Origin of the sequence: Allochromatium warmingii, from assembly GCF_900107145.1 — a bacterium.
Taxonomy (GTDB): domain Bacteria; phylum Pseudomonadota; class Gammaproteobacteria; order Chromatiales; family Chromatiaceae; genus Thermochromatium; species Thermochromatium warmingii.
On record NZ_FNOW01000004.1, the window covers coordinates 57,502 to 99,156 of the forward strand.

Annotated in this window: 41 protein-coding genes (1 of these 41 only partly in view); 18 read left to right on the forward strand and 23 right to left on the reverse strand. The window is 57.9% G+C overall.

The annotated features are described in order from the left end of the window. Nucleotides 1-366, reverse strand: partial view of a CYTH domain-containing protein gene (locus BLW10_RS02115; protein ID WP_091331993.1) — the 5' portion only. The gene continues 120 nt to the left of window position 1, outside the view; 366 of the gene's 486 nt are visible here — the first part of the coding sequence; it begins with the start codon at nucleotides 364-366; the stop codon falls past the left edge of the window. Between BLW10_RS02115 and BLW10_RS02120 the strand changes: the two genes are divergently transcribed. The 5 genes from BLW10_RS02120 (at nucleotide 365) to BLW10_RS02140 (ending at nucleotide 4,648) form a co-directional block, all read left to right on the forward strand. Further along, a complete protein-coding gene (locus BLW10_RS02120) occupies nucleotides 365-2,752 on the forward strand; it encodes a PAS domain-containing hybrid sensor histidine kinase/response regulator (protein WP_177168961.1) in 2,388 nt (795 codons plus the stop codon). The two genes, BLW10_RS02115 and BLW10_RS02120, sit on opposite strands and share 2 nt — an antisense overlap. A 117-nt stretch (nucleotides 2,753-2,869) precedes the next feature. Further along, complete coding sequence (locus BLW10_RS02125; protein ID WP_091331996.1) at nucleotides 2,870-3,541, forward strand: Bax inhibitor-1/YccA family protein; 672 nt, start codon at nucleotides 2,870-2,872, stop codon at nucleotides 3,539-3,541. A 104-nt stretch (nucleotides 3,542-3,645) separates the two neighbouring features. Next, nucleotides 3,646-3,831 carry a hypothetical protein gene (locus BLW10_RS02130; protein ID WP_091331998.1) on the forward strand — a complete coding sequence of 62 codons (186 nt, stop codon included), beginning with the start codon at nucleotides 3,646-3,648 and terminating at the stop codon, nucleotides 3,829-3,831. A gap of 62 nt (nucleotides 3,832-3,893) precedes the next feature. Next, nucleotides 3,894-4,325 (forward strand): hypothetical protein, encoded by a 432-nt coding sequence (locus tag BLW10_RS02135; RefSeq protein ID WP_091332000.1) that lies wholly within the window; start codon nucleotides 3,894-3,896, stop codon nucleotides 4,323-4,325. After that, a complete protein-coding gene (locus BLW10_RS02140) occupies nucleotides 4,325-4,648 on the forward strand; it encodes a DMT family transporter (protein ID WP_091332001.1) in 324 nt (107 codons plus the stop codon). The genes BLW10_RS02135 and BLW10_RS02140 overlap by 1 nt, the downstream gene beginning before the upstream one ends. Before the next feature lie 127 nt (nucleotides 4,649-4,775). On the opposite strand, the gene BLW10_RS02145 is transcribed toward BLW10_RS02140, so the two are convergent. From BLW10_RS02145 to mtnA, 16 genes are all read right to left on the reverse strand, one after another. Beyond that, the gene (locus tag BLW10_RS02145) at nucleotides 4,776-5,399 is read right to left on the reverse strand and encodes a hypothetical protein (protein WP_091332003.1); all 624 of its coding nucleotides are present in this window, start codon (nucleotides 5,397-5,399) and stop codon (nucleotides 4,776-4,778) included. 53 nt (nucleotides 5,400-5,452) lie between these two features. After that, nucleotides 5,453-6,502 carry a hypothetical protein gene (locus tag BLW10_RS02150; RefSeq protein WP_143116990.1) on the reverse strand — a complete coding sequence of 350 codons (1,050 nt, stop codon included), beginning with the start codon at nucleotides 6,500-6,502 and terminating at the stop codon, nucleotides 5,453-5,455. Then, entirely contained in the window at nucleotides 6,420-7,715 is a 1,296-nt protein-coding gene (bioA, locus tag BLW10_RS02155; RefSeq protein ID WP_091332006.1) for an adenosylmethionine--8-amino-7-oxononanoate transaminase, read from the reverse strand. The genes BLW10_RS02150 and bioA overlap by 83 nt, the downstream gene beginning before the upstream one ends. Nucleotides 7,716-7,717: 2 nt before the next feature. Further along, nucleotides 7,718-9,157 (reverse strand): GTPase/DUF3482 domain-containing protein, encoded by a 1,440-nt coding sequence (locus BLW10_RS02160; protein WP_091332007.1) that lies wholly within the window; start codon nucleotides 9,155-9,157, stop codon nucleotides 7,718-7,720. Further along, complete coding sequence (locus BLW10_RS02165) at nucleotides 9,157-11,574, reverse strand: DUF2868 domain-containing protein (protein WP_091332009.1); 2,418 nt, start codon at nucleotides 11,572-11,574, stop codon at nucleotides 9,157-9,159. Before BLW10_RS02165 ends, BLW10_RS02160 begins: the two co-directional genes overlap by 1 nt. Before the next feature lie 128 nt (nucleotides 11,575-11,702). Then, entirely contained in the window at nucleotides 11,703-12,998 is a 1,296-nt protein-coding gene (locus BLW10_RS02170) for an adenylosuccinate synthase (protein WP_091332010.1), read from the reverse strand. 77 nt (nucleotides 12,999-13,075) lie between these two features. Further along, nucleotides 13,076-14,281 (reverse strand): ATP phosphoribosyltransferase regulatory subunit, encoded by a 1,206-nt coding sequence (locus tag BLW10_RS02175; protein WP_177168962.1) that lies wholly within the window; start codon nucleotides 14,279-14,281, stop codon nucleotides 13,076-13,078. 28 nt (nucleotides 14,282-14,309) lie between these two features. Further along, the gene (locus BLW10_RS02180; RefSeq protein WP_091332012.1) at nucleotides 14,310-14,492 is read right to left on the reverse strand and encodes a DUF2065 domain-containing protein; all 183 of its coding nucleotides are present in this window, start codon (nucleotides 14,490-14,492) and stop codon (nucleotides 14,310-14,312) included. A gap of 162 nt (nucleotides 14,493-14,654) precedes the next feature. Next, entirely contained in the window at nucleotides 14,655-15,551 is an 897-nt protein-coding gene (hflC, locus tag BLW10_RS02185; protein ID WP_091332014.1) for a protease modulator HflC, read from the reverse strand. Continuing rightward, nucleotides 15,551-16,723, reverse strand: coding sequence for an FtsH protease activity modulator HflK (gene hflK / locus BLW10_RS02190; protein WP_091332016.1), 1,173 nt, complete (start codon nucleotides 16,721-16,723; stop codon nucleotides 15,551-15,553). Before hflK ends, hflC begins: the two co-directional genes overlap by 1 nt. 65 nt (nucleotides 16,724-16,788) lie before the next feature. Then, a complete protein-coding gene (hflX, locus tag BLW10_RS02195) occupies nucleotides 16,789-18,066 on the reverse strand; it encodes a ribosome rescue GTPase HflX (protein WP_091332061.1) in 1,278 nt (425 codons plus the stop codon). Nucleotides 18,067-18,137: 71 nt separating this feature from the next. Further along, nucleotides 18,138-18,389: an RNA chaperone Hfq gene (gene hfq / locus BLW10_RS02200; protein WP_091332064.1), complete on the reverse strand. Its 252-nt coding sequence runs from the start codon at nucleotides 18,387-18,389 to the stop codon at nucleotides 18,138-18,140. 77 nt (nucleotides 18,390-18,466) lie between these two features. Beyond that, a complete protein-coding gene (gene miaA / locus BLW10_RS02205; RefSeq protein ID WP_091332062.1) occupies nucleotides 18,467-19,414 on the reverse strand; it encodes a tRNA (adenosine(37)-N6)-dimethylallyltransferase MiaA in 948 nt (315 codons plus the stop codon). A gap of 79 nt (nucleotides 19,415-19,493) precedes the next feature. Next, a complete protein-coding gene (gene mutL, locus BLW10_RS02210) occupies nucleotides 19,494-21,425 on the reverse strand; it encodes a DNA mismatch repair endonuclease MutL (RefSeq protein ID WP_091332018.1) in 1,932 nt (643 codons plus the stop codon). A gap of 27 nt (nucleotides 21,426-21,452) precedes the next feature. Next, nucleotides 21,453-22,535: an EAL domain-containing protein gene (locus BLW10_RS02215; RefSeq protein WP_091332020.1), complete on the reverse strand. Its 1,083-nt coding sequence runs from the start codon at nucleotides 22,533-22,535 to the stop codon at nucleotides 21,453-21,455. Between the two features lie 30 nt (nucleotides 22,536-22,565). Continuing rightward, on the reverse strand, nucleotides 22,566-23,621 hold the full coding sequence (gene mtnA / locus BLW10_RS02220; protein ID WP_091332022.1) for an S-methyl-5-thioribose-1-phosphate isomerase: 1,056 nt from the start codon (nucleotides 23,619-23,621) through the stop codon (nucleotides 22,566-22,568). A gap of 73 nt (nucleotides 23,622-23,694) precedes the next feature. On the opposite strand from mtnA, the gene BLW10_RS02225 reads away from it, so the two are divergent. The 7 genes from BLW10_RS02225 (at nucleotide 23,695) to BLW10_RS02255 (ending at nucleotide 31,044) form a co-directional block, all read left to right on the forward strand. Continuing rightward, nucleotides 23,695-25,020 carry a TRZ/ATZ family hydrolase gene (locus BLW10_RS02225; RefSeq protein WP_091332023.1) on the forward strand — a complete coding sequence of 442 codons (1,326 nt, stop codon included), beginning with the start codon at nucleotides 23,695-23,697 and terminating at the stop codon, nucleotides 25,018-25,020. Between the two features lie 99 nt (nucleotides 25,021-25,119). Next, on the forward strand, nucleotides 25,120-26,745 hold the full coding sequence (locus tag BLW10_RS02230; protein ID WP_091332024.1) for a site-specific DNA-methyltransferase: 1,626 nt from the start codon (nucleotides 25,120-25,122) through the stop codon (nucleotides 26,743-26,745). A 2-nt stretch (nucleotides 26,746-26,747) separates the two neighbouring features. After that, nucleotides 26,748-27,269: an ATPase gene (locus BLW10_RS02235; RefSeq protein WP_091332026.1), complete on the forward strand. Its 522-nt coding sequence runs from the start codon at nucleotides 26,748-26,750 to the stop codon at nucleotides 27,267-27,269. After that, the gene (locus tag BLW10_RS02240) at nucleotides 27,266-27,496 is read left to right on the forward strand and encodes a hypothetical protein (RefSeq protein ID WP_091332028.1); all 231 of its coding nucleotides are present in this window, start codon (nucleotides 27,266-27,268) and stop codon (nucleotides 27,494-27,496) included. The genes BLW10_RS02235 and BLW10_RS02240 overlap by 4 nt, the downstream gene beginning before the upstream one ends. Nucleotides 27,497-27,615: 119 nt before the next feature. After that, entirely contained in the window at nucleotides 27,616-27,813 is a 198-nt protein-coding gene (locus BLW10_RS02245; protein ID WP_091332030.1) for a CopG family transcriptional regulator, read from the forward strand. Then, complete coding sequence (locus tag BLW10_RS14095) at nucleotides 27,800-28,336, forward strand: PIN domain-containing protein (RefSeq protein WP_218139682.1); 537 nt, start codon at nucleotides 27,800-27,802, stop codon at nucleotides 28,334-28,336. Before BLW10_RS02245 ends, BLW10_RS14095 begins: the two co-directional genes overlap by 14 nt. Next, nucleotides 28,333-31,044, forward strand: coding sequence for a DEAD/DEAH box helicase family protein (locus BLW10_RS02255; protein ID WP_091332032.1), 2,712 nt, complete (start codon nucleotides 28,333-28,335; stop codon nucleotides 31,042-31,044). The genes BLW10_RS14095 and BLW10_RS02255 overlap by 4 nt, the downstream gene beginning before the upstream one ends. A 129-nt stretch (nucleotides 31,045-31,173) precedes the next feature. Here BLW10_RS02255 and mgtE read toward each other — a convergent pair whose 3' ends face one another. Further along, nucleotides 31,174-32,616 (reverse strand): magnesium transporter, encoded by a 1,443-nt coding sequence (gene mgtE, locus BLW10_RS02260; RefSeq protein ID WP_091332033.1) that lies wholly within the window; start codon nucleotides 32,614-32,616, stop codon nucleotides 31,174-31,176. A 300-nt stretch (nucleotides 32,617-32,916) separates the two neighbouring features. Here mgtE and BLW10_RS02265 point away from each other — a divergent pair, with 300 nt between their 5' ends. The 3 genes from BLW10_RS02265 to rsmD are packed head-to-tail and all read left to right on the forward strand — an operon-like array spanning nucleotide 32,917 to nucleotide 36,263. After that, nucleotides 32,917-34,320 carry a M16 family metallopeptidase gene (locus BLW10_RS02265; protein WP_091332035.1) on the forward strand — a complete coding sequence of 468 codons (1,404 nt, stop codon included), beginning with the start codon at nucleotides 32,917-32,919 and terminating at the stop codon, nucleotides 34,318-34,320. Continuing rightward, nucleotides 34,310-35,683: a M16 family metallopeptidase gene (locus BLW10_RS02270; RefSeq protein WP_091332036.1), complete on the forward strand. Its 1,374-nt coding sequence runs from the start codon at nucleotides 34,310-34,312 to the stop codon at nucleotides 35,681-35,683. The genes BLW10_RS02265 and BLW10_RS02270 overlap by 11 nt, the downstream gene beginning before the upstream one ends. After that, complete coding sequence (rsmD, locus tag BLW10_RS02275) at nucleotides 35,655-36,263, forward strand: 16S rRNA (guanine(966)-N(2))-methyltransferase RsmD (protein WP_091332038.1); 609 nt, start codon at nucleotides 35,655-35,657, stop codon at nucleotides 36,261-36,263. The genes BLW10_RS02270 and rsmD overlap by 29 nt, the downstream gene beginning before the upstream one ends. Here rsmD and BLW10_RS02280 read toward each other — a convergent pair. Then, nucleotides 36,238-37,167 (reverse strand): AAA family ATPase, encoded by a 930-nt coding sequence (locus tag BLW10_RS02280; protein ID WP_091332040.1) that lies wholly within the window; start codon nucleotides 37,165-37,167, stop codon nucleotides 36,238-36,240. The genes rsmD and BLW10_RS02280 overlap by 26 nt on opposite strands. 144 nt (nucleotides 37,168-37,311) lie before the next feature. Between BLW10_RS02280 and BLW10_RS02285 the strand changes: the two genes are divergently transcribed. From BLW10_RS02285 to mnmG, 3 genes are all read left to right on the forward strand, one after another. Next, nucleotides 37,312-37,569, forward strand: a complete 258-nt coding sequence (locus BLW10_RS02285; RefSeq protein WP_091332041.1) for a type II toxin-antitoxin system HicA family toxin — start codon at nucleotides 37,312-37,314, stop codon at nucleotides 37,567-37,569. Then, nucleotides 37,566-37,898, forward strand: a complete 333-nt coding sequence (locus BLW10_RS02290) for a type II toxin-antitoxin system HicB family antitoxin (protein ID WP_091332043.1) — start codon at nucleotides 37,566-37,568, stop codon at nucleotides 37,896-37,898. The genes BLW10_RS02285 and BLW10_RS02290 overlap by 4 nt, the downstream gene beginning before the upstream one ends. Nucleotides 37,899-37,964: 66 nt before the next feature. Further along, entirely contained in the window at nucleotides 37,965-39,866 is a 1,902-nt protein-coding gene (gene mnmG / locus BLW10_RS02295; protein ID WP_091332045.1) for a tRNA uridine-5-carboxymethylaminomethyl(34) synthesis enzyme MnmG, read from the forward strand. Between the two features lie 95 nt (nucleotides 39,867-39,961). Here mnmG and BLW10_RS14465 read toward each other — a convergent pair whose 3' ends face one another. From BLW10_RS14465 to BLW10_RS02315, 4 genes are read right to left on the reverse strand one after another with little or no spacing between them, the layout of a single operon-like run. After that, complete coding sequence (locus BLW10_RS14465; RefSeq protein WP_091332046.1) at nucleotides 39,962-40,150, reverse strand: type II toxin-antitoxin system HicA family toxin; 189 nt, start codon at nucleotides 40,148-40,150, stop codon at nucleotides 39,962-39,964. Beyond that, the gene (locus BLW10_RS02305) at nucleotides 40,147-40,341 is read right to left on the reverse strand and encodes a hypothetical protein (RefSeq protein ID WP_091332048.1); all 195 of its coding nucleotides are present in this window, start codon (nucleotides 40,339-40,341) and stop codon (nucleotides 40,147-40,149) included. Before BLW10_RS02305 ends, BLW10_RS14465 begins: the two co-directional genes overlap by 4 nt. Before the next feature lie 45 nt (nucleotides 40,342-40,386). Then, a complete protein-coding gene (locus BLW10_RS02310) occupies nucleotides 40,387-40,632 on the reverse strand; it encodes a hypothetical protein (protein ID WP_177168963.1) in 246 nt (81 codons plus the stop codon). Then, nucleotides 40,619-40,891, reverse strand: a complete 273-nt coding sequence (locus tag BLW10_RS02315; RefSeq protein ID WP_091332050.1) for a BrnT family toxin — start codon at nucleotides 40,889-40,891, stop codon at nucleotides 40,619-40,621. The genes BLW10_RS02310 and BLW10_RS02315 overlap by 14 nt, the downstream gene beginning before the upstream one ends. Nucleotides 40,892-41,655: the final 764 nt, after the last annotated feature.

Genomic DNA, 41,655 nt, shown 5'->3' on the forward strand with positions numbered 1-41,655 from the left:
GACGTGTTCGAGTTCCAGTTCAGCCAGCACTAAACCGGCGTTCTCACCGACAAAGACATCGAGATCCCACAGATGTCGCCCATGACGCACGCGATAGCGCGTTTTCTCAATCAGCGGCAAAACGGCCAATTCACGCAACAGCGTTTCGGCATCGGCGAACGGAATCGGATATTCAAATTCGCGCCGACTGATGCCTGTGGTTGCACTCTTGAGCGTCAAATACGCCTGCGTTGCATCCAGACGCACGCGCACTGTCACCGGCCCGCTTGCCGTGAGATAGCCTTGAATTAAGCGGGTTTCAGCTTCAATGTAGTCGCGCCAGCCGGCATTAATGACCAAAAATTTACGTTCAATTTCAAAAGACATGGCTTCACCACTGTCGCACTCATTACCGTCCACGCGCCTGAACGCCTTGCGCATCGCGTTGTTCTATGGCCTGTTGGCCGCACTCTGGATTGTGCTTTCTGATGTGCTGCTGATGTGGCTACTGCCACAGCCAGCGTCGCTGCAATTCTGGATCGAGCTGGCAAAGGGCTTGGCATTTGTCAGCCTCACCAGCCTCTTGCTTCATCTGCTCTTGCGCACCTGGGAGCGTCAAATCAGCGCCGCCTTTGTGCGCGAACATCAGAGCGAAGAACGCTATCGCAGTGTGTTTGAAAATAATCACGCCGTCATGTTCATTGTCGATCCTGAGAGCGGCGCGATTGTTGACGCGAATCCTGCGGCGGTGCAGTTTTATGGCTGGTCGCGGGAAACGCTGCAACAGATGAATGTGATGGAGATTAACACCCGCTCGCCGGAGCAAATTCGTGCCGAAATGCAGGCGGCCAAAACCGCACGGCGGCATTATTTTGAGTTTCCGCATCGGCTCGCCGATGGTTCAGTGCGCGATGTTGAGGTCTACAGCGGGCGGATTACGCTCGATAATCGCACGCTGCTCTATTCCATTGTGCATGATGTCACCGAGCGGCGTCGCACCTTGCAAGCGTTAGCCGCCAGTGAAGCGCGATTGCAGCAACTCTCGCTGGCCATTGAGCAAAGCCCGAATAGCATCCTGATTACCGATCTTGAAGCGCGGATTCAGTATGTCAATCAAGCGTTCCTGACCACCACCGGCTACGCGCTCAACGAAGTGCTCGGTAGCAATCCGCGTCTGCTCCAATCCGGTCAAACCCCGCACACGACTTACGCGACCATGTGGGCCACCTTGACGCTGGGGATGACGTGGAAAGGCGAGTTTCATAATCGGCGCAAAGATGGCAATAACTATATTGAGTTCGCCCATGTCGCACCGCTGCGCCAGCAGGACGGCACGATCACCCATTATGTCGCGGTCAAAGAAGACATCACCGACAAAAAGCGCATCGCCGCTGAACTCGACCAGCATCGCCATCATCTTGAAGAGCTGGTCAAGCAACGCACGGTCGAACTCACTACCGCCCGTCAGCAAGCGGAAGCGGCGAATCTCGCTAAAAGTGCATTTTTGGCCAACATGAGCCACGAAATCCGCACGCCGATGAATGGCGTGCTGGGCATGATCGAACTGCTGGCGCTCACGCCGCTCACGCCCGAGCAAACGCAACGGCTCAATACTATCCGCGAATCTGGGAAATCACTGCTGCATCTGATCGACGATATTTTAGATTTTTCCAAAATCGAAGCCGGACGGCTCGAACTCGAACAAGCGCCGGTCGCACTCGCGCCGCTGGTGGCCGATCTCTGCGCGGCGCTCGAACCGCTGGCCAGTTCGCGGGCGGTCGATCTGCGCTATACCATCGCGCCCACACTGCCGGAATGGGTAAACTCCGATGCCGTGCGCTTGCGCCAACTGCTCTATAACTTGGTGGGCAATGGCATCAAGTTCGCGCAGGGTCACGACGGTCAGCGCGGCTGGGTGCAAGTGCGACTCGAACCGGCGACCGATCCAGCCTACACCCTAACCTTGAGCGTTGCCGACAATGGCATTGGCATGTCGGCTGAGGCGCAAGCGCAACTGTTTAAACCCTTTGGTCAGGCGGAAGCCTCAACCACGCGCCGCTTTGGTGGCACCGGATTGGGCTTAACCATTTGCAAACGGATTGTCGATTTACTGGGCGGCGTGATGACCGTTGACAGTGCGCCGCAATGTGGTGCGACCTTTAGCGTACAGCTTCCGCTGGAAGCTGCCGCGATACCGCCAAGCACACCTGCGCTGGAGCGTCCCGCTGCTGCGCCGCCGGAACCCGCGCCCACACCAGAACCGACCGCATCCGCGCCTGCGGCACCGATACCTGCGCCCGCAGGTGAGCGCCGCTTGCTGATCGCTGAAGATGACGAGATCAATCAAGAAGTCATCCAATTACAGCTTGATATGCTTGGCTATCAAGTCGATATCGCCAATCATGGCTTAGAAGCCCTAGAGCTGTGGCGGCGCAATCGCGGGCGTTATCTGGCGCTGTTGACTGATTTGCACATGCCACAGATGGACGGCTACAGCCTGACGGCCGCGATTCGCCGCGAAGAGGCTGAACACAACGAGCGCACCGGACAAACTGAACATCTGCCGATTCTTGCGCTTACGGCTAACGCGCTACGCGGTGAGGCCGAACGCGCTCAGGAACTGGGGATGGATGCGTATTTGACCAAGCCGCTGATGCTCGAAGATCTGGAACGGGCGCTGATACAGTGGTTGGGAACTGCGCCGCCGTCCCCACATCCAGACGCCAACGGCCAGACACTGGATGCACAGTCGAGCGCCGCTCCGCTATCCTAGCGTCGGAACAGACGTTGGAACTTGGCGCATGGCGTTCGGTCTGAACCTCGGCAATTCTGCCAAATCCATGACTTTTTCCCTTGACTTAACCTGACACAAACAGGAGTAACTTTCGACATGGCTAATCCGGGTATTTCCTTTGTTAAAACGACTGAATCCATAGTCGCAGCTAACAAGGTACTCAAAAACACCTATCTGCTGCTGTCGGCCACCCTCGGCTTCAGCGCCCTGACCGCCATGCTGTCGCTTGCGCTGGACGTGCCAAGCTGGGCGTATCTGGCCTCAGTAATTGTCTCGATGGTGCTGGGGATGTTCGTGCTACCGCGCACGGCGAACTCTGCTACTGGGATCGGTGTGATTTTTGCGATTACCGGTCTGCTGGGTTTTGGACTCGGTTCTATTCTTGATGTTTATCTCGCCCTACCCAACGGCCCGCAGACCGTAGGTTTGGCTTTTGGTGGCACGGCGGCGATCTTTTTAGGGCTATCGGGCTATGCACTGTCGAGCAAGCGCGATTTCAGCTTCATCGGCGGCTTTATCTTCGCCGGTATGATGGTGGTAATGCTGGCGGTGATTGCCAACATCTTCCTGCACATTCCGGCGCTATCGCTGGCAATCTCGTCGGTCATCATTCTATTGATGAGCGGCTTTATCCTGTTCGATACCAGCCGCATCGCACGCGGTGAAGAGACCAACTACATCATGGCCACTTACGGCCTGTATCTGAGCATCTTCAACATCTTCGTCAGCCTGTTGCAGATTCTCGGCATCATGGGCGGCGACGACTGATCTCACGTCCGTGCATCATGCTTGACTTGATGCGTGATGCTTAAAAAAACGGCCCCGGCTTCGCGCCGGGTTTTTTGTTTCACGTTCACTCATCGAGGTGCCGCATGGAACTGTTTTTACAGATCACCGCCGCGATTCTGTTCGGCATGATGCTGTTTTTGCTCTGGCCGGTGTACAAACACTGGCAGGAACACGGCCCTAAAGCCCAGTCCGGCGATTGGGCGGCGGCGCTGCTGCCGTTGGGCGCGGTGGTGGTATTTGTCGTGTTGTTGGTGATGGCGGTGCAGTGAGAGCGATACGCGGTGCTTGTGATAGAGTAACGCGCTTTGTTTATCAGGGAGATTTGCCGCTCATGCCCATCACCACTCACCGCTTGATCCTGACGGCCACGACGCTGCTCTTGCTGGTTGGCTGTCAATTCGCGCCGCTCAAATCTGATGCACCGACATCAACGACGCCTGACGCATCCGCACCTGCTGCGGTCAACACTGAAACACCCGCCAATCCGTGCGTAGCCAATTGCGACACGGCCAAAACACAATGCGAAGAGCGGCAACGCCTGCGCGAGCAGTTATGTCAAGAACAGGTCACGCGCCTCCAGAACGACCGCACGCCATGCAACACCACGACTAATCCGCTTTGCCCCAAGCCGACTGCTTGCTTAGGTGAGGACATGCGCCTGTGCCGTGTGCAGCATCAAGAATGCCTCGCCCGCTGTGCTGCCGTCCCGCCGCTGAAGCCAAAAACGCCAGCGCCTGAATCAGCTAACCCAGCACAACCCTGATGGCATGGCTGTATCTGTTCATCGCCGGACTGTTTGAATGGGGCTGGCCGGTCGGACTCAAGCTCGGCGTCACTGACAACGGCCTGCATTGGGGCTGGATTCTGTTCGCCGTGTTCTGTATGACGGCCAGCGGCGTACTGCTGTTGATCGCGCAAAAAACGCTCCCGATTGGGACGGCTTACGCGGTTTGGACGGGGATCGGTGCGGTCGGCACCTTCGTGCTGGGGATTTTAGTGTTTGGCGAACCGGCCACACTCGCCCGCATGTTTTTTGTGAGCTTGATTGTGGTGGGGATTGTGGGATTGAAGCTGGCGTCGGATTGAGGATTGAGAATTTAGACAGGATTAACAGGATGTTTCAGGATGAACAGGATTAAAAATGATTTTAAAAACAAGATCTTAAAAATCCTGTCAATCCTGAAACATCCTGTTAATCCTGTCTAAAAATCAGCTAAACCGAATCGGCAACCGCTTCATCATCAGTATTTTTCGCCTTGCGACGCGGCAACACCGGCAGTTCCTCATCGACCGCAATCACCCGCAACGCTCGCTCTTCCGCCGCAAGCCGTTTAGCCGCAATCGCTTTTTCCTGCCGCGCCCGCACCGTATAGCCCAGCGCCGCACCACCGGCACCGGCCAGCGTCGCTAATCCCAGCGTCATAAACTGCGCCAGCATCATCGCTACACCGATACCAAAGGTGCCGCCGACGACTAAGCCGGTTTTGAGACTCAACCCAGCCGAAGCACGTTTTTTGACCTTCGCAGCCAGATTCGCCGCCTCGCGGGTCGCCTTGACGCGCTGTTGTTCGGCGCGAACGCGGATTTTTTCGCGTTCTTTAGAATGCCGCTCACTGACTCGCGACACCACGCGCTGTCGATCCGCTGAAACGATGGTGTTAAACCACAGCGCCACCATCACCGCAATCGCCCCACCTAATAGCGCAAATAACGGCCAGGTTGTCATCCAATCGGTCTGGTACGCGGTATAAATCAACAGAACCGTGACCCCTTGCAGCAGCACGATCCCGATGAGAAAACGGATAAAACTTCCGAGACCAAAGGGCATAATGTGTATCGCTCTTGAGCGTTCAGTCAGGTTAAAAATGCAAATTCGGCATTCAGATTCGATCAGATCAACACAATCCAGCGCGGCGCGGGCTTCGCTGGCGCTGGGCGTAACTGCGCTGCCAGATCAAGCAACCGCTGGCGCAGTGCCGCCAGACTGTCCGGTCGCCCGCTCAGCTCGAGCGGGATGTCACGATCATAGGCATCGACCAAGCTGTACACATGCTCCGACCCCAGCGTGGACAAATCGGCGACTAAACGCGGTGCATCGGCGGTCAGCGGCAGCAAACTCGGTTCCAGTCCGGCGATCAAAAATGGCCCCGCGCCGCGCTCGATCTGGGTTGCAACCCGCGCCTGCCCGCGCTGGCGCAGCAGCTCACCGAGTTGACGGCGCATCAGATTGGACAGATCGACCGCCACCAAATCCATCAGCGGCGCATTCGGGGCGCGTCCGGCGCGAATCGGGATCACAAAGACATGCGCTTCAGCACTGGGCGCGGCGCTGGTTTCAGGTGTTTCACTTGGCGTGGCGACATAGGTCTCGATCATCCGAAACAGTTCACTGTGACGGGTGAGCGCCGCACCGCTGGCCCGCTCAAATCCAGCACCGAGCAGCACAAATGTGTACAGGCCATAGCCGGGCAAGGCGTCCTCATAGAGCCGATTGAGCGCGATGTCGGTCACAAGCTGCACACTCTGTCCGGCTGACGGAAAATAGAGCATCCCGTAGCCTGCGCCCGCATCCTCAGCCGCGAATGGGTCGGCGGCTTGCTCAGAAGGCGGCTGGGCATCAGGCTGGCGCGAAGTCGGGAGCAGCGGTGCCGCGACTGCACTTCCGGGCGGTCGGGACACGGGCGGTTGCTCCACGACCGGCGGCGCAGTTGCACAGCCAGTCAGCGCCAGCCCGAGCAGCACCGAACACAGCACGCCTGCGCAGCGTGGAAAATCAAGACAAAAAACGCCAGTCATGCACTCAAGCCAATCTGTCGAAAGCCACGCATCATACAGGGCAGGCCGCGCAAAATCCCGATTACTCAGCTTGCTCAACCTGCTCGCCGAGCACCGCCACCACTGCCGCGCACAGGTGCGCCAGTTGCGCATCGGTGATGACATAGGGCGGCATCAAATACACCAAGCGTCCGAATGGTCGCACCCAGACGCCGCGCTCGACCAGTTGGCGCTGAATCTCGCGCATCGGCACCGGCTGTTCCAGCTCAACCACGCCAATTCCACCCAATACGCGCACCTCAGCCACGCCCGCCAGCGTGCGAGCGGGCGCCAGTCCCGTGTTTAAACCATGTTCGAGCCGCTGGATATTCGCGGCCCAATCGTGCGCCAACAGCAGTTCAATGCTGGCATTGGCAATCGCGCAGGCCAGCGGATTGCCCATAAAGGTCGGGCCGTGCATGAACATCCCAGGTGCGCCCGAGGCAATCCCGTGCGCGACACGCTGACTGGCCAGCGTTGCCGCAAGCGTGACATAGCCGCCGGTCAGCGCCTTGCCGAGAGTCAAAATATCTGGCGCAATGCCGGCATGTTCACAGGCAAACAGCCGCCCGGTGCGCCCAAAGCCGGTGGCGATTTCATCGGCGATCAACAGCACATCGTACTGATCGCACAGTTCGCGCACCTGCCGCAGATAATCCGCGCTATAAAAGCGCATCCCGCCCGCGCCCTGCACGATGGGTTCGAGAATCACGGCGGCCAATTCATGCCGATGACGTGCGAGTAATTCAGCAACGGGCGCGATGTCCGCCTCGGCGCAGGCTTCACCAAAGCGACAGCTTGGCGCAGGTGCGAACACCTGTTGCGGCAACACGCGGTTAAAAAGCTGGTGCATTCCGGTGACTGGATCGCACACCGACATCGCATTAAAAGTATCGCCGTGATAGCCCGAACGGATGGTCAGCAGGCGATGGCGCTCCGGTCGTCCGGCAGCAATCCAGAATTGCAGCGCCATTTTAATGGCGACCTCGACCGCGACCGATCCCGAATCGCAGAGAAAAACGTGCTGCAATGGCTCCGGCGTCAGTTCAACCAGCGTGCGCACCAGCCGCATCGCTGGTTCATGCGTCAGACCGCCGAACATGACATGCGCCATCTGGTCAAGCTGGGCGCGGGCGGCCTGATTTAAAACCGGATGGTTATAACCATGAATCGCGCACCACCATGAGGCCATGCCGTCGATCAGCACCCGCCCATCGCACAATTCCAGCTCACAGCCCCGCGCCGCCCGCACCGGATAAACCGGATCGCGGTCGAGCGGCGCGGTGTAAGGATGCCAAGCGTGTGCGCGGTCAATGGCCAGCAGGGTCGCGCTGTCCATCCTCACAGATCGCACCGACTGTCGATTTCGTTTAATGACACGCCGCGCAGAATGCCCTTGATGATGGCGCGGCAGGCCGCTTCGTGTTCGGAGGCTTTGCCGCGTCGTGCATCATTAAAAAAGCGCCCGAGTGCGCGTTGATCGGCCGTGCTTAATGCTTCAGTAAACCCTTTGGGACGAATATCACGATCCGGCACGCGATTCGGGTCATCTTCATCGGCGGCTTGTCGCCCGTGTGCCCAGTTCATCGCCCGCGCACTGTAGAGCACAATCCGGTCGAGCAACACGAACGGAAAACGCTGATTGGACACTGGGCCGATGGTGTACAACTGGGTATTGGGTGCGCGTTCGATGTCGAATTTGGCCAGCGCCTTGCCGCCCATCATCCCCAGCACGCCACCAGCAGCGGCACCAAGCAGCATTCCGGTGCCGAGTGAATGGCCGGCGGTGGCCAGATCGAGCGTCACGCCCGAGGCTGCGCCGACACCCGCGCCGACGAGCGCCAGTTGTCGCCGCGAGAGACCGAGCGCCTGCCCGACATCTTCCGAGAGCAAATCTTGGCTCAAGACCGAATCCGGCGGCACATTCCAGACGTTATGGCGAAAATTGGCGCGGATGTGTTCTTGCGCGACCACTTCGAGCCGCCGCAAGCCGTCCTCAAATTCGGCACTGAGTTCGGCTTTTACGCGGTCGCGGCCACTCTGAAAGATCACCTGACCGCTCTTGACCGTTTTCGACACTTTGTAGCTCAGGGCTTGTTTCAGCAGATCGAGAATGGTGCTCACGGCCTGATCGGTGCGCCGCTCCCAGTCGCCCGCAAAGGCATCAATCGCCTGCCCGACCATCGGTTCCCAGCGTTGATCGATGGTTTTGAGGGCGCTCAACAGCTTGATGCGCTCGTCATAGGTAGCGCGATGGGCGTTGAACTCACGCACCGAGTTGAACGCTTTGCTCAGCGCATCGCGCCATTGATCCATGTAGCGATCTTGTTTGCTCAGATTGTTCAGAATCGCCATGCGCGGGCGGGCGGTGAGGCGCAAGAGTTCGATTTCGACGCGATCTTTTTCTTTGATCCGTTTTGAACCATCAACGACCAGAATAATCCCCGCGCCCTCGGCGACGGGTTCGAGCAGCGCGATATCGTGCGCATAGAGTGGATCATATTGATGCGCGGCGACAAAAGCGTGCGCGAGATCGGCGGTCTTGTCCTCGTGGGCCTGAAACCATTCGAGAATCGCGTTCGGATTCTGAAAGCCAGGTGTGTCGATGAACTCAATAACCGTCTGGCCGTCGATCACCACCGGATAAAAATCGGATTTCGTGGTGGTACCGGCACGCTTGTCGATGGCGATGCGGTCGTTTTCGGTCAGGGTCGCGACCACCGAGGACTTGCCCGCGTTCGGGTGTCCCATGATCGCTAAACGTGGAATCTTCACCGCCATCAGTCATCTTCTCCGTTCGCAGTGGGCGGGGTCAGCATTTCCAGCCGCAGGTAGGGATCGGCCATTTGGTCAATTTTGGTCTGCCAATCGCGATAATCGAAGGCACGCAGCGGAGGCAGGCGGTCGTCGTCATCGGGATCGCCGACGAGCGCCAGCAAAATCGGTGCTTGCGTGCCAGCGGCGGCGCGGAGTTGGCGCAAAAAGACCAGATTTTCGGTGATCGGCGGTTGTGAGCCGTCCTGAATCACTGCGAGGCGAGCGGGTGGGGCGTGCCAGTGTCCAGCCTCGATCAGGGCCAGTGCGCGGGCGGTCATTTGGCTACCTGCGCCGAAGGTCGCTTGTGCGCCGATGTTCCAGCCGCTGAGCGTGCGCAGCAGGTCGGCGAGTCGTGGGCGATCTTCAGGTTCGAGCACGTCGTCGATATCGACATGCAGCAGCAGTAGGCAGGTGTCCGGGCGGTATTCGGTCGCGTTGTCTGAGCGGGTGGGGAGCGGCGCGGGTTCTGGCGCTGGCGCTGGCTCTGGTTCAATCTCAACCGCAGATGCTGACAAAGCTGGCGCTTCGTCATCAGCAATAATTGCTTGAATCTCTATCTGGTCACAAAGCTCCGGCTGCGCGATTTCAAGCGGCGGTTCGGGTTCCGATTCTGGCTCCGGCTCTAGCTTAGGCGCTGGTTCGATCTCAACCGCAGAGACTGACGAAGCTAACGCTTCGTCATCAGCAATGATTGCTTGAGCCGCTATCTGGTCACAAAGCTCCGGCTGCGTGATTTCACGCGGCGGTTCTGGCTCCGGCTCTGACTGAACCTCTGGTTCGATCTCAACCGCAGTCGGTGACGAAGCTAAAGCTTCGTCACTAGAAATGACTTCTTGTTCTTCACTAGAGGTGATTATCTGGTCACGAAGCTCCGGCATCGTGACCACAAGCGGCGGTTCCGGCTCCGGCTCTGACTGAACCTCTGGTTCGATCTCAACCGCAGTCGGTGACGAAGCTGGCGCTTCGTCACTAGAAATGACTTCTTGTTCTTGTTCTTGAACCTCCGGCGGCGGTTCTACAACGTTCGGCTCAACGCTTGGTGTCACCGTCACCACTGGAGCAGCAACCGCCACCGGCTTGCCACGATTCGCCAACTCATCGCGCCACGGGCGGTGACTCACCGGCGGCACCGCATCGCGCTTTTGAGGCGCCTTCCCCGGCGCAATCTCTACCGGAATGTGCATCTCCGGCCCCTGCCCAGTCTCGCCAACATGCGTGTCAAGATGCGGCGTGAGCAGCCGCACATACAGCGCCTGCAATCGTCCATGCGTAAACGTCAGATGCTTGAGCGTCAGCCGCTGCGCAATCAGCGACGCCACCAGCAGCGCCAGTCGTGGCAACAGACCATAGGTGAACACCGCCAACACCAAAAACCAGCGCCACGAGCGCAAATGCTCAGGATTGGGCTTAAATCCCGTCCCGATCACCGCCCACTGTTCCAGATACACCCGCGAGCCTTCGATCTGCGCCAGCGTCGGATAGCCCGCGCCTTCGCCAAACAGCCAACTCCAGGGCGCGGCAATCAGGCGCACGAGGTCATAAATCGTCTGCGGATGCGCCGCGAGCGAAGTGCCCCAGCCGAACGCAATATCCGTGAACCATTCAAGCGTAATCGTCGTGAGAATCACGCCGAGATTGAACGCCACTCCGAACACTTGCAGCGGAATCAACAGCGCCAGAATCGACAGCGGCCCATAGACGCTAAACTGTGCCCGCATCAGCCCTCGCGTGGCCAATGCCCGTTCACGCAGTTCTTGCGGCGAGCGAGCTAGATGCTGTTCTTGCAGCCAATGGGCGATCCGTTCGAGCGCCGGTTGAATTACTTGGCTTAATAACCAAGATTCTTCCACCCCAGCCTGACGCTGCCGCATCGCTCGTCTGAGCCAAGTCACAATCACGCCAACGGACAGCGCAAATTGCATCACCACCAGCAGAAACACGAACCAAGGCACACTGATGGGCAGATGCCCGTCGTAATCCAGCAGGGTTGCGCTCAAGCTGATGCCGACCAGTAAGCCCAGCAGCGCCATCAGCCACAGGCTCAAGCGTTGCGCTTGGGCAAAGGCAGCGCCGGGTAACAGCGGTTTGAGCGTGGGATCTTCGTCAGCACGTCGCGCCTTCAGCCATAAACGCAAACTCAGCCGCCGATGCGCGGGACTATGGGGCGCGGCCGTGCCGAGTGCCGATTCGATGCGCTCCAGATAGAGCGTGCGATCGCGTTCAGCTAAGGCTTTCCGCGCCGCTGGACGCTCGCGCAATGCCTGCTCGTCGGCGTCAAGGTAATACTCTAAATCAATCAGATCGGCGGCCGTCCAGTCCGCGACCTGGGCGGGTGCGCCCGCAGCGGGGCGCAAGTCGTCTGTGGCGTGTCGTGGATCCATGGCCTGTGCTTATCGTTGTCGGCAGCGAAATGCCGCCACCGCTGGCGCGGAAGCGGCCCGAAAACGCGCATGATCCCACAGGCAGGCGTTCAATTCAGCGGCCTGACCTCGAAAGGGGGGTATCGCGTTTACACGTCGAAGGGATGACGGCGGATCAGCGTTTCGACGCGATCCGGGCCAGTCGAAATCAGATCAATCGGCAGGCCGCTCAACTGTTCGATGGTCTCCAGATAGCGGCGGGCGTTGGTCGGCAGCGCGTCGAGCGTTTTGACCCCGAAGGTCGATTCACTCCAGCCCGGGCACTCGATGTAACGCGGCTGGCAGCGCTCGAAGGCATCCGCGCCGACCGGCGGTGCGTCAACGTCCTGACCGTCAAGCTGATAGCTGGTGCAAATCTTGATCGTGTCGAGCCCGTCGAGCACGTCGAGCTTGGTGATACAAATGCCGGTGACGCTGTTGATCGCAAACGACCGCTTGAGCGCCACCATGTCGAGCCAGCCACAGCGCCGCTTGCGGCCAGTCGTCGCGCCGAACTCATTGCCGCGCTCGCCGAGGCGCTCGCCGACTGCATCATGCAGTTCGGTCGGGAACGGCCCGGCCCCCACTCGCGTGGTGTAGGCTTTGACAATGCCGAGCACATAATCGAGATCACGCGGCCCGACCCCGCTACCACTCGCCGCGCCGCCCGCTGTCGTCGTCGAAGAGGTGACATAGGGATAGGTGCCATGATCGATGTCGAGCAGTGCGCCCTGTGCGCCCTCGAACAAAATATCCTGACCCTGAGCGCGGAGCGCGTGCAGCAATCCGGGCACATCGACGACCAGCGGCCGCAGCCGTTCGGCCTGAATCAGTGCATCATCGAGCACCGCCTGTTCGTCTACTGCGTCCGTGTTGTAGTAATGGACGAGCGCGAAGTTGTGATAATCCAGCACTTCGCGCAGCCGCTCGGCGAAGTGCCGCGCATCGAGCAATTCGCCTAAGCGGATACCGCGCCGCGAGGTTTTATCTTCGTAAGCTGGGCCGATGCCGCGTCCGGTGGTGCCGATGGCTTTCGCGCCGCGTTTTAGCTCGCGGGCCTGATCGAGCGCGATGTGATACGGCAAAATCAACGGACAGGCGGCGCTGATGCCGAGCCGCTCGGTGGCGGGGATGCCGGCGCATTCCAGCATATCGAGTTCTTCAAACAGCGCCGTCGGCGAGAGCACGACGCCGTTGCCGATTAAACACTTGACGTTTTCGCGGAGAATGCCCGACGGTACCAGATGCAGTACGGTCTTTTTGCCGTCGATGACCAGGGTATGACCGGCATTGTGACCGCCCTGAAAACGCACCACGGCGGCGGCCCGGTCGGTCAGCAGGTCAACGACCTTGCCTTTGCCTTCATCACCCCATTGGGTGCCAATCACCACGACGTTACTGGCCATCTGTCATGCTTCCACGAAATAAAGTAAGTTGGTTGGTGTGTGTGAGCGTGTCACAACGCTTGCGGGTCGCTGCTAGGCTAGACGCTGGCAGCCAACGGGCGCACGACCCACTGCCCAGCATCAGCGACTAACTGCTCGACACAGCCGAGTTCATGCGGGTCGCATGCTGCGCCGGGCAGTGCTTGAAGTACGCGCCGTCCCGTTGCCCGCAGGGTTTCTATCATTGCGTGTAGAGCTGGATCGGGCGACGCGGGCGCGAGAATCGCTCCGGGCTGCTGATAGCGGGCGTCTAAGCCCTGACTGTGCTGGAGTAAGCCCTTGATATCGGTGCTAAAACCGACTGCCGGACGTGCCCGACCAAACACCCGCCCGATGTCGTCATAGCGTCCGCCGCGTGCGACTTCTAGCCCCCAGCCGGGGACGAAGGCCGCGAACACGACGCCGGTTTTGTAGTGATAGCCGCGCAATTCGGCGAGATCGTAATGAATCGACACTTCGGGCAGATCATGATTGAGTGCGTCGGCCAAACGGCGCAGATAGTCCAGTGCCTCGCGTACCGGTTGATCCGCCGCCGCGAGCACTGGCGCGGCCCGTTCTAGCGCATCACTGCCGTTTAATTCCGCCAGCGCCACCAGCATCGCCGCTGGTGCGCCGCTCAGTCCAAAATCCGCGACTAAGGCTTCGATCTCAGGAATGGCTTTGCGCTGGAGCGCATCGAACAGCGCGTGCTCTTGGGTCGCGTCGAGTCCGGCTTGACGCGCCAGCCCGCGATAGATGCCAACATGCCCCAAATCCAGATAGGTTTCGGCAATGCCAGCGGTGCGCAGGGTCAAGAGCACCAACCGCAGAATCTCGGTGTCGCTCTCGATGCCCGCGTGACCGTAAATCTCAGCGCCGATCTGTAACGGACTGCGCGTACCGGCGAAACCATCCGGGCGCGTATGCAGCACCGTGCCGAGATAACACAGGCGCGTCGGTGCAGCGCGGCGCAGATGATGAGCGTCCATCCGCGCCACCTGTGGCGTCATGTCGGCTCGCACCCCGAGCAGCCGCCCGGTGAGTTGATCGGTGAGTTTGAAGGTCTGAAGATCGAGATCCTGTCCGGTGCCGGTCAGGAGCGAATCCAGATAATCAATGAATGGCGGAATGACTAGCTCATAGCCCCAGGTGGCGTAAAGATCGAGCAGCTCGCGGCGGAGCGCCTCGACGATCCGCGCTTCGGGTGGCAGGACTTCTTCGATGCCGGCAGGCAGCAGCCAGCGTTCCTCATTGATCGGCGACATGATGGCAATGGATCGGCAGCGTTGCAGTTCAGTTGACCAGATACAGCAGCCCGAGACCCAGGATCATACTGACCAAGCCAGTCAACCGCAGGGCGCGTTCGCTTTCGTCCGCGATCAGCGCCAACAGCCGCCGAAAGCTGGCCGGATTGAGGAACGGCCAGATTCCCTCAATGATGAGCACAAGCGAGAGGGCGACGAGCAGGTCATGCACGATAGTTCAACGGATCCCGCACAGGTGATCGAGAAGCACCCGAACCGCACGGCGGTCAGGCACGCCAAAGCGCGTTATCCTGTCAGAGGTTGGGGGATTTGTCCAATGCTGGAAGTCCGTTGCTGGGCTTCCGGCACTGGACAGGCGGGAGGGGATGAGCGGTTAAGGCTGCGGCTGGCCGCTCGCTTCGCGGAAAAAGCGGAAGAAATCCGAGTCCGGTTCCAGCACCATCAGACTGCCGCCCGGCCCAAAGCTGGTGCGATAGGCGGAAAGACTGCGATAAAAGGCATAAAACTCAGCATCCTGCGTGAAGGCGTGGGCGTAGATTTCCGATGATTTCGCGTCACCTTCGCCGCGAATCTCTTCGGATTCTTTATATGCTTCAGCGATAATCACCGTGCGTTGCCGATCCGCATCGGCACGAATCCGCTCGGCAGCTTCCGCACCCTTAGCCCGCAGATCGCGGGCGACACGCTCGCGTTCGGCACGCATCCGTTGATAGACCGATTCGCTCACTTCGGGCGGCAAGTCGATCTTTTTCACCCGCACATCGACGACCTCAACGCCCAAATCAGCCGCATTGGCGTTGACATCTTTGGTTAAGGCTTCCATCAGCGCCAGCCGATCATCTGAGACCACTTCTTGAATCGTGCGCTTGCCGAACTCATCGCGCAGACTGGTGTTGATGCGTTCAGAAAGCAGCCGACTGGTTCGCGCATTATTGCCACCCGTAGAACGCAGGAACTGAGCCGGTTGTGCAATCCGCCACTTGGCGTAGGAATCGACGATCACATCTTTCTTTTCAATCGTCAAAAACCGCTCTGGCTGTGAATCTAGCGTCTGCAAGCGCCGGTCGAAAGTGCGAATCTGATGAATCAACGGGAGCTTGAGATGCAGCCCCGGCGCGTAGGTGTCGGAGATGATTTCACCAAATTGGAGCTTGAGCGCGACTTCATACTCGCGCACCACAAAGGTAAAGCTTGAAAAGAAGAGCACTGCCGCTGCCAAGCTCGCTGGCAGCCAAGTTTTGAGCCGATTGGACTGATTAGACTGTGCCATTAACGTACCCTCCGCTCACGATCAACCGTCCGCTGTGGCGGCTCGACCCGTTCGGGCATCACCAGCGGGCCAGTGGAGCTGGGTTGAGCGGCCGCTGGTGCAGCCGGCGTCTGGGTTTGTTTCATCAACTGATCGATGGGGAGATAGAGCAGATTGTTGGCCCCTTCGGTCACGTCGAGCACCACTTTGCCGTTTTGACTGAGCACAGTTTCCATCGTTTCCAGATACAGCCGCTGCCGCGTCACATCGGGGGCTTTGCTGTACTCGGTGAGCACCGCTAAAAAGCGGGCCGCTTCACCTTCAGCCGAGGCGATCACGCGATCCCGATAGGCTTTGGCATCAGCGAGAATCCGCGCCGCGTTACCGCGTGCGCTAGGCAACACTTCGTTAGAGTAGGCTTCGGCTTGATTTTCCAGCCGTTCCTTGTCCTCACGCGCCTTGATCGCATCGTCGAACGCGGCCTTGACTTGCTCCGGCGGCTTGGCTGGCTGCATGTTGACTGAGGTGACAATCAGGCCAGTTTTATAGCGTTCCATGAGATTTTGAATCCGTTCTTTGATGGTCACAGCCACCGCGCCACGGCCTTCGGTCATCACGAAATCGAGCTTACTTTGACCGATCACCACCCGCGCCACCGTGACAGTTGCGTCATTGAGCGTGCGTTCGGGGTCTTGATCTTGGAACAGATAATCCGCCGCATCCTGAATGCGCGACTGGACGGTGAGTTCAACTTCGACGATGTTTTCGTCCTGCGTCAACATCGCGGCGCGATGGGTCAGGGTCGAAACTTCATCCACATTGACCTTGACCAAGGATTCAATCGGCACCGGCACATGCCAATGCAGACCGGGCATCGTGGTATCGGCGTAGCGCCCAAAGCGCATTTCAACGCCGCGTTCGGCTGGCCCGACGATATAAAATCCAGTCAGCAGCCAGATGGCAATCAGTAGGCCGATGCCGACACCGATCAACCGTGTGCTGAGTTGACCGCCACCGCCGGAGCGTCCGCCGGAAGAACCCGCGCCGCCGGGCGGCTGATTGCCGCCAAAGAGACTGCTGAGTCGCTCTTGGAGCTTGCGCACCACTTCGTCGAGATCCGGCGGGCCTTGTTCGCCGCCGCCGTTGCCGCTCCAGGGGTCACGTTGACCGCCACCTGGTTCATTCCAGGCCATAGCATTTCCGCCTTTCTGTCTGAATGAAATCATCAATTACTGGCCCCGATTGTACGGGAGCCGCTTCAATTATCCAATGACGGCAAACGCGCCCGCAGTCGTTCCAGATCCACGCGAGCGATCTCGCAGCGCAGTTGCCAACCGCCGGAATCAAGCGGTTGATCGGCGAGCACCCGCGCATGACGATAGAGCCACGCCCGCCGCTGGCCATCGGACGGCGCTAAGTTAAAGGTCTCGATCAGCCGTTCGCCGCCAGTCAGTTCAATCAACGCCTGATGCAGCAGCGCCATGCCCGCGCCAGTACGCGCCGACACCCAGACGCGCACCGGCCGCCCATCAGCATCGCGTTCGAGCCGCGCTGATTCGCCGTCGAGCCGGTCGATCTTATTCAATACCTCCAATCGCGGCCGGTCGTGACTGCCGATCTCGGTGAGCACGGTTTCAACATCGGCGATCAGGCGCGAGCGATTGACCGCCGCCGCGTCGATCACATGCAGCAATAAGCTGGCGCTGCGCGTTTCTTCCAACGTCGAACGGAACGCGGCCACCAGTTCATGCGGCAGGCGACTGACAAAACCGACGGTATCGGCCAGCAGGACATGACTGCCGCTGGGGAGATCGAGGCGGCGCAAGGTCGGGTCGAGCGTGGCGAACAGTTGATCGGCTTCCAGCACGCCAGCGGCGGTGAGTTGATTGAATAGGGTCGATTTGCCGGCATTGGTATAGCCGACCAGTGAGACGACCGGCAATTCCGCTTTGGCGCGGGCTTTGCGCCCCTGAGCGCGTTGCCCTTCGATGCGCTGGAGCTTGCGTTCGAGCATCGCCACGCGAGTGGCCAGCAAGCGGCGGTCGGTTTCGAGCTGGGTCTCGCCCGGGCCACGCAGACCGATGCCGCCTTTTTGCCGTTCTAAGTGCGTCCAGCCGCGCACCAGTCGTGTTGACAGATGCTTCAACTGCGCGAGTTCGACTTGCAATTTGCCCTCAAACGACCGCGCCCGCTGCGCGAAGATGTCGAGGATCAATCCTGAACGGTCGATCACGCGACATTCCAGCAGGCGCTCCAGATTGCGTTCCTGCGCTGGGCTGAGTGGATGATTAAAGATCACCAACTCCGCTGCCATAGCCGCCACCAGTGCCTTGAGTTCCTCGGCCTTACCGGAGCCGATAAACAGCCGCGCATCTGGTGTGGCCCGCGAGCCGCCGAGTGTGCCGACGACTTCAGCGCCGGCCGCTTGAGCGAGCAAACTGAACTCTTCATGCTCATCGGCTTCACGCGCTGGGCCGCGTCCGATGTCGAGATCAACCAGCACCGCCCGTTCGCCCGCTTTGGGCCGCTCGAACACGAGCGACGGGCCGACGGCAACGGGGCGGTCGGCGCTCGTCGCCGGTGCTTCAAATGCTTCGGGTGTGGCGCTCAATGCGCCTCCGACTCAATCATGTCGCTGTCACTGGCCGGCAATCGGACATTGCGGGCGGGCACGACGGTCGAAATAGCGTGCTTGTAGATCATCTGACTGACGTTGTTTTTCAGCAGCACGACGAATTGATCGAACGATTCGATCTGACCCTGAAGTTTGATGCCGTTGACCAAAAAGATCGAGACGGGAACGCGCTCTTTGCGGAGTGCATTGAGAAAAGGGTCTTGTAGGCTCTGTCCTTTGGACATGAGGATGGCTCCTTGTTGTTGTTGTGAATGATGCCGTGCGTCCAGCCGCCAGCGTTCAGCTTCCAGCTCATTGGCTGTTAGCACATCACGCGACTGAGCTTGAGCGCCGTTGTCAGTGGATCGGGCGTGGCGTCGAGCCAGTGACAGTCCGATTCGGCACGCAGCCAAGTGAGTTGGCGTTTGGCAAGCTGACGGGTGGCAATAATGCCGCGCTGCACCATGTCTTCCCAAGTGCTTGCGCCGTGCAGATAGTTCAAGACCTGGCGGTAGCCGACGCAGCGCATCGACGGCAGATCGGGCGTGAGGTCGCCCCGCGCCCAGAGCTGGGAGACCTCGGCGACGAAACCAAGTTCCAGCATTGCCTGAAAACGCTCGGCGATGCGCTCGTGCAGCACGGTGCGGTCTGCTGGAGCGCGGGCGAGTTTCAGCAGACGAAACGGAAGCGTCTCGTGCGCGGCGGCGTCGATGAGTGCGCTCATTGCCTGGCCGCTGAGTGCATGAACTTCAAGCGCCCGCTGGATGCGCTGTGGGTCGTTGGGATGAATACGGGCGGCGGCCAGCGGGTCGAGTTCAGCTAAACGTGCATGGAGCGCGGGCCAGCCGAGGCGCTCGGCTTCGGCATCGAGCGCGGCGCGGAGTTCGGCATCGGCGCTCGGGAGCGCAGCTAATCCCTGTTGCAGGGCGCGAAAATAGAGCATGGTGCCGCCAACCAGCAGCGGGATGCGTCCGCGTGCGTGAATATCGTGCATGGCGGCGAGCGCATCGGCGCGAAAACGGGCGGTTGAATAGGCTTCGGTCGGATCGAGAATATCAATCAGCCGATGCGGAACCCGCGCCAGCAGCTCGCGGCTGGGCTTGGCGGTGCCGATGTCCAACCCGCGATAAATCATCGCGGAATCGACGCTGATGATCTCGCATGGCAGCCGCTCGACCAGTTGCAGCGCCAGATCGGTTTTGCCCGAGGCGGTCGGCCCCATGAGCAAAATCGCCCAGGGGCGGGTATCGGGTGCGGGAGGCTGAGGCATGTGATGTGATTGAATTTGGAACCGCAAAGACGCACAGAACGCAAAGAGGATAATACGCTGAAGGCTGGCGGCTGATAACTCACCGCCCCCGCAAAAACAACCGATCCAAATCGGCATGAGCCAGCCGCACCCAAGTCGGGCGGCCATGATTGCATTGATCAATGCGTTCGGTGCGCTCCATATCGCGGAGCAGCGCGTTCATTTCGTCAAGCGTCAGGCGGCGATTGGCCCGCACCGCGCTATGACAGGCCAGCGTCGCTAACACGCTGTCGATAGCCGCTTCAAGGCGCGTGCTGTCGCCCGGTTCAGCTAGATCCGCGAGCAGATCGCGCACCAATGCGTCCAGATCTGCCTGTCGCAATAGCGCCGGCACTTCGCGCACCACCATCCGATCTACGCCGAGCCGATCCAGCACCAGCCCCAGCCGCGCCAATATCTCGCGCTGGGCGTCGAGTTGATCGGCTTCGCGTGGCTCCAAACGCACACTCTGCGGCACCAGCAGCGGTTGACTCACAATCCGTCCAGCACTCCAAGCGCGTTTGAGTCGCTCGTAGCCGATGCGCTCATGCGCAGCGTGGATATCGACCACAATCAGCCCCTCGGCTGACTCAGCGAGCACATAGACGCCGTTGAGTTGCGCCAATGCGAAACCGAGCGGTGGGACAGGTGTTTCATCCGCTGCGACGGCAGCGGCGTCGATCTCCGGCTGAGTTTCGATATCTGCATCGACTTGCGTCGGCGTGATGGCAACAGCCGTCGGACGCTGAAGCGCCAGCGCCGCTTGATAAACGCGCCGTTCTTCGCGCACACCCAACTGCGGCGGTGCGCGATGCACAGTGCGCGTCGGTTCCGGCTGGCGCGGAATCTCGGCGCGGTCGGCTGTTTCGGCTGGCGCTGTGGTGTCGCTGATGTCGCTTGCGTCCGCTGCGGCGATCTGACCACTCTGACCAATCTGATTATTCTGACCAACTTGACCCAACACACCTTGCGCCAAACGCCGCTGGATCGCGTTCTGGATGAAATCATGAACCTGCCGCGACTCACGAAACCGCACTTCATGCTTGGCCGGATGCACATTGACATCAACTAGATGCAGCGGCAGTTCCAAAAACAAGACATAACTCGGATGCCGCGTGTGATGCAGCACATCGCTAAACGCTTGGCGAATCGCATGACTAATCAGTCGATCCCGAATCAGCCGACCGTTGACATACAAAAACTGCTGATCCGGCTGACTGCGGGCAAAGGCCGGACGCCGCACCCAGCCATGTAGGTGCAACGCGACCGCCGAGGCATCGAGTTCGAGCGACTGTTCGGCAAATCCCGCTCCGAGCAAGCGATCCAGCCGCGCCCACACCGCTTCGGGTTGCCCGTCCGCTGCTGCTAACTGGTGGATCACGCGCCCATTGTGCCGCAATTCAACCGCTACATCAGGACGTGCCAGCGCCAAGCGCCGCACCACTTGTTCGACATGCTCAAACTCAGTTTTCTCGGTGCGCAGAAACTTGCGCCGCGCCGGAATATTAAAAAACAGATCGCGCACCTCGACACTGGTGCCGACCGGATGCGCCGCCGGTCGTGGCCCATCGACGTGCCCATCAAGCGCCACGGCGACTTCCCATGCGGCATCGCTGGCATCTTGAACATCCTGCGCATCCGCATGCTGCCGCGAAGTCAGCGTCAAACGGCTCACTGACGCAATACTCGGCAGTGCTTCGCCGCGAAAGCCGAGCGTCCCGACCACTTCCAAATCGGCCAGCTCCGCGAGCTTACTGGTTGCGTGTCGCGCCAGCGCCAGCGCCAATTGCTCGCGTGGAATACCGCCGCCATCATCGCGCACCCGCAGCCGCTTAATACCGCCTTGCTCAACGTCAATCTCCAGACGGCTGCAACCGGCATCTAAGCTGTTTTCGATCAATTCTTTGACAACCGACGCCGGACGCTCGACGACCTCACCGGCGGCGATTTGATTGACTAAATGATCGGAGAGAATGCGGATTGGTTTAGACATGCCAAGCAGCGGCTATAACACCAATAACTAATCGCTATTCAACCAAACTGGAAACTCAACACACACTTCAGTCGGTTGAGCTGCCGGACGTGCAAAGAGATACCCTTGCAATAAATCAGCGCCTTCGCTGACGACATAGGCTAATTCATCGGCGGTTTCAATGCCTTCAGCTAAAACCTCAATACCAAATTCACGCGCCATATCAACTAATGCGCGAAAGATCGCTTGCCGGTGTTGGTCGGTGTCAATGCCGCGCACAATTTCCATATCAATCTTGATAATATCTGGCTTTAATGTTGCCAGCAGATTTAAGGATGCATAACCGCTGCCGACATCATCCAGTGCGATGCGATACCCTGCTTGACGATAAAAATCCAGAATATGTTTTAAATGCTCAAAATCGCCGACTTGTTCCGTTTCGACGACTTCGAATATCAAGCGCCCGGGATCAAATCCCAATTTACGCGCCCAACCGACGGTACTTTGCAAGCAGTGCACAGGATCATAAATCGCAGTTGGGACGAAATTAATAAATAATTGTCCGCTAATCCCGGCTGCTGCCGCACAGTGCAAGGCTGATTCACGCGCCTGACGATCCACTTGAAATAACAAGTCGTTTTCATTGGCCAGCGTAAAGATCTCACCCGGAAACATCAGACTGCCGTCTGGTCGCTGACCGCGCAATAAAGCTTCATACCCAATCACTGTCCCGTTGCTTGCCGATAGAATTGGCTGAAACCATGAAATAAACCGCTTGGCTTCCAGAATATCAATCAATCCACTGGCATCGACTAAGCCTAACCATTGTTCAAGCGTGCGGGCGCGGGTGAAGGCATGAAAATTCAGCACTTCACCCGGTTCAAGTAATAGCGCCGCAATGCCCCGCCGTTCGAGCGTATTAAACGCATTTGCGATGCGCACCCGTTGCAGAAATTCAAATAAATTCGCATCAGGCACGCGCACTTCTAGCCCCGCCACCTCAAATTCCAGTTTCTCGACTTCGAGAAAGCGAATTAGAATGTCGATCAATTCGCGCACCGCGCCCGTGAGTAGCAGCGTGCCGCGTGCTGATACGCTCAGTGGAACAGTTTGACAACGTGCACAGGCCATAGCTGTAACTCCTCAAGCGCCAAGCGCCGGTTATTTCATCAGTATTAAGAGCTTCTCGGTCGTTGGATTAAGCACGACGCCGCGTTCGGTGACAATGGCATCAATCAATCCGGCGGGCGTGACATCGAACACGGGATTACGCGCTACGCAGCCGAGCGGGGCAAGGCGTCGTCCACCGCAGCCGAGTAATTCATCGGGGTCGCGCTCTTCAATCGGAATTTCCGCGCCGCTTGCCAGCGTCATATCAATGGTCGAAGTTGGCGCGGCGACCATCACTTTGATGCCGTGATAGTGCGCCATAACCGCTAATCCATAGGTGCCGATTTTATTGGCGGTGTCGCCATTCGCGGCGATGCGATCCGCGCCGACAATCACCCAGCCGATGCGTCCCGTTGCCATCAAGCTCGCCACCGCGCAGTCGGCTTGGAGCGTGACCGGAATGCCATCCTGCATTAGCTCCCAAGCCGTGAGCCGTGCGCCCTGCATCCACGGGCGGGTTTCATCGGCATACACTTGCTGAATTTTGCCGGCCGCATAGGCACTGCGCACCACGCCGAGCGCCGTGCCATAGCCGCCGGTGGCCAGTGCGCCAGCGTTGCAATGGGTGATGATCTCGGTCGGCGCGGCGATCAAGTCTGCGCCCAGATCACCGATGCGGCGATTGGCAGCGCGGTCGGCATCGTGGATCGCCAGTGCTTCAGCAAGCAGCGCGGCACTGGGATCGCTGGTGTCGAGCTGGGCGATCAGATCACGCATCCGCCGGATTGCCCAAAATAAATTCACCGCCGTCGGGCGCGAGGCCGCCAGCCGCGCTAAATCCGCCTCAATCGCCTGCTTCCAGTTCGCACCGGCGCTGGCATAGGCTTCACGTCCGGCCAGCGCCACGCCATAGGCTGCGGTGACGCCAATCGCGGGCGCACCGCGCACCACCATATCGCGAATCGCGGTGGCGACCTCGGCGGCGCGGTCATAGCTCAAAAACTCAGCGCGTTCGGGCAGGATGCGCTGATCGGCCAAATAGAGCCGTCCGTCATACCAGAGCGCGGCATCATCGGGGGTCGGGGTGGTGGGGGGGGTGGTGTGCATCGGTAGCGGCTCCGTGTGGCATGTTGCGTGCTATTGTCCCGCATTTCGCCACCGAGACCAAAGGAATCCCATCATGCACGCCGATTTGCTCATCCATGCCGAGTGGATATTGACCGTTGATGCTGACAATCGCCAACTAACCGATCATGCCGTTGCCGTGACCGATGGGCGGATTCAGGCGATCCTGCCCTATGACGACGCACGGCGCACGTTTCAGGCCGCGCAGACGGTCGAACTGCCCGGACATGTACTCATTCCGGGGTTAGTCAACGCCCACACCCATGCCGCGATGTCGCTGCTACGCGGGCTGGCGGATGATTTGCCGCTGATGACCTGGCTCCATGAACACATTTGGCCGACGGAACAACGCTGGGTTGATACCCAATTCGTTGCCGATGGCACACGGTTGGCGGTGCTGGAAATGTTGCGCGGCGGTGTCACCTGTTACAACGATATGTATTTTCATCCTGAAATAACCGCGCAGGTTACGGCTGAGGCCGGTATGCGGGCCGTGATTGGGATGATTGTGGTGGATTTTCCGACCGGTTATGCCGCTTCAGCGGATGAGTATTTTGCTAAAGGTTTGGCGTTATATGAACACTATCAGCATCATCCGCTCATTCAGCTCGCGTGGGCACCACACGCGCCCTATTCCGTCTCGGATGCACCATTACAACGGGTTGCTGAATTAGCGACGGCCTTACAGGTGCCGATTCATATTCATCTCCATGAAACAGCGGATGAAATCAATAACGCGCTCCGCGCCCATGATGAGCGCCCGTTTGCGCGTTTAGATCGGCTGGGTTTAATCAATCCACTGCTGGCCGCTGTCCACATGACGCAATTAAGCGATGCTGAGATTGCGCGATTAGCCGAAATGGGCGCAATTGTCGTGCATTGCCCCGAATCTAATCTCAAATTAGCCAGCGGGTTTTGTCCGGTTGCCAAATTATTCGACGCGGGCGTCAATGTTGCGCTGGGCACCGATGGCGCGGCTAGTAATAATGATCTCAATTTACTCGGCGAAATGCGCACTGCCGCGCTCTTGGCGAAAGGGATCGCTGGATCGGCTTCAGTCGTCCCGGCAGCGGACGCATTACGGATGGCCACCATCAATGGCGCACGCGCTTTAGGATTAGCCGATGAAATCGGCTCAATTGAATTAGGTAAATCCGCCGATTTAGTTGCGCTTGATTTACGCGATCCGCACACGCAACCGCTCTATCATCCGGTATCGCAATTAGTCTATGCCGCCGGACGCCATCAAGTACGGCAGGTGTGGATTCGCGGTCAGCAGGTCATTCGTGATGGTGTAGCAACCACCATGCGCGTTCCAGAAATCTTAGCCGAGGCGCAGGTGTGGGCGGCGCGAATTGGTGCCGCGAGCGTGAGAGAATAAATGTTACAGGCATGATGCGGTTGTATTTTGGTCGCGACGCTTGCGCTTCGTGACCCTAAAACCCAATGAATGATACTGTGTGTGATTTAGGATCGAACGATGCCGAGTTTAACGTGGATTGGTAAAGATGCGGTGCTGACGCATCATCGAGATGTGCCATTTCGGTTATTGGAACCGGTGCCGGAGTTATCGTGCATTGATCCGCTGACGGGAGCGGGGAGCGGTAATTTGCTGGTGCAGGGTGATAATTTGCACGCGCTCAAGGCGTTGTTGCCGCGTTATGCGGGTCAGGTGAAGTGTATTTATATCGACCCGCCCTATAACACGGGAAATGAGGGATGGATCTACAACGATAATGTGAATAGTTCGGAGATTCGCCGTTGGCTCGGTGAGGTGGTGGGGCGCGAGGGGGAGACGCTCGACCGTCACGACCGCTGGCTGTGCATGATGTATCCGCGTTTGATGCTGCTCAAGCAGTTCTTGCGCGAGGATGGTGCAATTTTTGTTTCGATTGATGATAACGAAGTTGCGACATTGCGGTTATTGATGGATGAGATTTTTGGCGCGCAAAACTTTGTGGCGACTGTCGTCTGGCAAAAGAAATACGCTGTCGCCAATGACCACAAGACCATTGCACCCATGCACGATTTTCTGATGGTCTATCAGCGTTCACCGGCCTGGACGCGCAACTTGCTGCCGCGTGGTGACGAAAAAGACCGTCAGTATCGGTACGAAGACGAAAAAGGCATTTTTCGCCCCGACAACTATACGTGCAACAAAACCGCCGAAGAGCGCCCCAACCTCTACTATCCCGTCCTCAACCCAAATACGGGCGAGGAAATCTGGCCGAAACGCACTGCCGTCTGGCGCTACTCCAAGGAAAGACACGAGCAAAATATCGCGGAGAATTTGATTTACTGGGGTAAGGACGGCACAGGCAAGGTACCGGCCTACAAGCGTTATAAAAACGCTTTACGCAATGATGGCGTCGTCCCTCAAACCCTCTGGCTGCATGAGTTCGCGGGACACACCGACGGCTCGCGCAAGGAACTCAGGGAGGTACTGCATGACATTCCCTCGGTGTCCGACTTCGCCACCCCCAAGCCGACGCTGCTGATCCAGCGCATCCTCCAAATCGCCACCGACAAGGATTCGCTCATCCTCGACAGCTTCGCGGGCAGCGGCACCACCGCCCACGCCGTTCTCAAGCAAAACGCCGAGGACGGCGGCAATCGCCGTTTTATTCTGGTTGAAATGGATGACACCATCGCCCGCACCGTCACCGCCGAACGGGTGCGCCGCATCGCCACTGGTTACACCAATACCAAAGGCACAGCGATTGCCGGACTCGGCGGCGGCTTCCAATTCTGCCGCCTCTCCGCTCAACCGCTATTCGACGCCACAGGCGAAATTCGCGCCGATGTCACCTTCGCCCAACTCGCCGAATTTGTCTGGTTTGCCGAAACCGGCAGCGGCTACAACGGCCAAGCCGACAGCCCATTACTCGGCATTCACGCCGGTCGCGCTATTTATCTGCTTTATAACGGCATCCTCAAAGACCGTTCGGAAATCGGCGGCAACGTCCTCACCACTGCCGTTCTCGATGCTCTGCCGCCGCATCACGGCCCTAAAGTGATTTATGCCGCCGCCAATCAAATCGGCGCATCATACATTGCACGCGAAGGCATTGTTTTTAAGCAAACACCTTATGCGCTGGAGATTTGAGTATGAGCGATGACCAGCGCGTTATTATAATTGCTGGCCCGAATGGTGCGGGTAAAACAACATTCGCTCGTGAATTTTTGCTCAATGAGGCTGATTGCCCAAATTTTGTCAATGCGGATTTAATTGCGGCTGGTATTGCCCCATTTGCACCAGATACTGTCTCTGTTCACGCTGGTAGACTCATGTTAAATGAGCTAAAAAGATACTGTATGAGTCGCCAAAATTTTGCTTTTGAAACAACACTCTCTGGTCGCGGCTACCTGCGACACATTCGTGATTGGCAAAAAGCTGGCTATCGAGTTAAATTGATTTTTCTAAAACTGAATACGGCTGATGAAGCTGTTGCCCGAGTTGTGCAGCGTGTCAAACAAGGTGGCCACGCAATTCCCGAATCGGTTATACGTCGGCGTTTCTTATCGGGTCTTGAAAATTTTACGCATTACTATGCGCCGGCTGTCGATGCGTGGGCACTCTACGATAACTCGACAGAGTTACCACAGTTATTAGATTGGAGTGAAAAGTGAAAAAAAATACCAAACCGTTAGAGCAAGCATTAAACGCAGATTTACGCGGCTCTTGGCCTGCTTTGCAACGTGCCGCTCAACGTGCGCGAGAATTAGCAGCACAAACTGGCACGGCGATTGTAGTGAGCCGTGATGGAAAGATCGAGCATATTCAACCTAATGCTTTCAATAATCGAAGTAGCGTCCCAGTCATAACGTCTAAACATGATCAAATTGATTCAAATTGACGCGCTATGACCACCTTCGCGCCCAAAATCTATCAATCCGACCTGCTGATCGGCGCATCATACATCACACGCGAAGGCATCGTTTTTAAGCAAACACCTTATGCGCTGGAGGTTTGAGTATGACCACATTGATTCAAACTGAAATTCCGGATCACCTAGCACGACAGGCGCAATCAATGGTTGAGCGCGGTTGGGCAACAGATGTCAACGCGATTGTCATCGAATCGCTGCGCCGTTACCTCGAATCCCATCAAGAAGCCCTAACTGAGTCATTGATCCGCGATGATGTGGATTGGGGGTTGCATGGCACAGACTGAAAATTTGGTTCAATTGCAAGACAATACAGTTGTGGTCGTAGCAGATGCTGGCCCTTTAATTCATCTTGATGAACTCGACTCGATTTGGTTGTTAGCTGATTTTAATGTTGTTTACGTGCCTGAACCTGTATGGCTCGAAGTAGCATATCATCGACCCGGAGCACTCACGAATCCAGAAGTATCACTACTGAAATCTAAACCAAGATTTATTGAGCAAGTCTCTGCACTCAGAGAAATGTATGCTTTACATGTGGGCGAATATGCGGCGCTGTGTCAGTGTTTCGGATTGACGCATTCAATTTTACTGACGGACGATACCGCCGCACGACTTGCCGCAAAAACGCTTGAGATTTCAGCTCATGGAACGATTGGCCTACTGATTCGCGCTATTCGACGCCACCAACTGAGCGGATATCAAGTCATTGATTTATTAAAACAGATACCAGAACGCTCATCGCTCCATATTCGCCCAGCACTTTTGCGCGATATTATCCAGCAAACTGAGCGGAATTTACGTCTATGACCACCTTCGCGCCCAAAACCTATCAATCCGACCTGCTGACCAGCGTCGAATTATATTTTCGCACTTGCCACGCGCTCGGCTCTCCCGCGCTCGCCTACACCGCCACCACCGAACAGCTTTGGGGCCGAGGCAATCCCTATCATTCCCTGCCCGGCTTTCCGCCTGACATGCCCTATTTTTGCTTGCGCGTCCCGACCGGCGGCGGCAAAACTTGGCTGGCTGCCGCCAGCGTCGCTCGCGTCAACACCCAGCTCCTACGCACCGATCACAGCCTGATTCTCTGGCTCGTGCCTAGCAAATCCATCCGCACACAAACGTTGCGAGCACTGCAAAACCGCCATCATCCCTACCACAGTGCCCTGCGCGACGCTGGCCCGGTCAGCGTCCTCGCTCTCGACGACGCCCGCGCCCTGACTCGCGCCACCCTCGACAGCTCCACCACCGTCATCGTCGCCACCCGCCAAGCCTTTCAGGTCGAAGACGCCGAATGCCGCAAGGTCTACCAATCCAGCGGCGACCTGATGCACCATTTCGACGCGCTTTCGCCGATCCAACGCGCCGCATTGCTCACCGACGGCGACGGTAGCGACCGCATCACGCCCTATTCGCTGGCTAACGTTTTCCGCCTGCGTCGCCCGTTCGTCATCGTCGATGAAGCGCACAACAGCCGCACCGATCTGGCCTTCGAGATGCTGGCGCGACTGCGCCCGAGCGGGATTCTCGAACTGACCGCCACCCCCGATCTGCACCGCACGCCCAGCAATGTGCTGCACAGCGTTTCGGCGCTCGAACTCAAAAACGAGTCAATGATTAAGCTGCCGGTGATGTTGGAGATCGAACCGCACTGGCAACATTGCATCGCCAATGCCCTCGCTCGCCGCGACGCGCTACAGCAACTCGCTGACGCCGAAACCCAAGCCGGAGCGCCCTATCTACGTCCCATCGTGTTGATTCAGGCCGAACCGCGCCGTAGTGGGGTTGAAACGCTGGATGTCGAGCGCGTGAAACAGGAACTCATCACTAATCAAGGTCTGCCCGCTGAAGCCGTCGTCATTGCCACTGGCGACGAACGCGGCTTAGAACAACTCGACGCCGACTATCAACACGGCATCAACGATCCGCGCTGCCCGGTGACGGTCGTGATTACGCAAAAGGCGCTCGCCGAAGGTTGGGATTGCCCCTTTGCCTATATTCTGGTCAGCCTCGCCTCGCTGTCATCGTCCACAGCCGTCGAGCAACTGCTTGGACGCATCTTGCGTCAACCCAATGCTTGCCGCCGCCAAGCGCCGGAACTCAATCAATCGTATGCGTTCGTCGTTTCGCACAACTTCGCCGAAACCGCGCAGGCGTTACGGGATCGGCTGGTATCAGGTGCAGGATTTGAGCGGCGCGAAGTGCGCGAACTGGTCGCCGCCGTGCAACCGGAGCCAGCATGGTTGGACTTGAGCGGACAACCCAACAGGGTGATCGTGCATCCAGTCACTGTCACCCTGACTGAAACCCCCGATCTCAAAGCCGTACCAAAGCCGGTGCGCGATAAGCTCGACTGGGATCAGGTGCATCACACCCTGACCATTCGTGCGCCTCTGAGCGCCGATGAGACCGCCCAGCTCACCGCAACTGTCACCTCAGTCACAGCCATCAACATCCTCACCGAAGCGGCCGCCGCCAGTCGCACCACCGCGATTGAGCTGTTCCAAACGCCCGCCGAGCGCGGCGTCCGGTTTCGCGTGCCACAACTGGCGATCCCAGTACAGGGACGCTTGTGTTTATTTGATGATCCCAGCTTACTCGGTGAACGCTGGGAATTGCCGCTGACTGCCGCCGCGCCAACAGCCGACGATCTCCAACAACTCGACCGCGCCATGCAGTACGCGCAAGGTGGACGACTCGACATCGACGCCACCAGCGGCACGGTCAAAATGGAATTTCTCGCCGATTTGCAGCGCGATCTCGATCTTATCCAGCGGGCCGAATCTTGGGACAGCGTGCGGTTGGCGACTTGGCTCTGTCGCAATCTGCCGGAAGCGTCGTTGATTCATGGCCACAAACGCGCTTTTGTCGCCACTTGGCTGACGGCATTGCTGGCGCATGATGGATTCACGCTGGCGCGCGCGACCCTACAACGCTACCAGATTCGTGACCGACTCGAAGCACAGGTGCGCTACCTGCGCCGCACGGCGGCTGAGACCGCCTATCAACAGGCGCTTTTTAGCGATGCTAGCGCCACGCCACTCACTGTCAGCGATGATTTCAGCTTTGAGTTTCAGCGCCAGCACTATGCACCGCCGCATGATTACGATCCGGCGACCTCGGTTTATGGCCATTTCGATTTTCGCGGGCACTATTACCCGCGTATCGGCGATTTTGACAGCCGCGAAGAATTTGAATGCGCTTGCCAACTCGACATTCTGACCCAACAAGGACGTCTCGCATTCTGGGTGCGGAATTTGGTGCGCACTGAACGCAGAGCCTTTTATCTACAAAAAGCCGACGGGCGTTTTTATCCCGATTTCCTTTGTCAACTCCCGGCATCAAACACCGACCCCGGCCCGGTGCTCGCCGTCGAATACAAGGGCGCAGATCGCTGGGATACGGCCGCACCGGATCGGCTCATTGGAGAACTCTGGGCGAATCTTTCCGCTGGTCGCTGCCGCTTCGTGATGGTGCGAGATAAACGCTGGGATTGGATTGAGGCACAGCTTTAATATCGAACTGCATCGCTTTATCCTGTCCGCGATTGCGCCGATTCTGTTTCGTTATTTTTGAAGTGCTCGCGCATGTTGCGCCATTTAAGGGCTTATTGATGAACCTGTTTTTTGTTCGTGTGATTTCAGTCACAATAAAAACACCGTCGCCAAGCCGAGAAAAATAAAAAATCCGCCCGAATCGGTGAGCGCCGTAATCATCACTGACCCGCCGAGCGCCGGATCGCGTCCAAAACGCTGGCGCACGAGCGGAATCAATACCCCAGCGGTGGCGGCTAATAATAAATTCAGCGTCATTGCGCCGGTCATCACCAATCCTAATTGCCAACTGCCATACAGCGCCCACACAATACCGCCGACCACTCCGCCCCATACTAATCCATTGATAAGCGCCACCCCGACTTCTTTCCCTAATAAGCGCCAAGCTGCCGAGGGTTCAACTTGGCCCATCGCTAATGCGCGGACAATCATCGTAATCGTCTGATTGCCAGCATTGCCGCCAATTCCAGCAACAATCGGCATTAAAGCGGCCAGCGCCACCAATTGCGCAATCGACGTTTCAAACGCATCAATTACCCGCGAGGCGACAAAGGCGGTAATGAGATTGATTGCCAGCCATGCCCAGCGATTGCGTAATGAGCGGGTAATGGGTGCAAAAATATCTTCTTCTTCGCGCAATCCGGCTTGATTGAGTAATTCCGCTTCGGATTCTTCGCGGATGCGATCAACCATATCAGCGACTGTCACCCGCGCAATCACGCGCCGTTCATTGTCAATCACGGGCACGGAAATTAAATCATAGCGTTCAAAGGCGGCGGCGGCTTCGTCAGCATCATCTTCTGGCCGAAAAGTCACCAGTGATTTCGCTTTCATCACCTCAGACACACGCCGCTCGGGATCGTTAATCAGCAAGGATTCGAGCGTTAAAATGCCGCGTAGCCGTTCTTCACGATCAATGACGAATAATTTATCAGTATGATCGGGCAGTGCTTCAAAGCGCCGCAAATACCGCAACACGACTTCTAGGGTCACATCCTCACGCACCGTGACCATATCGAAATCCATAAGCGCCCCAACCGTGTCCTCGGGGTAGGACATGGCGGCGCGGACATGCTCGCGCTCTTCGTGATCGAGTGCTTCGAGCACATCTTCGACCACTTCTGGCGGCAGATCGGGCGCAAGATCGGCCAGCTCATCGGCGTCGAGCGATTCGGCGGCGGCGCGAATTTCGGCGCTGTCCATGACCTCGATCAGCGACGGGCGCACCGCATCTGAGACTTCGAGCAGAATTTCGCCATCCTTGTCGGCCCGCACCAGTTCCCAGACCAGTTGCCGTTGATCGCGGGGCAGGGCTTCGAGAATGTGCGCAATATCAGCCGGATGCAGGCGGTCGAGCTTGCGCCGCAGCCAGCCGATGGTTTGACGATGGGTGATGGAATCGACCAGATCTTGATGCACACCCTGCTGACGGTGCATCAACACTTCGACCAACCGCTGACGGGCGAGCAGTTCGCGGATGTCGCGCAGGTGGCGTTGCAACACATCGGAGTCACGCGGTAATGGCTCGCTCATTTTAGTGGGCCTGTCTGTCAGGCGGGGGTGTATGAAAACCTCAGCACCCTGCTCCGGTTTGCGTTGCTGGTGGCGATGTTTTAGAGCTTTCAAACTATAACTGTTCCATTTTAATTTGAGCAAATGTGTGCAATGCATTGCTCTACACTGAGTTGATATGATCGCCTCTACTACGACCACTAACCATCCAAACCAAAAACCCATGCACCACTGAACCTTGACCCAGCGCCGCCGGTCGAATAGCGTTCCGAGCCAGTGCGCGTCATCATGACTTGCGCTTTTATGGGATCAACACGGCTTATGCACAGACGCTCCATCCTCACCCGCTTCTCCGTCATCCTCTTGCTGCCCATGCTATTACTGCCGTCTCTCGGTGTTCGCGCCGCGTCCGCCGTCCACGAACGCCAACTGGCGAACGGACTGAAAATTCTGGTCAAACCCGATCAACGCGCCCCGATCCTGACCTCACAGGTCTGGTATCGCATCGGGTCGAGCTACGAATACGGCGGACTGACCGGCGTGTCGCATCTCTTGGAGCACATGATGTTTCAGGGCACCGAGCGCCTCGCGCCGGGCGAATTCTCGCGGATCATCGCCGCCAATGGCGGTGAGGAAAACGCTTTTACTGGACGCGATTACACCGCCTATTATCAAAATCTCGCCAGTGATCGGCTCGAAATCGCTTTTGAGCTAGAAGCCGAGCGGATGCGTCATCTCAAGCTCAACGAGAGCGAATTTCTCAAAGAACTCGAAGTGGTCAAGGAAGAGCGGCGGATGCGCACTGACGACGATCCGCAGGCGCTGACCTACGAGCGTTTTAGCGCCACAGCCTATGATGCCTCACCCTATCGCAATCCGGTGATCGGCTGGCCGAGCGATCTGGAACAACTCAGCCTCGCCGATGTGCGCGATTGGTACCGGCAGTGGTATGCGCCCAATAACGCGATTCTCGTGGTCGCTGGGGATGTCGATCCCGAGCGGGTATTCGCGCTGGCTGAACAGTATTTCGGCCCGCTGGCCGCTGAGACCATTCGCCCCCCAAAAACCCAAGCCGAACCCGAGCAACTCGGCGAAAAACGGCTGCGCGTCCAAGCGCCAGCAAAAGAACCCTATCTATTGATGGGTTATAAAACGCCGGTGCTCACCCATGCCGCAGAGTCGTGGGAACCCTACGCGCTCGAACTCTTAGCCTCGATTCTCGACGGCGGCGACAGTGCGCGGCTGGCGCGAGAACTGGTGCGCGGGCAGCAGCTTGCGTCCTCAGTTGGTGCGGGCTATGACGCTTTTTCACGGCTGCCCGGACTGTTTTTATTTGAAGGTGTTCCAGCCAGCGGCCAGACCATCGAGACGCTCGAACGGGCGCTCCGTGAACAGGTCGCACGGGTGCAAGCCGAGCCGGTCACGGCGGCAGAATTGGAGCGCGTGCGCAATCAAGTGATCGCCGCCAAAGTCTTTGAACGCGATGCGCTGTTTTATCAAGCGATGCAAATCGGACTGCTGGAAACTATCGGCCTCGATTGGCAACTCGCTGATAGCTATGTTGATCGCCTCGCCGCCATCACGCCCGAGCAAATTCAGGCCGTCGCGCAACGCTATCTCACGCCTGAGCGCCTGACGGTCGCCATGCTCGATCCGCAGCCGCTGGATGCGACCACGCAGGCCGCCGCGCCGCCTCATGCTGGAGGACAGTATCATGTGCAGTGAACGACAAGCCGAGCGCCTCGACCGCGCCGTGCGTACCCTGAGCGCGTGGTTAGCGGGCACGCTGCTGCTGGCCAGCCCGCTGGTACAGGCCACGCCCGAGATTCAAAGCTGGCGCACCGAAAACGGCACGCGGGTGTTCTTCGTCGCCGCGCCGGATATTCCGATGGTCGATGTGCAGTTCGTCTTAGCCGCTGGCAGTGCCCACGATGGGGCGCAGTCTGGATTAGCGTCGCTGACGGCGGCAATGTTGAGCGAAGGCGCGGGCGATTGGACAGCCGATGCCATTGCCGAGCGGTTCGATCAGGTCGGCGCGATTTTTAGCGCCAGCGTGGATCGGGATAAAACCATCCTCAGCCTGCGCACGCTGACCCGAGCAGCGGCCTTTGATACCGCGCTTGACACCTTTGCTATGCTGATCGCCCGCCCGACTTTTGCGCCGGACGAATTAGAGCGCGTGCGGCAGAATCGCTTGATCGCCTTGCGGCAGGATGATGAATCGCCGCGCAGTGTTGCCAGCAAAGCCTTTTATCGCGCTGTGTTTGGGGCGCATCCCTATGCCGCCGATCCCGCTGGCACGCCGGAGTCGATCACCGCCTTAACCCGCGCCGATTTAGTCGCCTTTCATGCGCGGCAGTATGTCGGCGCAAATGCGGTGCTGGCGCTGGTCGGTGATCTGACCCGCGCTCAAGCTGAAGCATTGGCACAGCGCGTGGTCGCCGGTTTGCCCGCTGGTGAGCCGGTCGCGCCACTGCCAGCGGTGCCGGAGCTGGAACGCGGCACGTTGAACGCCATCAGCTTCCCGTCGAGTCAAACCACGCTGCTCGCTGGTCAGCCGGGGCTGCGGCGCGGCGATCCCGATTATTTTGCGCTCTATGTCGGCAATCACATTTTGGGCGGGAGCGGTCTAGTCTCGCTGCTGATGAACGAGATCCGCGAACAGCGCGGCCTGTCCTATAGCACCTATAGCTATTTCCTGCCGCTTGCCCAGCTTGGGCCGTTCATCATGGGTTTGCAGACGCGCAACGATCAGGCCGAACAGGCGCGAGTGGTGCTGCTCGATACGCTCAAACGGTTCATCACTCAGGGGCCGACGGCGGCGGAATTGACCGCTGCCAAGCAAAATATTACCGGCGGTTTTCCGCTCAAAATTGCTAGTAATGGCGATATCGTCGGCTATCTTGCGGTGATCGGGTTTTATAACCTGCCGCTGGATTATCTGGCGCGGTTCCGCGAGCGCATCGAAGCCGTCACCGCCGCGCAGATTCAGGATGCGTTTCAGCGGCGCGTGCATCCCGAGCGGCTGGCGATTGTCAGCGTTGGTGCCGCGCCCGCAGATGCGACCGCAACTCGTGGCACGCCCTAAGCCGCGTCCGGCCAATCAACTGCGGCTCATCGGCGGCGACTATCGCGGTCGCCGTCTGAGCTTTCCCGATCAGCCCGGCCTGCGCCCGACGGCGGATCGGGTGCGCGAGACGCTGTTTAATTGGGTCGCGCCTCGGATCGCGGGCGCACGCTGTCTGGATCTGTTCGCCGGCAGTGGGGCGCTGGGATTTGAGGCGCTGTCACGCGGAGCGCGGGCGGTGGTGATGCTCGAACAGGCTCCAGCAGTGGCGCGGCAATTGCGTGAGAATGCCGAGCGGCTGGGCGCGACGGCGGTGCAGGTGCATCAGGCTGATGCGTTGCGCTGGCTGGAACTGGAGCGGGTGCGCGAACCATTCGATCTAGTGTTTCTCGATCCGCCCTTTGCGGCAGATTTATTGGCTCCGGCGCTAGAACGGCTCGACCGTTGCGGCTGGCTCGCGCCCGAGGCGCAGGTCTATCTGGAAACCGCCGCGCAGACTGGCTTTCCGGCATTGCCCGTCGGCTGGGAGTTGATCCGCGACAAACGCGCCAGTCAGGTGCGCTATGGATTAGCGGTCACAGCGGCACAGTTGTCAAAATAAACCGCGCCACCTCATCATCCCCAATCCGCTGACCTGGCTCGCCGCCGGTGAGTCGATGCACCGCAACCGCAGGCAACACCGCCTGCACATCTTCTGGGATCACATAATCGCGTCCGGCCAGCAGCGCCCAAGCTTTGGCCGCGTGCAGCAGCCCGATTCCGGCTCGCGGCGAGAGTCCATAAGCAAAACGCTCCGAAGCGCGGGTGAATTGCAGAATCGCGTGGATATAGTCGATGATCGGCGGCGCAGCGTGAATGCGTAACACCGATTGTTGCAAAGCCAGCAATTCGGCATTGGTCAGCGCCGGTTGTTGACGGGCGACCAGCTCGCGCCGATCTTCGCCAGCTAATAACGCTTTTTCCTGATCCGCCGCCGGATAGCCGAGATGAATCCGCATCAAAAAGCGATCAAGCTGCGATTCCGGCAGCGGAAAGGTGCCGACCTGAAACAGCGGATTTTGCGTTGCAATCACGAAAAAGGGTTCGGGCAGGCGGCGCGTTTCGCCCTCGACTGTGACCTGACGCTCTTCCATCGCTTCGAGCAGGGCGCTTTGCGCTTTGGGCGTGGCGCGGTTGATCTCATCAGCGAGAATTAGTTGCGAAAAGATCGGGCCAGCATGAAAACGGAAGCTCTCCGAAGCCCGATCATAGACTGAGACGCCGATCACATCAGCGGGCAGCAGATCGCTGGTGAACTGAATGCGCGAATAATCCAGTCCGAGCAGCCGCGCCAGCAGATGCGCGAGCGTGGTTTTGCCGACGCCGGGCAGATCCTCAACCAGCAGATGACCGCGTGCCAGCAAACAGGCCAGCGCCAGCCGCAGTTCATGATCTTTGCCGAGGATGACCGCGCCGGCTGCGTTTAGGATGTGTTCGGGGAGGCTGGGATTGGGGGTGGTGGGCATGTGGGCGGCTCAGGTACTGGGCGACATAGCACCTAATAATAGTCGATATAAAACGCAAGCATCGCAAGGCTATGCGCGATAGATCGCTAACTTAAGCGCCTACCGTCGCTTGCTGGTAGTATCAGCATTTGATACTGTTTGGCGATGAACAGCACACAGCGCAAAACGTTAGCCGCTATTTTTGCCAATCCCGTCAATGGCAATCTACCCTGGCGGCGTATTGAATCACTGTTTATGGCGCTCGGTGCTGATCGGGATGAAGGCTCAGGTTCGGCGGTAACCTTCTTTCTCAACGGCCAGCGCGCCGACTTCCATCGACCGCATCCGCATCAAGATGCGCTGAAATATCGCATCAAGGCCGCACGCGAATTTCTCCAAAACGCCGGTATTCAACCACCATGAACGCCATGACTTATCGCGGCTATGCCGCACGCATCGCTTATGACGCTGAGGATCGCATCTTTGTCGGTCGTCTGGCCGGAATCAAAGATATTGTCGTGTTTCACGGAACGACCGTGGATGAATTAGAAACCGCGTTTCATGAAACCGTCGATCATTATCTTGAAGTCTGTGAGCGCACCGGACGCCCAGCGCAAAAGCCCTATTCTGGCCGTTTACTGCTGCGGCTCGATCCCGAAACCCATGCGGCAATGGCTGTCGCCGCTGAGTTGGCAGGCGTGAGCCTCAATCAGTGGGCGGCCAGCACCCTGCGCGAGGCCGTGCAACACTAAAACATAGCGGCTGGCGCTTCGGTTCCAGCGTCCTGTTATTCCTTCTTTATAAACCGGCTTTTCCCCATGCTTGCAAGCGATATCTATGACGTGATTGTCGTCGGCGGCGGTCACGCGGGCACTGAAGCGGCACTCGCGGCGGCGCGGTGTGGCGTGCGCACCCTGCTGTTGACGCAAAACATCGAAACCCTCGGCCAGATGAGCTGCAATCCAGCCATCGGCGGCATCGGCAAGGGCCATCTGGTGCGCGAGATCGACGCGCTCGGCGGGCTGATGGCGCGGGCGACGGATCGCGCCGGGATTCAGTTTCGCATCCTCAATGCCAGCAAAGGGCCAGCGGTACGCGCCACCCGCGCTCAGGCTGATCGTCTGCTCTATAAAGCAGCGGTGCGTTCGGCACTAGAAAATCAGCTTGGGCTGACGCTGTTTCAACAGTCGGTCGAAGATCTGCTCGTCGAAGGCGAGCGCGTCAGCGGCGTGCGCACGCAGATGGGGCTGGAGTTTCGTGCGCGGGCAGTGGTGCTCACGGTCGGGACGTTTCTCGGCGGGCGGATTCATATCGGGCTGTCGAATTATGAGGGCGGTCGCGCTGGTGATCCGCCATCGAATGGGCTGGCGCGACGCCTGCGCGAGCTGCCGTTTCGCATCGAGCGGCTCAAGACTGGCACGCCGCCGCGTCTCGATGCCCGCACCATTGATTACAGCCGACTCGCCGAGCAGCCGGGCGATGCGCCGGTGCCGGTGTTTTCCTTCATGGGACGAGCGGAAGATCACCCGCATCAGGTCAGTTGTCATATCACGCACACCAGCGAGCGCACCCACGACATCATCCGCTCGGGGCTATCGCGCTCGCCGCTGTTTACCGGCGTGATCGAAGGGGTCGGGCCGCGCTACTGTCCGTCGATTGAAGACAAGATCGTGCGCTTTGCTGACAAAACCGCGCATCAGATTTTTCTCGAACCCGAAGGGCTGACCACGCACGAGGTCTATCCGAACGGCATCTCGACCAGTCTGCCCTATGACATTCAGGAGGCACTGGTGCGCTCCATCGTCGGGCTGGAACGGGCGCATTTGACACGGCCCGGCTATGCAATTGAATACGATTTTCTCGATCCGCGTGATCTCAAGCCGTCGCTGGAGACGCGCCCGCTGGCGGGCTTGTTTCTCGCTGGTCAGATCAATGGGACGACGGGTTATGAAGAGGCGGGTGCGCAGGGATTGCTTGCCGGTGTCAATGCGGCGCTTCAGGTGCAGGGCCGCGATCCCTGGCATCCGCGCCGCGATGAATCCTATCTGGGCGTGATGGTTGACGATCTGATTACACGCGGGACGAATGAGCCGTATCGCATGTTCACCAGTCGGGCGGAGTATCGACTGCTGCTGCGCGAGGATAACGCCGATCTGCGGTTGACTGAGATCGGGCGGCAGTTGGGATTAGTCGGTGACGAGCAATGGCGGGCGTTTGCGCACAAGCGCGAGTCGCTGGAACGCGAGCGCCAGCGTCTGCATGACACCTGGGTGCGACCGGAGACGCTCGATCCGGCGCGGGCGCTGTTGGTGCTCGGCGAGCCGCTCCGCCGTGAAGCGCGGGCGTTGGAGTTGCTGGCGCGGCCCAATGTCGGGTATGCGGGGATTCGGGTGCTTACGGGTGAGCCGCCGGAGCCGGTCGCGCCCGAGGTCGCCGAGCAGTTGGAGATTCAAACGCGCTATGCCGGCTATATCAGTCGTCAGTGCGCCGAGATTGAGCGTCAACGCGAGCAGGAGCGCAAGCCGTTGCCCGATGGGTTTGACTATACGCAGGTGCGCGGGCTGTCGGTTGAGGTGCGCGAGAAGCTGATGCGGGTGCGTCCGGCGACGATTGGTCAGGCGGCGCGGATTCCGGGGGTGACGCCAGCGGCGGTGTCGCTGTTGTTGATTTATTTGAAGCGGCTGGGTGGTACTTCAACGGCGCATGTTGTTGAATGTTAGATTCCTGACCTACGCCGCTAGATGGGTTTCACGGCCAACAAGCGTTACAGCAATCGTCAAGATTATCGCGTGGCCGTTCTATCCATCCTACCTTGCTATTTATTGTTATTTCCAGCAAGGCTTTTGAGAATATGCTTTGCTAAATGCTCATTGATGTCGTTATGTCTAGGCACCGGTTCTGATGCACCTGTTGTTGGATTATGATAAATATCATGCTTTTTACCGTGCCGTAAAAGCAAGCAGCCGTGATTTATCAATAACTCAATCAACTTTTGTCTTTTCACGCGACTTCCATTTCCGCTACTCGTTTGATGCCTGGAATTTCCTCAGAGCTAAACAGCTCGCACAGATCTGCAAGGTGATCTTTTAGATCACTTAAATCATTTCCTTGTGTCCAGTGATCAGGGTATTCATTTAAGTACCCTAAATATGTTTCATCGGAAGTTTTCCAATATGTAAAATTCATTTTTTTCATTGGTTATACCTTATGAGTGATAACGCCAAGCTCACCGGCGGAGCGTTAGCGGAGTCCGCTGGAGCGTTGAGTTAGGCTGGTTGATGTCTTAGCCACTTCCAGCAAATACCGAAGTGCTTTGTTTACCGCTTCATCATTCGGAAAAGCTTCTGCAATATCAGGCTCAAGAAGCACTAAATTGGTTTCTTCTTTGATCCGGTTTGCATATTTACCACGCACGATTTCACCGAAATCTGATCGTTTGTATTCTGGTCTGAGTTCGTCAGCCATCTCTGATTTAACCTTCTTCATAAATTTGCCTCTCAATATTAGTCGTTAGTCGTGCCGAAATGATGCGAATCGCATTACCTCTATTGGTATGTGCCACCGTCAGTAATCGTCCTTGAGAGGAAACGCCAAAGGTTACAAATCGTTCCTCGTCATCTGAATGGTCTGGGTCATGCGCAGTAGCCGAAAATACATCGCGTAATGCACTGCTCGCTTCTTCAAAGGTAACACCATGTTTGTATCGGTTTGCTGCCGCTTTTTTCGGATCCCATTCAAAATGAATATTTCATGACTCTTTTAGCTTCCATTCAGCGGAACGCCTTGCTGTATTAGACTGTAAATTGTAGTAAATTGTAGTATGGGTAGAGCAAAGCGAAACCCATCATTTCGCATCTGCTGAGATGAACGATGGGTTTCACGGCCAATAAGCGTTACAGCAAACATCAAGCTTATCGCGTGGCCGTTCTACCCATCCTGCCTTGCTAACGCCAAGCTCAGCCGAGCCGGTTGAGCGAGAGCGAAACCGGCTTCGGCTGGAGCACCGTGTTAGGCGATTTTATGGATTAGATTAAAGTTGTACCGTATGAACGAGCCAAGCCAAGAAAAACAGCCACTTGCCTAACGAAGAATCAAAGACTTAGGTTTCGCTCGGTACAACTCTATTGTTTTTTCAGAATTAAACCGAACCTGACCCGTTTTATTACCCGTTTTATTCTGCGTTTTATTCTGACCCGTTTTATTCCACCCGTTTTATTCCGTTTTATTCTAGATGGGTTTCACGGCCAACAAGCGCTACAGCAACCATCAAGGTTATCGCGTGGCCGTTCTACCCATCCTACTTTGCTATCTCTTCGCTTTTTTCGATTTCGCCTTCATAGGTATAGTATCTGGTTTTGCCGCCTTCACTGACTATCCAAACTTCGTGCGCACCTTTGGATAGATATATACTAACCTGATACCGATTTTTCGTTTTTGACAATTAACCGATAATAGAAAAATTCTCTGTCAGCAAAGAACGCAGCTCGCTTTTGTATTGACTTGGGTTCG

What these genes read in the sequence shown, in the direction of transcription:
- BLW10_RS02270 (WP_091332036.1), top strand. Translation starts at nt 34,310, where the DNA reads ATGTGCAGTGAACGACAAGCCGAGCGCCTCGACCGCGCCGTGCGTACC.
- BLW10_RS02230 (WP_091332024.1), top strand. Translation starts at nt 25,120, where the DNA reads ATGCCGAGTTTAACGTGGATTGGTAAAGATGCGGTGCTGACGCATCAT.
- BLW10_RS02165 (WP_091332009.1), bottom strand. Translation starts at nt 11,574, where the DNA reads ATGGATCCACGACACGCCACAGACGACTTGCGCCCCGCTGCGGGCGCA.
- mutL (WP_091332018.1), bottom strand. Translation starts at nt 21,425, where the DNA reads ATGTCTAAACCAATCCGCATTCTCTCCGATCATTTAGTCAATCAAATC.
- hfq (WP_091332064.1), bottom strand. Translation starts at nt 18,389, where the DNA reads ATGTCCAAAGGACAGAGCCTACAAGACCCTTTTCTCAATGCACTCCGC.
- BLW10_RS02170 (WP_091332010.1), bottom strand. Translation starts at nt 12,998, where the DNA reads ATGGCCAGTAACGTCGTGGTGATTGGCACCCAATGGGGTGATGAAGGC.
- BLW10_RS02150 (WP_143116990.1), bottom strand. Translation starts at nt 6,502, where the DNA reads ATGTCATCACCGATGCGCAACTGGCGCACCTGTGCGCGGCAGTGGTGG.
- BLW10_RS02265 (WP_091332035.1), top strand. Translation starts at nt 32,917, where the DNA reads ATGCACAGACGCTCCATCCTCACCCGCTTCTCCGTCATCCTCTTGCTG.
- mnmG (WP_091332045.1), top strand. Translation starts at nt 37,965, where the DNA reads ATGCTTGCAAGCGATATCTATGACGTGATTGTCGTCGGCGGCGGTCAC.
- hflC (WP_091332014.1), bottom strand. Translation starts at nt 15,551, where the DNA reads ATGGCACAGTCTAATCAGTCCAATCGGCTCAAAACTTGGCTGCCAGCG.
- BLW10_RS02125 (WP_091331996.1), top strand. Translation starts at nt 2,870, where the DNA reads ATGGCTAATCCGGGTATTTCCTTTGTTAAAACGACTGAATCCATAGTC.
- BLW10_RS02160 (WP_091332007.1), bottom strand. Translation starts at nt 9,157, where the DNA reads ATGGCGGTGAAGATTCCACGTTTAGCGATCATGGGACACCCGAACGCG.
- BLW10_RS02140 (WP_091332001.1), top strand. Translation starts at nt 4,325, where the DNA reads ATGGCATGGCTGTATCTGTTCATCGCCGGACTGTTTGAATGGGGCTGG.
- BLW10_RS02235 (WP_091332026.1), top strand. Translation starts at nt 26,748, where the DNA reads ATGAGCGATGACCAGCGCGTTATTATAATTGCTGGCCCGAATGGTGCG.
- BLW10_RS02225 (WP_091332023.1), top strand. Translation starts at nt 23,695, where the DNA reads ATGCACGCCGATTTGCTCATCCATGCCGAGTGGATATTGACCGTTGAT.
- rsmD (WP_091332038.1), top strand. Translation starts at nt 35,655, where the DNA reads ATGCGACCGCAACTCGTGGCACGCCCTAAGCCGCGTCCGGCCAATCAA.
- BLW10_RS02310 (WP_177168963.1), bottom strand. Translation starts at nt 40,632, where the DNA reads ATGAAGAAGGTTAAATCAGAGATGGCTGACGAACTCAGACCAGAATAC.
- BLW10_RS02135 (WP_091332000.1), top strand. Translation starts at nt 3,894, where the DNA reads ATGCCCATCACCACTCACCGCTTGATCCTGACGGCCACGACGCTGCTC.
- BLW10_RS02280 (WP_091332040.1), bottom strand. Translation starts at nt 37,167, where the DNA reads ATGCCCACCACCCCCAATCCCAGCCTCCCCGAACACATCCTAAACGCA.
- miaA (WP_091332062.1), bottom strand. Translation starts at nt 19,414, where the DNA reads ATGCCTCAGCCTCCCGCACCCGATACCCGCCCCTGGGCGATTTTGCTC.
- BLW10_RS02305 (WP_091332048.1), bottom strand. Translation starts at nt 40,341, where the DNA reads ATGAAAAAAATGAATTTTACATATTGGAAAACTTCCGATGAAACATAT.
- BLW10_RS02130 (WP_091331998.1), top strand. Translation starts at nt 3,646, where the DNA reads ATGGAACTGTTTTTACAGATCACCGCCGCGATTCTGTTCGGCATGATG.
- BLW10_RS02175 (WP_177168962.1), bottom strand. Translation starts at nt 14,281, where the DNA reads ATGTCGCCGATCAATGAGGAACGCTGGCTGCTGCCTGCCGGCATCGAA.
- BLW10_RS02245 (WP_091332030.1), top strand. Translation starts at nt 27,616, where the DNA reads ATGACCACATTGATTCAAACTGAAATTCCGGATCACCTAGCACGACAG.
- BLW10_RS02290 (WP_091332043.1), top strand. Translation starts at nt 37,566, where the DNA reads ATGAACGCCATGACTTATCGCGGCTATGCCGCACGCATCGCTTATGAC.
- hflK (WP_091332016.1), bottom strand. Translation starts at nt 16,723, where the DNA reads ATGGCCTGGAATGAACCAGGTGGCGGTCAACGTGACCCCTGGAGCGGC.
- BLW10_RS02120 (WP_177168961.1), top strand. Translation starts at nt 365, where the DNA reads ATGGCTTCACCACTGTCGCACTCATTACCGTCCACGCGCCTGAACGCC.
- BLW10_RS02255 (WP_091332032.1), top strand. Translation starts at nt 28,333, where the DNA reads ATGACCACCTTCGCGCCCAAAACCTATCAATCCGACCTGCTGACCAGC.
- BLW10_RS02215 (WP_091332020.1), bottom strand. Translation starts at nt 22,535, where the DNA reads ATGGCCTGTGCACGTTGTCAAACTGTTCCACTGAGCGTATCAGCACGC.
- BLW10_RS14095 (WP_218139682.1), top strand. Translation starts at nt 27,800, where the DNA reads ATGGCACAGACTGAAAATTTGGTTCAATTGCAAGACAATACAGTTGTG.
- mtnA (WP_091332022.1), bottom strand. Translation starts at nt 23,621, where the DNA reads ATGCACACCACCCCCCCCACCACCCCGACCCCCGATGATGCCGCGCTC.
- mgtE (WP_091332033.1), bottom strand. Translation starts at nt 32,616, where the DNA reads ATGAGCGAGCCATTACCGCGTGACTCCGATGTGTTGCAACGCCACCTG.
- bioA (WP_091332006.1), bottom strand. Translation starts at nt 7,715, where the DNA reads ATGGACAGCGCGACCCTGCTGGCCATTGACCGCGCACACGCTTGGCAT.
- BLW10_RS02285 (WP_091332041.1), top strand. Translation starts at nt 37,312, where the DNA reads ATGAACAGCACACAGCGCAAAACGTTAGCCGCTATTTTTGCCAATCCC.